This window comes from Novosphingobium sp. GW821-FHT09E05 (genome assembly GCF_059416165.1).
This window is the reverse complement of the sequence record NZ_JBWKOQ010000006.1, coordinates 54,680-110,232: the sequence shown is the minus strand read 5'-3', so window position 1 is coordinate 110,232 and position 55,553 is coordinate 54,680. Positions and strand designations below refer to the sequence as shown.

The following is a 55,553-nucleotide window of genomic DNA, read 5'->3' as shown; positions in this document are numbered from 1 at the left end:
GCCTCGTGTTCTTCACCCTCGTGAACGAGGAGACGCGCGGACGGCTCGAGGAGCGTTGTCAGAGCCTTGGCCTGCCCGCGATCGCGGTGCTCGACGGAGTGACCGACGCGCTCGAGGCCCTGCTGGGCCAGGAGGCGAAGGGGCGGCCCGGCCGCCAGCACCGCCTCGACGACGCCTATTTCGCGCGCGTCGATGCGATCCAGTTCACCATCGCGCACGACGACGGCATCGCCTGGGAGGAATGGGAGGAGGCCGACATCGTGCTTGCCGGTGTCTCGCGCACCAGCAAGACGCCGACCTCGATCTACCTCGCCAACCGCGGCTACAAGTGCGCCAACATCCCGATCGTGGTGGAGAGCCCGCCCCCGCCTTCGCTGTTCGGGCTCAAGCGGCCCCTCGTGGTTGGCCTCACCACCGCCCCCGACCGGCTGATCCAGATCCGCCGCAACCGCCTGCTGTCCCTCAGCCAGTCGCCCGACACCGACTATGTCGACAACGATGCGGTCGACAGCGAACTCAAATACGCCCGGCGCATGTTTGCCGACAATTCCTGGCCGGTGATCGACGTCACCCGGCGTTCGATCGAGGAGACCGCCGCCGCGGTCATCAACCTCTACAACGAGCGCAAGGCCTCCGGCGAAACCGGCCAGGTCGGCCCCAAGCCGATCTGAACGCCACTGACGGAAATGATATGATCGTCCTCGCATCCCAGAGCGCGTCCCGCCGCGCCATGCTCGAAGCCGCCGGCGTTTCCTTCCGGGCACAGCCCGCCCATGTCGACGAGCGTGCCATCGAAGCGGCGCTGGGCGATGCGCCCGCGCCGCAGGTGGCGCTCGCCCTCGCCTGCGCCAAGGCTGAGGCTGTTTCACGTGAAACACCAGGCGCACTGGTGCTTGGCAGCGACTCGCTCGTTTCGTGCGGCGGCCGGCGGTTCGACAAGCCCGCGAGCTGCGACGACGCGGCCGCGCACTTGCGCTTCTTCTCGGGCAAGGTGATGGAACTGCACAGCGCCGCCGGGCTGGTGCGCGATGGAGAGACTCTGTGGGCCGAGGCCGCGCGGGCCGACCTTCACGTCGCCGCGCTGTCCGACGCCTTCATCGAAAGCTACCTCGACGCCGAATGGCCCGAAGTTGCCGCCTGCGTCGGCGTGTTCCGGATCGAAGCGCGCGGCGTGCAGCTTTTCGAACGGATCGAGGGCGACTATTTCACCATCCTGGGCATGCCGCTGCTCAAGGTGCAGGCGGCCCTCCGCAACCTGGGAGTGATGGGCCAGTGACCGTGCCTTATGCAGAAGTGATCGGCGATCCGATCGCGCAGTCGAAGTCTCCGGCGATCCACAATTTCTGGCTCGGGGAGCTGGGGTTGGAGGGACGATACGCCCACTGCCTCGTCAAGCTGGAGGAACTGGCCGACTATCTCGACCGCCGCCGTGCCGATGTTCACTGGCGCGGCTGCAACGTGACGATGCCGCACAAGCTGGCGATCGTGCCCCTGCTCGACCGGCTCGATCCGCTGGCGGCGCGTATCGGCGCGGTGAATACCGTGGTCCGCGAGGCCGACGGCACCCTCACCGGTTACAACACCGACGCGCCCGGCTTCCTCGAGCCCGTGCGCGAGGAAGTGGACAAGATCCACCTGTTCCGCATGGCCCGCGTGCTCGGCACCGGCGGGGCGGCGCGGGCGATCGTGGCGGCGCTGGCGGACGCGAAGTTTGTCATCGTCCTTGCCGGGCGCGACCCTGCCAAGGCGCAGGCCATGCTCGACGAACTCGCGCCGAACGGGGAGCATCATGCGATCCCGCTCAGCCATTTCGCCGATCCCACCGACTTCGCCTTCGACGACCGCGAGCGCTGCTTCGACCTCGTCATCAATGCCAGCCCGCTGGGCATGACCGGCCAGCCCCCCCTGCCCTTCGACTTCAGCCACGCACCGCCGCGCAGCGTCGTCTACGACATCGTCACCAGCCCGCTCGACACCGATTTCCTCCAGCGCGCCCGCGCCGCCGGGTTCGAGACGGTCGACGGGCTGTCGATGCTCATCGGCCAGGCCGCCATCGCGTTCACTCACTTCTTCGGCACCGATGCCCCGCGCAAGCATGACGAAGCACTGCGCGCGCTGATCCAGTCGTGAAGGTGCATGCATGAAAATCCTGGGCCTCACCGGCTCGATCGGCATGGGCAAGTCGACCGTCGCGGCGATGCTGCGCGATCTCGACGTGCCGGTGTTCGATGCCGATGCCGCCGTCCACGAACTCCAGGGTCCGCGCGGCGCCCTGCTCCCGTTGATCGAAGATGCCTTTCCCGGCACCACCGGGCCGGACGGCGTGGACCGCCCCAAACTGGGCACTGCCGTGTTCGGGGACAGGGAGGCGCTTTTGCGGCTCGAACGAATCGTCCACCCCGCCGTCGCGGCTATGCGCGGGGACTTTCTACGGGAAAATGCTGAGGCTCCGCTCGTGGTCTTCGACATCCCGCTGCTCTACGAAAAAGGCGGCCACCAGGGCCTCGACGCCGTGGCCGTGGTCTCCGCCCCGGCCGCCGACCAGCGCGCCCGTGTGCTCGCCCGGCCGGGCATGACACCTGAGAAATTCGAGCAGATTCTGGCACTTCAGGTTCCCGATGCCGAGAAGCGCGCGCGCGCCGACCACGTCATCGACACCGGCACGTCGCTCGCTGCGACCCGCGAACAGGTAGCCGGTATCGTGCGGACGTTGACCCGAACCGATTAATCCCCTGCAAGGCCTTGCACTCCGGTGCGTCGAGGCAGATATGGAGAGGGATGAGAGAGATCATCTTCGACACCGAGACGACCGGATTTGACCCCAAAAACGGGGACCGAATGGTCGAGATCGGGTGCATAGAGATGATCAACCGGGTGGCCACGGGCCGCACCTTCCACGCCTATTTCAACCCCGAGCGCACGATGCCGGCCGAGGCCGAGGCGGTCCACGGGCTGTCCGATGCGTTCCTCGCCGACAAGCCGCTGTTCGGGGCGCTGGCGCAGGATTTCCTCGACTTCATCGAGGACAGCCCGATGATCGCGCACAACGCCGGGTTCGATTTCAATTTCATCAATTTCGAGCTGGGCGCCTGCGGCCACCCCATCGTCGGGCTCGACCGCATGGTCGATACCGTGGCGCTCGCCAAGGTGCGCCATCCCGGCGCCAAGCTGTCGCTCGATGCGCTCTGCTCGCGCTACGGCATCGACCGCAGCCACCGCACCAAGCACGGCGCGCTGCTCGACGCCGAACTGCTCGCCCAAGTATACGTGGAACTGCGAGGAGGCCGCCAGATCGGCCTCGAGCTGGTCGCAGAAGCCACCAAGATCGTGACGGAAATCAAGGTTCTCAGCACGAAGAACCGTATTTTCCGTCAGCCGCGCCCCCACGCGGCCACCGACAAGGAACTTGCTGCGCACGCAGCGTTTCTCATCAAGTCGGTCGATGCCCCACTCTGGGGTGCCTGAACTCTAGCACAAGGAGAATACGCCCATGGATATTCGCGTCTCCGGTCACCAGGTCGATACCGGCGAGGCCTTGCAGGCCCACGCCAACGAACGGCTCACGGCGATCATCGAGAAGTATTTCAACAGGGCGCTGTCCTCGCACGTCACTTTCAGCAAGGCTCCCGCGGGCGCCTTCCGGTGCGACATCATCATGCACGTGATGCAGAATCTCGTGCTCAAGGGCACCGGCAGCGCGCAGGACGCGCACATTTCGTTCGATCAGTCGGCCGAGAAGATCGACAAGCAGCTGCGCCGATACAAGCGCCGCCTGAAGGATCGCCACGAGCAGGCGGCCCACACCGCCTCCGTGGAAGAGGCGGCCTATATCATCTTCGAGGAATCGCAGGTCGGCGAAGACGAGGAGCATGAACCCGATGCTCCCGTCGTGATCGCCGAGACGCGGGTCGATGTTCCCGAGGCGACCGTTTCCGACGCGGTCATGATGCTCGACTTGCGCAATACTACGGCGTTGCTTTTCAAAAACGCTGGCACGGGACGCCATAATATGGTCTACCGCCGAGGCGACGGATCGATCGGCTGGGTCGAGCCGCACTGACGTCCAGGGTTGCGCCCTCAGGGCGCCGCCACTTCTGATCTTCGACGTGAGGAAGAAGAAAACCCCCGGTGCGCCGGGGGTTTTTTGGGGAATTTGCAGCACTTGGAAACCGGTCAAACTCTAGTATCAGAAGCGAAATGAGCGGGCTATTTGCACTGCTGCCCGAAGCTGTGACCACGGTCACCGCGGACAGCAAGGACATCATTCTGGACAGGCTCGCGGGCCAGTTCGCGCAGGTCTATGGTCTCGACCATCAGGCCGTGCTGGCGCGCGTCACCGAGCGGGAACGGCTCGGCAGCACCGGCTTCGGTCGCCGCATCGCCATTCCCCACGCACGCATGGCCGGCCTGACGCGGCCGGTGGCGGCGTTCATGCGCCTCGAATCGCCGGTCGAGTTCGATTCGGCCGACGGCATGCCGGTCGATCTCGTGTTCGGCCTGCTCTCGCCCGAAGGCGCCGGCGCCACCCACCTGCACGCCCTCGCCGCCATTTCGCGCATGATGCGTGACGAGCGCATGCGCGAGGCGCTGCTGACCGCGCCCGGACCCGAGGCGGTCTACGGCCTGCTGAGCAATGTCATCGACCGCGATGCCGCATGAACTGACGCCGGGTCCCGGCGGGGCCCAGGGCGCGCCCGGAACCGAAGGTGCCGCCCTGCACTGGCGCGCGCTGGAAGGGCTCTACGCCTCGGCACCGATCAACCACATGTTCCGTTCCTCGCTGGAGATCACCGGCGAAGGACTGTCGCGGATCACCTTCCTAGTGGAGCCGGACTGCTTCCACGCGGCCGGCGCGGCGCATGGCACGATCTACTTCAAGATGCTCGACGACGCGGCGTTCTATGCCGCGAACACGCATGTGACGGACCGCTTCCTGCTCACCACATCGTTCAACATGCACCTCAGCAAGCCCATCAAAGGGGGCCGCATCGTCGCCGAAGGCCGCTGGGTCAGCGGCCGCCGCCGTGTGCTGGTCGCCGAATCGTGGCTGCTCGACGAGGACGGGGACGAGTGCGGGCGCGGCACCGGGACCTTCATGCGCTCGCGCATCGCGCTCTCCAGCCTGCCGGGCTACTCCGTCCCCCGAAGCCCGGGCTGATGGACTCAAGGCTGCCGGCACACCTCGAGATTTCCGGCCTGATTCGCAGCGTCGGGGCCGATGGCGGCTTCGGGATGGTCCTGTCGAAGGGTGAACGCGACGCCGGGACGATCCTTCTCGTGCTCGTCCACAATGGCGCGGATGCTCGGATATACGAGCGGATGCCGGAACCCGGCGGCACCCGCACATGGCGGTGCATCCGGCGCCAGGAGCCCGGGAAACCGGACGAATTCCAGTCCTATCTCGACCGGCGCAAGGCACAGGATCCGGACGTGTGGATTGTCGAACTTGACGTCGTGCGGGCCGAACGCTTCATCGGCGTCGAAACCGACAGAGGTTGACTTGCGCGGCGCGCAAGGTAAGTGCGCCCTCACAAGTGCGAAAGCGGCATGGGCGGCACTACGGCTGCCCGGCTAGCACGCAGACGGGGAATCGTCGGCAGGCTCGACGGATACAGAACGCCGCAACCCGGCATTCCGTTCCAGCCTGTGTCGGACCGGTTCACCGCCCTTGATATGAATAAATGCGAAGCAAGGTTGAGTGGGCAAGCGCCATGGCGCTGGCCGCAACGGTATTGACTGCACTGTTGAGCGCCCAGGGTTCGGGCGCGGCCGCATCGGATCTCATTCCGATCCTGAGCGATCAGGTGGCCGAACAGAAACCCATCATCGAATTCGAATCCCGGCCCATGGTCCAGGCGCTCCCTGTCGAGGACGCCGAGGCGACCGACGCGGCGGATGCCGATGCGGACTCGCTCCAGGAACTGGTGTCGCAGCAGGCGATGCCCGATGACCTGTCGAGCGAGATGCGCTGCCTGGCGGGAGCCATCTATTTCGAAGCGCGCGGCGAGACGCTGGAAGGCCAGCTTGCCGTTGGCCGGGTGATCGTCAACCGCACGACTTCGGGGCGGTTCCCCAAGAGCTATTGCGGTGTGGTCTACCAGCCCTCGCAGTTCTCGTTCATTCGCGGCCGCTCGATGCCGTCGGTGCGCGAAAACTCCGCCGACTGGCGCGAGGCCGTCGCCATCGCGCAGATCGCCAGCGAAGACGAATGGAAGAGCCCCGTACGCGGCGCCTTGTTCTTCCACGCCGCGCGCGTTTCGCCCAAGTGGCGCCTGACCCGCCTGGCACGCGTCGACAACCACGTCTTCTACCGCTGAACGCCGGCCCGGCGTCCTGCGCCGGGCCGGATCGCAGCGCGAGGCGTGTGCCCCCGAAGGCTGCCCTCGCCTTCCGTGGCGCGCCCTGAGCGCGCGCTGCAACCCCCTCCCCCGCAGATGTGCCGGCCGACAAGGCACCGCCGCGATCACGCGCCCCAGCCGCGCGTCGGGCCCTTTTCTGTAAAGCACGCAATAAATCCATCGCGGCGCCGTGTCCGACGAACGCGGCGCGGCAACGCGCCCGAGGTCGGTTGCGGCGGCTCGGGAATCCCCGAGTTGCTTTGGAGGGAAAAGCACGAGGGCGAGACTTGTGTATCGCTGCTTATAAGACTGCTTCACGGCTTCCGAAATTCGATAAAATACCAATGAGTTTTACGGCATTGTCAAAATTTTGATCGTGACACATGTTGGTACTCCGCATGGGGGTGCCAAATGCTGGAGAGAGGGCCTTACAACCGACATGCCGGCATCCATTTCAGTCGCGATCAAGAATTCGATCATACGCGAAGGCCTGCGCCGAATTCTCACCGATTCCTGCTTCGAGGTAACTGAGTCCGTATCCGGCCTGGAAGATCTGCAGCTGGTTTTTGATTCCGACCCGGAACACCATCTGCTCGTCATCGAACGGGACCTGCTGCACCAGGAGTTCGAGGAGAACCTCGAGGCCATCCAGCGTGTCCACGAGAACGTGCGCATCGTGGTCCTGACCGGCGCGTTCGATTTCGAAGAAATGGTCGCCGTCTATACGGCGGGCGCATACGCCTATTTTCCCGACAATGTGCCGTATCTGTCGCTTGTCGCGGTCCTGCAGATGGTATCGAACGGACAGAAGGTCGCGCCGCAGGAGGCCGTCGACTTCCTCATCAACATGCCGACGTCGGCGCTGCGTTCGGTCGATTCCTCGGCCGTGGGACCCTACAACTTCCGCGAACGGGAACTGCGCGTGCTCGAATTCCTGGCGATGGGGCAGCCCAACAAGGCAATTTCCCGCGAACTCGGTATCAATGAATCGGCAGTAAAGGCTGCAGTAAAGGCAATCCTGCGCAAGCTCGGCGTAGAAAACCGGACCCAGGCTGCGGTGATGGCGCGCGAACTGGTCAGCCAGCAGCGCCTGCCGGTTGACCTTGACGCGAGAGAGCGGCGCGCGGTGGTTTCATCATCTTCGATCGCGGCAGGCTGACGCAGAATCCTCGTGATTCCGGGGAAAGCATAGACGCGGCAAAAACGTTGAAAAGTGGGACGTTTGAATATAAAAAATCCCGGCTGGACACATTCTGTTACAAAAACATTATTAACATGTGATATTATTTGACGCCCGTACAGCCCCCCGTCTGGCGCTCCCTTACGGATTTTTCGGAATCCCATTTTAGTGCTCAAGTTTACCCTCATAGGTGAACTTATACGTACAATCCCCAAAATATCTCGTGACTCTCGCATGGGGCAATGCGACATTGCATATATGGGGTTAACTTACTCCATATTGGCAAAGGGGGAATTCAATGTATCGGGTAGGGGTAAATGAAAATGTACAACTCACTTCGCGGGAGCTGGACGTGCTTCAATACGTAGCGATGGGACGATCGGCCAAAGAAACGGCGATCGAGCTTAACATCGCACCATGCACGGTCGAGCGGCACGTTGAAAACGTGCGCTTGAAGACCAGGACGCGCAATCGCGCTCACATGATTGCCTATGTTATCCGCGAAGGCCTGCTTCAGCCGGCTATTTGAGGAACAGGATAGACGTACAGGGGCTTCTTACGTCACTTCCTTCAACGGCCTTTCCAGGCCCAAGACGCCAGCAAGTCGCCCTTCGGGTTCAGCACATTACTCTTGACGATCTGATTCTCTATAAAGACGTCTCGCGCACCGCAGCCCACGCCGCATTCGAATGAGCCCGGGGCAATCGACAGGCCCCTGCCAAGCGCTTTCGAGCAGGCCTCCTTCCTGACCCAGACCGTCAGGAACGCATGGTCGGACATTTCCGCCGACCGCCTTGCCAACTGCGCGACTTCCTCCTGCGTATAATACATCGTTGCGAGCTCGGCCGCATTGTCGAGGGGCCGCACGATTTCGAGATCGACGCCGATCTCCGCGCCGATCGCCAGCGCGACCAGGGCGAACGACCCACTGTAGCTGATGCTGCAATCCACGTCCGGGGCCTGCTGAAGCAGCGGCTTGCCGTGACTGCCGGGCAGATAGGCCTGGGACCCGGCGCCGATGCCCGAGACCGCCTCCACGGCCACGCGGAGCGCGGCGTGCGCGGTCTGGTAGCGGTGCCGGGACGCCGCATGGACGAAACGCCCCGCGCGCTCGTGCTCCTGACGGCTCAAGATGCCGAGCAGGGCCGGTTGCGGCCGTGCGTGGGCCGTGACGAGCCAGAGCGGGAACGGGGCGTCGATCCGCTCTGCCTCGAACCCGTGGGCCAGCAGGGCCGCATCCGCACTGGGGCCCATGACGGGCGAAAGTCAGCGCCGGCCGGCGGCGAACAGGCCGTGGCGGACGAAGTCGGTCAGCAGCCGCGGCGGGTCCTGGCGCGGCGCGCGGCGGAGCGCCTGCTTGCACAGGTGCGCCAGATGACCGGACAGCCACGCGAGATCGGCGGCAAGGGCATAGGCGCGGCCGTGGTTCTTGCGGAAATACCGGCGGCGCGAGTCGAACCAGTAGCCCGGTACGCGGCGGCTGTTGGCATCGGCGCCGGTGGCGCCGGTACTCTGCCCGGCGATGTGCAGGACGACCGATGGGGGCACGTACCAGCTTTCCCAGCCCATCACCCGCGCCGCGCGGCAGAAGTCGGTCTCCTCGTAATAGAGGAAATAGCCTTCATCGAAGCGCAGTCCCGCATCGAGCACCTCGCGGCGAACCGCCAGGCTTGCGCCCGAAACCCAGTCCGCGGGCGCGCAGTGCGTGTCCATGGCCTGCAGTGCGGCGTAGCGCGCGAGCAGCCGCGAGGCGGGGCGCCAGCGCAGGCCGCGCTCCAGTTCGCCCAGGACGGTGGGAAAGCGGAAAGCGTAGGGCCAGGGCGAACCGTCGGCGAGCAGCAGCGCCGTGCCCGCAATTCCAGCGGCCGGGGTCGCCTGCATGAACAAGGCGAGCGCGGCGACGGCGCCGGGCATCACGCGCGTATCGGGGTTGAGCAGCCAGACCGCGCGGGCCTCGCCGCCATGGCGCAGGGCATGCGCGATGCCGAGGTTGCAGCCGGCACCGAAGCCGCCGTTCACCGGCGCGCGCAGCAGGGTGACCCAGTCCCAGCCGTGCCGCTCGATCGCGGCCTCGACGACGGCGGCGGAGCCGTCGCGCGAATCGTTGTCGACCACGATCGCGCGCAGGGCCGCGCCGCGCTCGCGCTCGGCTGCGAGGCTGGCGAGGCATTCCACCACCAGCGGCCCGGTGCGGTAGTTGACGATGACCGTGGCGATCGGGAAGGCGGGCGAAGACGGGCCGTCGCAGGGGGTCATTCGGCGGCCTCTCCAACCATCTCCAGGAACGCCTCGTTTGCCGCCGCGCCGCCGCGCCAGGCGCCGTGCTCGGCCAGGGCCTCGTCCAGCGCCGCCTGGAACAGGGGGGCGAGCGTCTCGACGTGGGGCTCCTGCAGGCTGCTGCTGTGGCCGCCGGGAACGTCGAGGATGACGATGTCTTCGCGCACCCGCTTGCCCCAGCCCAGCGCGAAGTCGCGGTAGACCATGCGATAGGGCATGTCGTCGGCGAGGCCGGTGTCGTCGGCCGCCTTGAACAGCGCGACGCTGGCGGACTGCAGGATGCCGACCGGGCGATGCTCCTTGTGCGCGAGTTCGTAGAGCTTGAGGAAGGGGATCGCGGGGGTGCCGTCCGCGGGCGTCGCCGCTGCGGCGGGCGTGGTGTCGCCATCGCTCCGCAGGGCGCGGACGGTGCGCCGGTCGCGCGCCTCGCGAAGCCGCGATTCGACCTCCCAGCGCGCCAGGTTCCAGCTCCTGCGGGCAAGGTCGGGCACGATCCGGGCCGGATTTCCGGACGCCAGCATGCCGGTGACGCGGGACAGGCGCGCGCGCGATTCGCCTAAGCGGTGCTTGCGCGCCTCCACGTCCGCGGCGTCGATGATGCCGACGAAGGCGACCTGCTGGCCGGCCGCCTGGAGTTGCTGCGCCATCTCGAAGGCGATGACGCCCCCGGCGCACAGTCCCGCGAGCAGATAGGGACCTTCCGCCTGCACCAGGCGCAGCTGCTGCACGTAGTGGCTCGCCATCTCGTCGATCCGGGTGTGGGCGTAGTTGCCGTCCGCCTTGCGCAAGGGCTCCAGCCCAAGGATCGGCCGCGAGGGATCGAGCCGCAGCGCGAGCCCGCGATAGAGCAGCGTCTCGCCGAGACCGTCGTGGACGAAGAACAGCGGCGTGATCGGGGCGCCCTTGCGGATGGTGACGACGCCGGCAGGCATCAGTTCGCCGGGGCTGGCGGTAGCGCCGGGCGCGCGGCCGTCGGGATCGATCACCGCCGCGAGGTTGGCGACGGTCGGCTGGCCGAGCATCGTCGCCAGCGGCAGCGTCTTGCCCGTCTTGCGGCGCAGGCGGTTGGTGAACTGGACCGCCAGCAGCGAGTGGCCGCCGAGGTCGAAGAAGTTGTCGTGCCGGCCGACCGCCTCCATGCCCAGCAGGTCGCACCATAGCTCGGCGATGATCCGTTCGATGGGGGTGGCGGGAAGGTCGGCGGGATCGCCGGCGGCGGCTTCGCGGCGCGCGGCGCGCGGCGGCGTGCGCAGGCGGGCGAGCACGGCGCCCAGGTCGTAGGGCGAGATGACCGTATGCGAACCGCAGCTGCCCGACAGCAGCCGCGCGACGATCTCGGCGCCTTCCTCGGGCAGGATGCCTTCGGGCTGCGGCGCGCCTGTATCCCGGGCCAGCGGGGCGGCGGCGGGCACCTCGGGCGAGGGCGCGGCGATGCGCGAGAGCAGGCCGGCGTCGGCCATGCGCATCATCGTGAATTCGCGCACTTCGGCAAGGATCAGGCCGTCGGCATCGGTGATGGTAACGTTGAAGACGGCGGTGTGGCCGCTGTCATCGCCCGGGACATAGCGGATATGGCTCCAGATCCGTGCCGGCAGCGGGGCATAGGCAAGGAAGCGGCGATAAGTGAACGGCGCGTAGAACGCGCGCGCCGGATCGCGCCCGGGGATCAGCGTCTGCGCCCCGGCGGTGGCGAAGTCGAGCAGGGCGGGGTGGAGGCCGAAGTCGGCGACCTCGCCGTGGAATTCTTCCGGCAGGTCGAGCCGCAGCAGTGCCTCGCCGTGGGGGCTGGCGAGCGCCTGCGAGACGGTGTCCCAGCGCGGGCCGAAGGCCATCATCGGCTGATCCGCGCCGCCGCAGCGGGCAGGGGTGCAGCGCTCGGCGATGGCGCCGAGATCGAGCGAGGCGCGCAGCGGGGCGAGGGTATGGGCCCGCACGAGGCCGTGCGCGTGTTCGGTCCACGCGGCAGGTGAGGACTGCACGGGGCGCCCCAGCAGCGACACGCGCCACCCGGCCCCGCCGCGTCGGCGGACGTGGATGCGCAGCTCGCGTGCGGCGCCGTCGGGCACCGCGAAGGGCTTGAGGAACGTGAAGTCGGAGAGTTCCAGGGGGCCCCGGCAGACCAGCGCAACTGCTGCCCGGGACATTTCCAGAAGGGATGTCCCGGGCAGCAGCGCACCGGCATCTACGACGCGGTGCTCATGGAGCACCCAGTGCCGCTCGGGGGTTAGGATGCCGGTGACCACAAATTCATCTTCGGAGATGGTGCAGAGCCGTTCGAGGAACGGATGCGCTACCGGCTTGCCGGTCCCGAGGTCTTCGGGAAGCGCGGCGCTTGAACCCTCGCGGGTGCCCAGGGACGCGGCCATGCCGACCTCCGCCCATTGGCTCCATCCCACGGACCGGACGCGCGTGCGGGCATCCATCCGCCGCGACTGGGCGTAGGCATCGAGGAAGGCATTGGCGGCGGCGTAGTCGACCTGGCCGGGAATGCCGGCGAAGGCGCTGATCGACGAGAACAGCAGGAGGAAGTGGGGCGCCTGTCCCTCCAGTGCCTTTTCCAGCGCCAGGGTGCCCGCGACCTTGGGGCGCAGAACGGCCTCGACGGCAGCGCGGGTGCGGGTCTCGACGAGGCCGTCGTCGAGCGCGCCGGCCGCGTGGAACACGCCGGCGATCGGCCCGAGGCGCGCGGTGGCCCTGCGGATGCCGCGCGTCAGGGCCCGGCTGTCGGCGACATCGGCCTGCACGACCTCGACTTCGGCCCCTGCCGCCTCGAGCGCGAGCAGGCGGCGCACCTTGTCCTCGATGCCGAGCGCGAGGTCGCCGCCCGCCAGCATGTCCGCCCACTGCGCGCGCGGGGGCAGGGGGCTGCGGCCGACCAGCACGAGGCGGGCCCGGTACCCGCGCGCCAGGTGATCGGCGATGGTAAGGCCGAGGCCGCCGAGGCCGCCGGTGATGAGGTAGGTGCCGCCCTCGCGCAGCCAGGTGTCGTCGGCGTCGGCCAGCGGGCCGCGGGTGTTGCGGTAGGCGAGGCGCCAGCGCTCCCCGGCGCGCAGGGCGACATCGCCGGTGGCGGGTCCGGGCGGGGCGGAGACCTCGTCGATCACGGCATCGGCCGGCGTGCCGGTGTCGATGTCGATGTTGCGCATCTCGATGGCGGGATATTCGGCAGTCACCGTACGCGCCGCGCCCAACGCGGTTGCCTTGAGCGGGGCCAGTCCGGTCTCGCCCGCCACGCGCTGGGCATGGTCGGTGACGAGGCCGACCACGATCGGGCCGTCCTCGCCGTGCGCGGCCAGTTCGGGCGCCATGGCGATCAGTGCGTGCAGGCCCCGGTCGAGGAGGGCCTGGTCGGACAGGGAAGCCCTGCGGCGCCTGCCGGCGGTCTGCCCGGCGACGAGCCAGCAGTGATAGACCTGCCGGGGCATGCGCGCGGTGCCGGCAAGGCGCGCGAAGAGCCGCGACCAGTCCTCGCGCTGGCCGGGCCGCACGGCGAAGTGGTCGCGTCCTTCCGCGTAGCGGGCAGCGGCGCCGACGGTGACCGTCTCGATGCCGCGCTGGCGCAGGCGGCCGGCCAGGCGATCGCCGAAGCCGTCGCCGCCGCACAGTACCAGCGCGGGGCCGGTGGGAGCAGTGCCCTGCGGCAGGGTCTCGCGGCTCCAGACCGGCTCGTAGCTCCAGTCGCCGAGGGCGAGGCGGGCATCGGGGTCGGCATCCGTCCCGGCGTGATGGAGCGTCGCGCCGGGTTCGACCCAGTGGCGCTGGCGGTCGAACCGATAGGTCGGCAGCGGAAGGCGCAGGCGGTGTTCTCCGGCCCGGAAGGCGGCCCAGTCGACCTCGACGCCAAGCGCCCAGAGTTCGCCGAGCGTCTCCAGCAGGCGCTGGTCGTCGGCCACGTCCTCACCCGGATGGCGCATCGAGGCGACGAGCGGCTGGGTGGTGCGGCGCGCCGGGTGCTGGCGCGCGAGGCTGGTCATGCTGCGGCCCGGTCCGACTTCGAGCAGCACCTGTTCCGCCTCGCCGAGCAGGCATTGCAGGCCGTCGGTGTAGCGCACCGGCTCGCGCAGGTGGCGCACCCAGTACTCGGGATCGGTCGCCTGCGCCGCGCCCACCCAGTTGCCGGTGAGGTTGGAGGCGAAGGGAATCTGCGGCGCGCGCAGGGTCATGCTGCGCAGCAAAGCGCGGAATTCGGGCAGGATCGGGTCGAGCATGGACGAGTGCGCGGCGACGTCGATGGGGATCGCCTGCGCCTCGATCTCGCGTTCCTGCAATTCGACGAGGAAGCGCTCCACCGCTTCCGCCGCGCCCGAGACGACGCACAGCTGCGGCGCGTTGATCGTCGCGATCGAGAGGTCGGCGGGCAGCATCCCGGCAAGCTCCGCCTCGGCCAGGGGCACGCTGATCATGCCGCCTTTTGCGGTCGTCTCGAACAGGCGGCCGCGCGTGTGGACGATGCGAAGACCGGCCTCCAGATCGACCACTCCGGCGATATGCGCGGCGGCATATTCGCCGCAGCTGTGGCCGATCATGGCGGCAGGCGTGATCCCCAGCGCCATCCAGAAACGGGCGAGCGCGGTCTGGACGATGAACAGCGCGGGCAGGGCGTTGGAGGGCCGCTCCAGCTCGGCGGCGGCCTGCGCGCGGTCGGCCGCCTCGGGGAACAGCCAGCGCTTCAGGCCGGGCACGCCGATGCGGGTGAGTACGGCGAGGGCGCGGTCGATCTCGGCGCGGAAGGCGGGTTCGGTCTCGTAGAGGCCGCGCGCCATGTCGACATGCTGCAACCCGCCGCCGCAGAACTGGAACGCGACCGGGCGGCCGGGAATGCAGGGTTGGCGGGCCGAGGAATGGCGACCGGCGGCGGCGAGGGTGGTCGCGGCCTCGTCCACGCTTGCGGCCACGGCGAAGCGGCGCCAGGCAAGGTGGCGGCGGCCTTCGGTGAGCGTGAAGGCGGCATCGGCCAGCGATGTTTCGGGACGCTCGCCGAAGTATGCGGCAAGGGCGAGGGCATTGGCGTCGGCGGCGGTCTCGCTGGCGCCCGAGGTCAGCAGCAGCTGGCGGCGGCGGCTGGGTCCGCTGGCGGCGCGGCGGGGGGCTTCCTCCATGACGACGTGGGCGTTGGTGCCGCCCACGCCCAGGGAACTGACCCCGGCGCGACGGGGGCGATCGTCGCGACGGGGCCAGCACGCACTGGCGGCCTGGACCCGGAACGGGCTGGCCTCCAGTGCGCATTCGGGATTGGGGGATTCGAAGTGGGGAACCGGCGGCAGTTCCTGGTTGCGCATCGCCAGCGCGACCTTGATGACGCCCGCCGCGCCCGCTGCCGTATCGGTGTGACCGATGTTCGCCTTGACCGAACCCAGGCCGCACGGAGCGCTACGCGGGGCCGATTTGGCGAACACCTGCCTGAGCGCGGCGACCTCGATCGGATCGCCGATCGGCGTGCCGGTGCCGTGCGCCTCGACATAGTCGATGCCCGAGGGATCGATGCCCGATACGGCGAGCGCTTCGGCGATCACCGCCGCCTGCCCGTCGACGCTGGGGGCGAGGTAACCGACCTTGCCGCTGCCGTCGTTGTTGATGGCCGAACCGCGGATCACGGCGTGGATGTGGTCGCCCGCCGCGACGGCGTCTTCCAGGCGGCGCAGCGCCAGCACGGCGACGCCGCTGCCGAAGACGGTGCCTTTCGATTCCGCGTCGAAGGGACGGCAGCGCCCGTCGGGCGACAGGATCTCGCCTTCCTCGTAGAGATAGCCCTGGCGGTGCGGCAGTTCGATCGACGCGCCGCCCGCCAGCGCCATGTCGCACTCGCCCGAAAGCAGGCTCTGCGCCGCCATGTGGATCGAGACCAGGGAGGTGGAGCACGCGGTCTGGACGTTGATGCTCGGGCCCTTGAGGTCGAGCAGGTACGAGACGCGGGTGGTCAGGAAGTCCTTGTCGTTGCTGGTATGGCGCAGCAGGAACAGCCCGACCTCGTTCACCAGCTTGCCGTTGGTGAGCAGGTTGTACGGCATGTAGGCGTTGTGGCCGGAGCCTCCGAACACGCCGATGACGCCCTCGAAGCCCTGCGGCGTGTGGCCCGCGTCCTCCAGCGCTTCCCACGAGCATTCCAGGAAGTGGCGGTGCTGCGGGTCCATGATCGCGGCATCGCGTTTCGACAGTCCGAACAGTGCGGGGTCGAAGCACTCCATGTCCTCCAGCGGAGCGCCGCGCCGCACGTAGCCGGGGTTGCGCAGCAGCGACGGGGCGACCCCGGCGGCGAGCAGTTCCTCCTCGGAGAAGGTCTCGACCGCGTCGCGGCCTTCGCTCAGCAGTTTCCAGAACGCGTCGGGGCTGCGTGCGCCGGCGAAGCGGCACGACATGCCGACGATGGCGATGGCGCTCTCGTCGCCGGGGGAGGCGGGATCGTCGAAGGAACCGATGGGTTCATGCATGGCTCAACCCCTCATTCCGGCGCGCGCCGCGAGGCGGCGCTGGTTGTTCATACGGCGTGCCTGGCCGCGGTTCTGTCCGCCGAGCGCCGCGACATCCTCGTTCCCGCCCGACAGGTGCGCGCCGAGCGACGCGATGGTGGGGAAGCGGAAGATGTCGGTCAGCGCGACCGGCTGCGGCAGTTCGGCGGCAAGGCGGCGGTGGACCTGGATGGCGAGCAGCGAGTGCCCGCCGATGTCGAAGAAGTTCTCGGTGAGGCGCACTTGCGGCAGCTTGAGCAGGTCGCACCAGATGGCCTGGATCTGCGCCTCGATGCCGCTGGCGGGGGCTCCGCCGTCCGCTTCGTCATTGCTGACCACGACGCTGACCGGTTCGGGCAGGGTATTGCGGTCGATCTTGCCGTTGGGGGTGCGCGGCAGGGCTTCGAGAAGGACGAAGTTGCCGGGGACCATGAAGTCGGGCAGCCGCTCGCGAAGGTACGCGCGCAGGTCCTCGACGGCGGGCGCCCCGGTGCGCGGCGCGAGGTAGGCGACGAGGCGGGTGGCCGCGCCTTCCCTGCGGGCGACGACGACGGCTTCGGTCACGTCGGAATGGGCCGTCAGCGCGGATTCGATCTCGCCCAGTTCGATGCGGTAGCCGCGGATCTTCACCTGATGGTCGAGGCGGCCGAGGAATTCGAGCGTGCCGTCGGCGCGCTGGCGGGCGAGGTCGCCGGTGCGGTAGGCGCGTTCCCCGGCATCGAAGGGGTGCGCGGTGAAGCGCTCCGCCGTCAGTTCGGGCCGGGCGTGGTAGCCGCGCACGACCCCGGCGCCGCCGATGACGAGTTCGCCCGGGGTGCCCTGCCGCACCGGCTGGGCGCGGCGGTCGAGGATGTAGATCTGCTGGTTGAGCAGCGGGCGTCCCAGCGGCGGCGCGGCGTCCTCGCTTTCGAGGGTGTGGACGGCGGACCAGACGGTGGTCTCGGTCGGGCCGTACATGTTCATGACGCTGCCGGAGACGAGCCCGGTCATGTCGCGTGCCAGTTGCGGCGGGAAAGCCTCGCCGCCGACCATGAGGCGCTGCAGCGCCGCGAGACGCGGGCGCGAGGCTTCGTCCCCGGCGAGCATCTGCAGCAGCGAGGGCGTGCATTGCAGGTGGGTGACGCCGTGGCGCGCCATGAGGTCGTGCAGCGGGCGTTCGCGGGTGGCGGGGGCGCCTTGCGTGATCTCGCGTAGCCGCGCGATCGCGGGGAAATGGTCGATCACCGTGCGTGCATCCACGCCGAAGTCGACGAGGCAGCCGATCTCGTCGACACCCAGCGCCGCAAGGCGCGCCACGAGGGCGACGTTGTCCTCGGGCGTGCCGAAGAGGCCGCTGGTTTCGAAATAGCGTTCGAACGCGTGCTCGAGCAGCGCGTCGGTTTCCTCGCCGCTGAGGTCCGACAGTTCCAGCTTTTCCCCGCCCGCAGGCTTCTTGAAGGCCGGGAACGACCAGGCGTACTGCTTGAGCAGGTTGGTGGACGTGCGCAGGTATTCGATCAGCGGCGCGCGCACGGCGGCGCGCACGGCCTCCTCGCTTTCGCCGAGGAAGGTGTGCAGCATGAGCGTGGCGCGGCCTTCGCCGGGATGGCCGGCGGCGCGCCACGCCTCGCGGTAGGCGGCGATCTTGGCGGCGACGTCCTCGATCGACTGGCCGAGGAGGTGGGTGAGCACGTTGGCGCCGACGCGCCCGGCCTCGCGGAAGGTGTCGGCATTCCCGGCCGAGGTGATCCACACCGGCAGTTCCGGCTGGACCGGACGCGGGTAGGTCAGCACCGAGACATCGTGGCCGAGCGGCCCGGGATAGCTGCGTTTCTGGCCGCGCCACAGTGCCCGCACGTCGTCCATGCAGCGCGCCAGCGTGCCCGCGCGGTCGGCATAGGCGCCGGGGTTGAGCACGAAGTCTTCCGGCTGCCAGCCCGAGGCGAAGGCGATGCCGACGCGCCCGTTCGAGAGGTTGTCGACCAGCGCCCACTCCTCGGCGATGCGCAGCGGATGGTGGAGCGTGCCCACCACGCTGCCCGCGCGGATCTGCACGCGCGAGGTCACCGCTGCGATCGCGGCGGCGGCGACGGCGGGGTTGGGATAGGGGCCGCCGAAGTCGTGGAAGTGGCGCTCGGGCGTCCAGATCGCCTCGAAGCCGTTGCGGTCGGCGAAGCGGGCGCCCTCCAGCAGCAGGTTGTACTGCTCGGCGGCGCTGCCCGCGCTGGAACTGGCGAAGTAGAACAGGCTGAAGCCGACCGGGCGCACTTCGTCCGCCGCGATCACGTCGCCGCGCACTTCGCGCTCGCTGGCGATGACGACGTGATAGCCGTGCATCAGCGGCCACATCAGCTCCAGCGTCGAGATGTCGAAGCTGAGGCTGGTGACCGCGAGCCAGGTGCCGTCGGGCTCGATGTGGCGGTCCATCCCGGCGTAGAAGTTGAGCAGGGTGCGGTGCTCGACCATGACGCCCTTGGGCAGTCCGGTGGAGCCCGAAGTGTAGATCATGTAGGCGAGATTGCCGCCCTCGATGCGGTCCTCGATGGCGGTCGAGGGCTGCGCGGCGAAGACCTCGGCCATGGTGTCGACATGCAGCACCGGGGCAGGGGTATCGGGCAGGTCAGCAGCTAGGGTGGTCTCGCTGAGGATCAGGCCGAGGCCCGAATCCGCGATCATGTGGGCGATGCGGTCCTTCGGGTAGCTCGGGTCGAGCGGCACGTAGGCGCCGCCCGCCTTGTGCACGCCGATGAGGCAGGCGAGCATCTCCACCGAACGCGACAGGTGGAGGCCGACCAGCACTTCGGGGCCGACGCCGCGCGCGGCGAGGTCATGTGCGATGCGGTTCGAAAGCGCGTCGAGTTCGGCGTAAGTGAGCGAGGTGCCGAGTGCGGTCACGGCGGTGCGGCCGGGCGTCAGGCGGGCTTGCGCGGCGAAGTGGCGATGCCAGGCCGGGCCGTCGGGCACCGGGCCTGCGGTCGCGTTCCATTCGGTGAGGATGCGGCGACGTTCCGCCGGTTCGAGCACCGGGAGCGTGCCGACCGGCGCCTCGGGCGCGGCGGTGGCGGCCAGGCAGAGCGCCTCGAAACCGCGCGCGAGGTCTTCCGCGTCGGCGCGGTCGAGGCGGGTGGCGTCACAGGTCCAGCGCACCGTGCCCTCGGCGGGACAGTACGCGAGGTCGAGCACGGCCTCGCCAGCGGGCCGAGCGTCGCAGAGCCGATCGACGACCTGCAGCGATACCGGATGGTCGAAGGCCGCGCGGCCGCGCAGTTCGGGACTGCGGGCGATGAGGTCGGCCGAGATGGCGACGCGGCGGTGGAGGGCGGCGATCTCGATCTGCAGCGCATCGGCGACGGCGGCGAGCGGGGCGCCGAAATCGACCGCGAGCCGCAGCGGCACCTCGGGCGCGAACCAGCCTGCCACATTGCCGAGAAGCGCGTGGCCGACGCTGTCGCAGTAGCCGATCTCGACGGTGTCGCGGTCGGCGGCGCGGGCCAGCCACAGGACCAGTGCGGCAAGCGCGTCGCTGCGGGTCAGGCTCTGCGGCAGGGCGCGGTCGAAGGCGAAGGGCTGGGCGCCATCCGTGCCGACGCGCGGGCGGAACTGGGGTAGCTGCAGGCTCTCGCGCATCTGCAGGCGGCGGCGCCACCATGCCTCGAAGCGGCCGGCGGCGGAGTCGAGGCCGTTCAGTTGCTCCCTGCGCGCCGGATCGGGCGAGGCGAAGGCGCCTGCGCGAAGCAGCAGGTCGCTGACCTGCCCCGCCGTCAGAATCTTGCCGTCCAGCGCGGCGAGACGGTCGATGCGCAGGTCTTCGGTGCCCGTGGCCACCACCGGGGTGGGCCCGGAGAGGATGATCGTGCCCGGCGCATGGCCCGAGCAGGTGGCGAGCGGGGTGACCTGCTGGACGAGCAGCAGTTGTTCGCCGAGCAGCGCCTTGGGCGCGCCGACCGGGTTGGCGTAGAGGCCGAAGTCCAGCGCGCGGACGAGGCGGGCGATGGCCTCGGCGGACTGGCGCCAGTCGATCGTCGCGGCGGCCTCGGGGCGGGTCGCGCGGCCGTACATGCGGTCGGGCGCGCGGCCCTGCGGGACGGCGGCGGCGACGGCGGCGCCCAGGTCGGCGACGAGGCCGGCGAAGCAGCGCAGGCCGGCCTCGAAGCAGCGGGTGTTGATCGAGAGCGCGGTCTCCTCTTCGGCGATCTCGAAGGCCTCGGCGGCGATCACCGCGCCTTCGTCGACCGCGCCGTCCATCAGGTGCCAGGTCACGCCGTGGCTGCCTGCGCCTTCCAGCAGAGCCCAGACCGGGGTGTTGAGGCCGGCGCGGCCCGGCAGCGGGCCGTCGTGGAAATTGATCGCCGCGCGCGCGGCGAGCGCCAGCACCTCGGGCGAAAGGACCGTCAGGTTGGAGATACTGAACAGGTAGTCGACCGCTTCCAGCCCGGCGGCGAGCAGGTCGCGCGGCCGGTGATGGACGGTGATCCCGGCCGCCTGCGCCCACCCGGCGGCAGGGGACAGCGGCGCCGCGACGACGGCGACGATCTCGTGCCCATGATCCAGCAACAGCTTACCGCACTCGGACAGCAAGGTTTCATTGCCGAAGAGAATGGTGCGATGGAGTTTTGCTTCTATATGGGCGCCGTAATTATCGCCATGTTCGGTGAATATGTTGTTCGTCGTCATGACATGCCCCGTGAACGCCGGACATTTTCAGTCCATAGGAAACGTTATTCGAGCGGATGTTGGATATCCATCTTTCGAACTACGCTCCTATTTTTAGGACGGTGCGTTCTTACGGATATTTTGCGGCGGTTATTTGTACTCTATCAGCCGTGTCTTGCCGGAGCCGCCGTCGTTCGGCGCGCGGCGGGCGCGGCGCCAGTAGTCGACCTGACCCTGGAGGTGGGGCACCTTGCCCAGGGTCATCCAGGTGGCCTGGAGAGCGTCCTTGCGCAGCCGGATGCGCAGCCACAGCAGCGGCCAGAGCGGCCACATCGGCGGCAGTCCCCAGACCACGTTGCTGACGATCTCGCGCTGGATGGCGGCGGTGTCGTTGCCCCGCATCGACAGGGATTCGGCGATCGCATAGCCGTTGCGGCGGTTGCGCTGCCACCACTGGGAGAAGCGGGTCATCGCCGCGTCGTGGATGGTCATGTCGGCATCGAGCCGGCGGATCAGCCAGCCGCGCCGGCGGATGCGGTGGCACAGCTCCGGCTCCTCGCCGGCGATCAGGGTTTCGTCGAAGCCCCTGACCGCGGTGAGCGCCGCGACCCGGAACAGCGCGTCGCCGCCGACGGTGTCGGCAAGCCCGACGGGCGTGTCCCATTCGTCGTCGCAGAGCTGGTTGTAGGGGCTGGCGTCGGGATCGCGCTCGCGCCGGCGGCCGCATACCGCCGCGAGGCGGTGGTCGGCGGCCATGACCTCCTGCGCCCTGCCCAGCCAGCCCGGCCACAGCTCGCAGTCGCCGTCGATGAAGTGGACGTAGGCCAGCTGCGGGTTGCGGCGCAGGTGCCAGTGGAGCCCGGCGTTGCGGGCCCGGGCGGCGGTGAAGGGGAGCGCCGGGTCCAGCTCCACCACCGCGATGCCGCGCGCGCGGGCGATGGCGACGCTGTCGTCGCGCGAACCGGAATCGATGTAGACCGCGTCGTGGCCCGTGCGCGTGACGCTGTCGATCGAGAGGCCGAGGCGCGCCGCTTCGTTGCGGCCGATGATGACGAAACCCAGGGTGTTCATGGCAGGCGCTCCGTGCGGGTCCATTCGCGCTCGCGGCGCGTGACGAACTGGAGGATCAGCGGCAGCTTCCACAGGAAGTAGCCGGGCAGGTCGAAGAGGTTGCGCAAGGGCAGCACGGCGCGGCCATGGACCCACCAGGCGCGGCCGAGACCGGCGAGCGCGGCGCCTTGCGCGAACAGCAGGACGCACAAGGGCAGGCCCGGCCCGGCGAGCAGCAGGACCACCGCCGAGGCGGCGAGCGAGGCCAGCGCCAGCAGCACCGTGGGCGGCACGAGCAGGTCCAGCGCGACGATCGCCAGCCGCCAGCCGCCGCCGCCGGGCCGGGTGACCGCGCGCAGCAGCAGGCGCGGCACGTAGCGCCACGCGGTCTGCATCATGCCGTGCTCCCACCGCCGGCGCTGGCTGCCGGTGCCCTCGACCGAGCTGGGCGCGCTGACGATGCGCGCGGCGGGCTCGGCGATCACGGATTGCCCGGCAAGCAGCAGGTCGAGCCCCATCGCGAGGTCCTCGACCAGAGAGCCCGCCGACCACTGCATCTTCAGGAACAGCGCGCGGGGGAAGGCCATGCCCGAGCCGTGCAGCAGCGCCGCCCCGGCCAGCCGGCCGAGCGCCTGCTGCCGCACGAGGTTCTTGACCAGGAAGGCGAAGCTGGAAATGCGCACGATCGGGCTGACCCGGCCGCCGCATTCGAGCGGCGCCGCGAACAGGAACACCGCCTGGACGGCGGCCTGGCGCCGGGTCGCGGCGGCGGCGAGGGTGGGAAGCGCGGCGGCGCCGGGGCGGCAGTCGGCATCGACGACGAGCACGGCCTGCGCGTGGCCCGCGTGGTCCGCAGGGCGGCCCGCGGCGATGAACAGGCGGCCGAATTCGAGCGCATGGCCCTTGCCGCGCAGCGCCGGCTCGCGCCGCTCGATGACGGTGGCGCCCAGCGCGCGGGCGCGCGCCGCGGTGTCGTCGGTGCAGTTGTCGGCGACGACGACGAGTTCGTCGCCGACCCGCAGCTGGGCCAGCACCGAACGCACGCTCGCCTCGATCCCGGCGGCCTCGTCATGGGCGGGCATCAGCACCAGGAACGGCGGCGCGGCGCCGGCGGCCGGACCCGCGATGCGGCGGGCGCCGACGAGGCACTCCGCCGCCAGCATCAGCACCGGAACGGACGTCAGAAGCGAGGTCGCCCAGGCCAGGACGGCAGGTATGGCGCCGGGCGCGGTCACGCCGAAGCGGCGCCGTTTTCGCCGCCCACCGGCGCCAGCGGCTCGCGGCCGCGACGCTGGAGGATCGGCGGCATCCAGTCGGACTTGAGGTTGTGGAGCCGCACGCGCCAGTCCGCCTTGTCGGCGGTGCCCGGCCGCACCCGGAAGTCGGTGGTGCGCTCGAGGTCGGGCAGGGGGGCGGCGACGGCGGTGTAGTAGTAGGTCGCGATCGACCGGCGCGACATGCCCTGCGGGCAGGCGAGCGGGTCGGGATGGCCGTGGAAGGTGTCGCGGTCGGTGCTGAAGATCACCGCGCGGCCCAGCTCGGGCAGGACCGAGCGGCGCGCCGCCTTCATGTCCTGGTCCCACAGTTCGAGCGCGCCGCCGTAGCCCGCATCCCACGCCTCGTTGAGGTAGATCAGCAGGTTGAGCCGGCGCTCCACCTTCATGCGGCCGTGGTGCGGGAAGTCGGCGTGGATGCCCAGGTGCCCGCCCCGGCGCGTCTCGTGCAGCCCCGCGCCGGCGTGGTAGGGATCGGCGATCAGGCCGCGGATACCCGTCAGCGCGCCGAGGAACGAGAGGAACGCGCGCGAATTGAGTTCGGCGAACAGCATGCGCGTGTGCGCGCCGCCGCACTGGTCGGGGCGGAACTGGAACTTGAGCCTTTCCTGGTCGCGGTCGAAGCAGTCGCGCCCGGCGCTGTCGGGGAACTCGTCCACCACTTTGCGCAGGAAATCCCGGTCGAGAAAATCGTCGATGACGACATGCGGGAAGGGGTCGGCGCCGCGGTATCGCTGCGCCTGCGCGGCCCCTGCCGCACGGCATGCGTCGTAGTCGAAACAATGGTAGCCGCCCAGATCGGTGAGCCCCAGAAATGCCATCGAGTCCTCCTGTCCCGCGCGCGCTGCGCAAGCGCCCGGACGAACCGCCCGCCGGGGACAGGATAGAGGGCAGGGCCCCCGCTGCGGCAGACCTGAAAACCCCTTGGCGGTTCTCATGATCGACACCCACCATGGCCGCCTCATAGACTGGCGCCGAACGTGCCCTTCCGGCATGCAAGGAGAACTGGCGCGTGCACATCGGGCTTTGCTCACCCCATTGGCCGCCTTCGAAGGGCGCCAACGGCATCGTCAGCTACGTGGCGCAGGTGCGGGGGCACTTCCTGGCGCGGGGACACGACGTCTCCATCCTCTCGCAGGGACACCTGATCGCGGCGGACGGCACGGCCACGTCGCTGGCGCCCCGCAGCGGCGCGGCGCGGGCGCTGGCGCGCGCGGGCGACCGCATCGCCTGGCGGCTCGACCGCTCGTCCGGCGCGCTGGCCCCGGTGGCGCGCGCGGTGGCGCGCGAAGTGGCGGCGGCGCATCGCCTGAGGCCGTTCGACGTGCTGGAGATGGAGGAGAGCTTCGGCTGGTCGGACATGGTCGCGCGGGCCATCGACGCGCCGGTCGTCACCCGGCTGCACGGGCCGCAGATCGTCAAGCCGGTGCGCAACCTGACGCGCGAGGAGCTTTTGTTCGAGGACGCGCGGTGCGAGGCCGAGGGGCGCGGGGTACGCGCGGCGGCGACGGTCACCTCGCCGACCCGCGCCATCCTCGAGGAGACCTGCGCGAAATACGGGCGCGATCCCGGCAGGACCTCGCTGGTCATTCCCAACCCGATCGGGCTGGACGCGGGCGGCCCGCGCTGGAGCCTCGATGCCTGCGAGCGCGACCATGTGCTGGTGATCGGCCGGTTCGACTTCTGGAAGGGCGGGGACACCATGCTGCTCGCCTTCGATCGCCTGCTGGAGACCCGGCCCGATGCGCGCCTGACGATGGTGGGGCCGGACGAAGGGCTCGAGACCGCGCCGGGCCAGCGGATCGGCTTCGCGGATTTCGTGCGCGCCAACCTCTCGCCCCAGGCGCGGGCGCGGATCACCTTCACCGGCAAGCTCACCGCCGCCGAGATCGCGCCGCTGCGGCTCCGGGCGATGGTCACGGTCTGCCCCTCGCGGTGGGAGAGCTTCCCCTACGTCCTGCTGGAAGGGATGGCGGCGGGCTCGCCGCTGGTCTCGACCGCGTGGCCCGCGAGCAGCGAGGTGATCCTCGACGGCGAGACCGGGCTGCTCACGCCGGTGGGCGACCCCGAGGCGCTGGCGGCCACGCTGGCGCGCATGCTCGCCGATCCCGGCGCGGCCGCCGCCATGGGCGCGGCGGCGCGGCGGCGCTGTGAGGCGGTGTTCGCGACCGAGGTGGTCGGGGATCGCCTGCTTGCATGCTATGTGGGCGCTATTGCGGCGCTAATGCCGGCGCGCGTGCCGGAACCCGCACTGCAATGACGGTGGACACCGCGGGCGCCGCCTGGTCGCCGCCCTCCATCCGCCCCGGCCTGGCCGTGCGCCTGCGCGGTGCAATGCTGCGCGACACCAACGTCGTCGTCGCCTCGGTCATCGCCAACAACCTGCTGCGCGCGGTCAGCAGCATGATCCTGACGCGCCTGCTGGTGCCCGAGGTATTCGGCATTTCCGGCGTCATCGCCTCGCTCCAGTTCACCGTGTCGATGGCCAGCGACCTGGGATTCCAGGCCTTCGTGGTACGGCATAGGGAGGGCGACAGGACGGGGTTCCTCGACACCGTCTGGACCGTCTCGTTCCTGCGCGCGCTGCTGCTGGCGGCGGTGCTGGCGGCGCTCGCGCTGCCGGTGTCGCATGCGCTCGCCCGGCCCGACCTGGCGCCGCTCATTGCCGCATCGGGGCTGGTCTTCGTGGTGGAGGGCAGCGCCTCCGTCAGCCTCCTGACCGCGCTGCGGCGCAGCCAGATCCTGCGCCTCTCGATGCTGGAGATCGCCGCGCTGGTGGTGCAGATCGCGGCGAGCGGGGTGCTGGCCTGGGCCTGGGGCAACTACTGGGCGATCCTGGGCGGGATGCTGGTGGGCAGCGCGCTGAAGTCGCTGCTCAGCTACGCGATGTTCGGGCAGGGCCGGCACCGGCTGACCTTCGAGCGCTCGACCCTGCGCGAGCTGTGGTCCTTCGCCCGCTACGTGACCGGCTCCAGCCTCATCTACCTGCTGGTCGCGCAGTGCGACAAGCTGGTGCTGGCCAAGGTGCTGCCGCTCGATCACTTCGGGTTCTACGTCCTGGCGGGCAACCTCGCCTCGGCGCCGCTGGGCTTCGCGGGGAACTATGCCAGCCGCGTGCTCTACCCCGCCTACGCCCGCCTCTGGAACGAGGGCGCGGCGGACATCCGCGCGCAGTTCTACGCGCGGCGGCGGATACCCTCGCTGTTCTATGCGCTGTCCACCGGCGGCATCATCGGCGGCGCGCCGCTCATCGTCGGCGTGCTCTACGACGCGCGCTATGCCGACGCGGCGATTTACCTGCAGATCCTGTGCATCTCCTCGCTGCTGGGCCTGCCGTCGAACGCGGCGAACGAGGCGCTCACCGCCACCGGCCGCGTCCGCGCGACGCTGGAGGCGAGCATCGCCAAGCTGGCGTGGCTGGCGGTGGCGGGGACGGCGGGCTATCTCGCCTGGGGGCAGCTGGGGCTGGTCGGCGCGGTCGGCCTGATGGAAGTCTCGGCGATCGGCATCAAGTGGGTGCGCATGCGCCAGGCGCGGCTGCTCGACCTTGGCGAGGAGGGCCTGTTCCTCGCGGTCGGAGCGGGGGGCGCGGCGCTGGGCTTCGCGGCCGACCTGCTGCTGTCGCCCTGGCTTGTGCACTAGGGGCCCGGACCTAGGGCCCGGAGGCCCCGCCCGCCGGCGTGGCCGGGGACGGGGGCACGGGGTCAGTCCGCCAGCAGGCGTTCCTCGGCGATCTTCGCCTTCCAGAGCGGCGGCGCGAGCGTGTGGACGTTGGCGCCCTCGCTATCGACGGCGACCGTCACCGGCATGTCCTGCACGGTGAACTCGTAGATCGCCTCCATGCCGAGGTCCGCGAAGCCGACGACACGGGATTCCTTGATCGCCCGCGCGACGAGGTAGGCGGCGCCGCCCACGGCCATCAGATAGGCCGACTTGTGGTTGGCGATCGACTGCGTGGCGGCGGGCCCGCGCTCGGACTTGCCGACGCTGGCGAGCAGGCCGAGGTCGAGCATGGTGTCCGAGAACTTGTCCATGCGCGTCGCGGTGGTCGGACCGGCGGGGCCGACGACTTCACCCACCACCGGGTCGACAGGGCCGACGTAGTAGATCACCCGGCCCTTGAAATCGACGGGCAGTTCCTCGCCCCTGGCCAGCATGTCGGCGATGCGCTTGTGTGCGGCGTCGCGGCCCGTCAGCATCTTGCCGTTGAGCAGCAGACGGTCGCCCTGCTTCCAGCTCTGCACTTCCTCGGAAGTGAGGTTGTCGAGATCGACCTTCTTGGCTTCCTTGCTCGGCGCCCAGTGGACCTTGGGCCACTCGTCGAGGTTCGGGGTTTCGAGGAAGCTCGGGCCCGAGCCGTCGAGCGTGAAGTGCGCGTGGCGGGTGGCGGCACAGTTCGGGATCATCGCGACGGGCTTGCCCGCGGCGTGGCACGGCCAGTCGAGGATCTTGACGTCGAGGATGGTGGCGAGGCCGCCGAGGCCCTGTGCGCCGATGCCCAGCGCGTTGACCTTGTCGAAGATCTCGATGCGCAGCGCCTCGATGTCGTTCTGGGGGCCGCGCTGCTTGAGCTGCGCCATGTCGATCGGCTCCATCAGGCTCTGCTTGGCGAGCTTGACGCAGTGCTCGGCGGTGCCGCCGATGCCGATGCCCAGCATGCCCGGCGGGCACCAGCCGGCGCCCATCTGCGGCAGCATCTCGACCACCCAGTCGACGATCGAATCGCTGGGATTCATCATCTTGAACTTGGACTTGTTCTCCGACCCGCCGCCCTTGGCCGCGACGTCGACCGAAACCTTCGAGCCCGGCACCATCTCGACGGACAGGACGCAGGGGGTGTTGTCCTTGGTGTTGCGGCGGGTGAAGGCGGGGTCGGCGAGCACCGAGGCGCGCAGCTTGTTCTCGGGGTGGTTGTAGGCGCGGCGCACACCCTCATCGACCACGTCCTGCAGCGACTTGTCCGATTCGAGGCGGCAGTTCTGGCCCCACTCGATGAAGACGTTGACGATGCCGGTGTCCTGGCAGATCGGGCGGTGACCCTCGGCGCACATCCGGCTGTTGGTAAGGATCTGCGCGATCGCGTCCTTGGCGGCGGGACCCTGCTCGGCGTCGTAGGCATCGCCCAGCGCGCGGATGTAGTCCATCGGATGGTAGTAGCTGATGTATTGCAGCGCGTCGGCGACGGACTCGATCAGGTCGTCTTCGCGGATGGTCACCATATCTGTCATGGAATTTGCGCTCCGTTCCTGCGGATGACGTGAATTTTGCCGGTGCCATAGTCTGCGGGGGCGGTATCGTCAAAGTGCTTGAATTGATCGACCGGCGTATGACCAAATGGCTTGGCCTGATCGGCGCCTTCGCCTAGAAGGCAGGCCATAAGTGCCGTCTTCGCCAGCCATATCTGGTTGTAGCGAAAGAGTGAGGGAACTGCACCTGATGACCTTGACCGAGGATCGGTCGGCGCCTGCCGGCTCAAATACCACTGGCGCCGCAATCTCCGAAGCGCGCCGCGCGATGATCACCAGCCAGCTGCGCACCAGCGGCGTCAACGAGCCCTGGGTGCTCGAGGCGATGGCCGGTGTCGCACGCGAGAACTACGTGCCCGCTGCCCTGCGCGATGCCGCCTACATCGACCGTGCGATCCCGCTCGGCGAAGGCCGCTTCCTGGCGGCGCCGCTCGTCCATGGCCGCATGCTGGCCGAAGCCGAGCCGGTCCAGGCCGACAAGGTGCTGCTGGTCGGCGACGGCGAAGGCTATCTCGCCGCATTGCTGCGTTCGCTCGCCGGTTCGGTGGATGCCGTGGCCCCGGCCGACGCCTCGACGGCGGGTGAAGGCGGCTACTCGCTGATCGTCATCGACGGCGCGATCGAACTCCTGCCCGACGCGCTCGGCGCCCGTCTGGCCGACGGCGGCCGCGTGGTCACGGGCCTTGTCGTGCGCGGTGTGACGCGCCTTGCCGTCGGCAGCAAGGCCGCCGGCGTGGTCTCGCTGCTGCCGCTCGCCGAAATGGGCGTGCCCGTCCTTCCCGAGCTCGCAGCGCCCAAACGCTGGAGCTTCTGAGCATGGCCCGGTTCGCGAAGCGTGCCGGGCTGCTTGCGGGGGGGTGTCTGATACTGACGGCGGCCGGCGCGCCCGCGCACGCCGATACCCTTCGCGATGCTCTGGTCAACGCCTACCAGACCAACCCGACGCTCGAGGCGGCGCGCGCCCAGCAGCGCGCCACCGACGAGGGCGTTCCGATTGCCCGCGCCGCCGGCCTGCCCTCGGCCAGCGTCGACGGCACCTACACCGAGTATCTCAAGCAGAGCGAGAACTCGTTCAACGCCCCCTCGCGGGTGTTCACCGGCGGGGCGGATCTCGGGGTGCCGATCTATTCGGGCGGCGCGGTGAAGAACCGGGTCAAGGCCGCCAAGATCCGCGTCGAGGCCGGACAGGCCGACCTTAGGGGCAGCGAAAGCGCGCTGTTCTCGCAGGTCGTGGCCGCCTACATGGACGTGATCCGCACCGAGGCGATCGTCGGGCTCAACCGCAAGAACGTCAGCGTGCTGAAGACCAACCTGCAGGCGACCGGAGACCGCTTCGAGATCGGTGACCTCACCCGTACCGACGTCGCCCAGTCGCAGTCGCGCCTCGCCGTCGCGCAGAGCGACCTGCTCACCGCCGAGGCCAACCTTGCCGCCGCGCGCGAGACCTACATTCGGCTGGTCGGCAACGCGCCGGGCACGCTGGAAGCCCCGCCGCCGCTCCCGAACCTGCCCGCCAATGCCGACGAGGCGGCGAGCGTGGCGCTCGATTCCAACCCCGACCTGATCGGCGCGCGCGAACGCAGCCGCGCGGCGGAGAAGGACATCGACGTCGCGGGCGCCGGCCGCCTGCCCTCGGTCCGCCTGTTCGGGCAGGGCAGCTACAACAACTACTTCAACACGCTGGCGCGCGGCGTTCCCAGCTCGGGCGTGTCGCAGCACGATTCGTCCGCGCAGGCCGGCGCGCAGATCTCGATCCCGATCTTCCAAGGCGGCCTTCCCGCCGCGCAGCGCCGCCAGGCCCAGGCGACCGCCTCGGCCACGCTGGAGCAGGAGATCGCCGCCGAGCGCGACGTCATCGCGCAGGTGCGCTCCGCGTTCACCTCCTACGTCGCGTCGAACGACCTGATCCGCTCGTCGCAGGTGGCGGTCGACGCCGCCTCGCTCAGTCTCGAGGGCGTGAAGGCGGAGAACTCGGTCGGCAACCGCACGATCCTCGACATCCTCGATCAGGAACGGGAACTGCTGAACGCGCAGGTCACGCTGGTGACCGCGCGGCGCAACGCCTACGTCGCCGGCTTCACGCTGCTGGCGGCCATGGGCCGGGCCGAGGCGCGCGACCTCAACCTCGAAGGCGGCGTGCTCTACGACCCCGAGGTCAACTACGAGCGCGTGCGCGGCAAGGTCTTCGACTGGGACACCGATCCCGCGCCCGTCGCCCGCTCGACCCGCACCACCGACACTCCGGTGCAGGACGGCAACATTCCCGTTACGCAGGAACCTTGAATACTATAAAGGACTTGCGCGAGGACACCGGAAGGTTAATTCCTCGGTCTGGATAGCGGGGCGCCAACGGGGACTATGAAGATGCGTCAGAACGGTGAGCCTTCGGTCGAGGAGATTCTCCAGTCGATCAAACAGGTCATCGCGCGCGACACCCGCGTCGATGCCGCTCCCGCCGCCCGCCCCCGCCGCGAAGATCCGCTGCTTGCCGCCCTTCCCGAAGTGGAAGAGGACGACGTGCTGGAGCTTCCCGAAGCCGCCGAGCTGCCCGCGCAGGAAGAGGACGAACCCTCGCTGGTCCAGGCCGGAGCGCGTCATTCGATGCGCGAATCGCTGGCCGCGCTCGCCATGCTGTCCGAACCCGGCGCCCAGCCGCAGATCGTCCGCTCGGGCGAGACCTCGCTCGAAGCCCTGACCCGCGAACTGCTGCGCCCGGCGCTGGCGGAATGGCTGGACAGGAACCTGCCGCCGATGGTCGAGCGCCTGGTCGCCGCCGAGATCGCGCGGATCGTCGGCAAGAAGGTCTGACGCGCACTGGACCTGGGAGCCCGCGCTCCCTACCTCTGGTGCCATGTCCAAGCCCGATCCCGCGCTGCTCGACCCCGCGCGCTACCCCTTCTCCTCCCGCATCGAGCCGCGCTTCGGCGATCTCGACGTCAACCTGCACATAAACAATGTGGCGATGGCCGGTTTCCTGGAGGACGGGCGCGTACGATTCCACCGGGAAAGCGGCTACCGGGACGGGTTGGCGGGACTCTCCTCGATGATCGTCAGCGTCGGCATCGAATACCTCGGCGAGGCGCATTATCCCGATCCGGTGACGATCCACTGCGCGGTGGAGGACACCGGCCGCACCAGCCACCGCCTGATCCAGCTGGTCACGCAGGACGATCGCGTGGTCGCCTTCTGCCGCAGCACCATGGTGACGGTGGGCAAGGACGGCCCCGCCCCCCTTCCCGCCAGTTTCGCCGAGCAGACCGATCGCTGGAGGCTCCGGGCATGAGTGGTCACGGCATCCACAAGGCGCAGGAAGCCTTCGCCAAGACCGGCAGCGACTCCATCGAGCGCCACATCTTCATCTGCGCCGAGCCGCAGAAAGGTGAATGCTGCTCGCCCGCAGAGGGCCAGGCAGCGTGGAAATTCCTCAAGAAGCGTCTGAAGCAACTGGGCCTCGACGGTCCGAAGACCAGCACGGGCGGCGGCGTCGCGCGCACCAAGGCCGACTGCCTGCGCATCTGCCACGCCGGCCCGGTGGCGGTGGTCTGGCCCGAGGGCGTCTGGTATCACTCCTGCACCGAGGACGTACTGGAAACGATCATCCAGGAACACCTGATCGGCGGAAAGCCGGTGGAGCATTACCGGCTGCACCGGCCCGAGAACTGATACACCGCCCCCGGATTTCGTTCGTGTCGAACGGATTGGGCAGCAAATCCGCCTATTTCCGGGGCTGGTCACTCTCCGACAGATCGTCGACCGCCTCGTCGTGGCCGGTCCCGCTTGACAGGAACACCAGCCCCATCAGGGCCGAGGCCAACAGCATCGTGAACCCCACGCCGAGCGCGGCGGCGATGTAGAAGTGGATCGAGACCATGCCGTTCGAGCGGTAGAGCAGGATCATCGAGCCGACCACCAGCCCCACCGTTATCGTCATCATCCAGCGCATGACGCGCAGGAAGCGCGCCCAGGCATGCGCGGCGCGGGCTGGATCATCGAGGGGGGAGCGGCGTGTCATCGGCCCTATCTGGTCCGCCCGCCGCGACCGGGCAAGCGAATCGTGCGCCCTTATTGGCGGCCCCCGTCCCCATGTGGTATCTTCGCGGCGGGCACACCGCAGAACAGGGGCCCCATCGCACTGGGAGAACAGGACCATGACCATAGGGCGCATTATCGAGGGCCGCGGCGACGTGGTTACCTGCGACGTTTCCACCACCGTGCGCGACGCGGTGGCGATCCTCTCCGACCGGCGCATCGGTGCCGTACCGGTCATGGAAGACGGCGAGATCGCGGGCATCTTTTCGGAACGCGACGTGATCTACCGCCTGCGCGAACTGGGGTCCGAGGTGCTGGACATGCCGCTCGGCCACATCATGACCGCCTCGCCGGTGACCGTCGATCCCGATACCTCGGTCATGGCCGCGCTGTCGCTCATGACGCGGCGCCGTATCCGCCACCTGCCGGTGATCTCGGGGGGCCGCATGGTCGCCTTCGTCTCGATCGGCGACCTGGTGAAGTACCGGATCGACAAGATCGAATCCGAGGCCGCCGCCATGCGGGACTATATCCAGACGGCGTGATCGCCTTCGACCTCATCAGTTTGCGGGGTCGAAGGGAGGGGAGTGCCGGGTCGTCCTTTGTCACCACCCCGCGCCTTGCCCCGGCCTCTGGGTGCGCCTACATCGGGGCCATGGACCAGAACAGCCTGACACTCAGCCCCTCGGCCGCCGCGCGGGTCGCCGCGATCGCGAGCAAGCAGGGCAAGCCCGCCATCCTGCGCCTTGCCGTCGAAGGCGGCGGCTGCTCGGGCTTCCAGTACAAGTTCGGCCTCGCCGACGCCCCCGAAGCGGACGACAGCGTGACCGAGACCGACGGCGTGCGCCTGCTGGTCGATTCCGTCAGCCTCGACCTGGTGTCGGGCTGCGTGGTCGATTTCGTCGAGTCGCTGGGCGGCGCGGCCTTCAAGGTCGAGAATCCCAACGCGGCGGCGGGCTGCGGCTGCGGGTCCAGCTTCTCCGTATGAGAATCTCCACGTTCAACATCAACGGGGTCAAGGCACGCCTGCCCCGCCTGCTCGAATGGCTCGATGAAACCCGCCCCGCCGTCGCCTGCCTGCAGGAGATCAAGTCGCAGGACGAGGGCTTCCCGATCGCCGAGTTCGAGAAGCTGGGCTACAAGGGCATCTGGCACGGCCAGAAGGGCTTCAACGGTGTCGCTATCCTTGCCGATGGCGAAGCGCCGGTCGAAATCCAGCGCGGGCTTGAGGGCGAGCCCGAGGACGAGCATTCGCGCTATCTGGAGGCCGACGTCTTCGGCGTGCGGGTGGTGTGCATCTACCTCCCCAACGGCAACCCGATCCCGGGCCCCAAGTTCGACTACAAGCTACGCTGGATGGAGCGCCTGCGCCGCCGCATGGATGCGATCCGCGCCGAGGAAGTGCCCGCGATCGTCACCGGCGACTACAACGTCGTCCCCACCGACCGCGACATCTGGTCGCCCCCGGCGCTCGCCGCCGACGCGCTGATGCAGCCCGAATCGCGGGACGCCTACTTCCGCCTGCTGGGCGACGGGTGGACCGACGCGCTCGCCACGCACAATCCGCGCGGCGGGGTGTGGACGTACTGGGACTACCAGGCCGGCGCCTGGCAGCGCGACCATGGCTTCCGCATCGACCACTCGCTGCTCTCGCCCGAACTGGCCGACCGGCTGGTCGCCTGCGGGGTCGACAAGGCCCATCGCGGCCGGGAAAAGGCCAGCGACCACGCTCCGGTGTGGGTCGAACTCAGGGCAGCCTAACGTCCGCTGCGGATGCATTCGGCGGGATTGGCGCGCGCGAAGGCGGCGCAGTCCCACTGGACCTGCTCCACCCCGCGCCGCCGCACGAAGACGAACGCGATCGCATCGACCGAGCTGCCCGCCATCGGCAGCGCGCGGGCGGTGCGCGCCGCGTCGGTCCAGCCGATGAAGCGGCAGTCCGCCAGCCCGGCGCAGCGCTTCTCCGCCAGCGCGGGGAAGCTTTCGGCACCAGCGCTCGCGGGTAGCGTGGCGAGGAATACGCCTGTCATCGCCATCACCGGTGCCCTGCTCTGGGCAAGGCTCTGCGTGGGCGGTGTCGGAAGCGCTTGCGGCGCAGCGATCGGTGCCGCGGACATCGGCGCCTGCGGCGGGACCAGCTGCGCCGCTTCCCCTGGCCCGCGATGCGCGGGCGAAAGGCGGGCGAGCTGCGCGATGCGCGGCTCGTTGCCCGAATGGCGCGTGTCGAAGGCCGGGGGGGCGCCGCCCGCGCCTCTCCAGCGATAGAACAGATGAGTGCGCACGACGGCAATCTTGTCCATTTCGCGGTCCCACGCCGGGCTCACCCAGTCGGTGTGGTAGTGCGTGGCGAGGCCGACGCTGGGCTCGACCTCGCCGAGCAGCATGCCGGCCGCGACCCGCCGGGCCTCCTGCCAGGCCTCGGGCGAGGGGTCGCGGCGGGCCAGCGCGCCGTCGCAGGTGAAGGTGAACTGGCACCCTGTCTGCCGCGCCGAGCCTTCGAAGACCACGCCGCAGACGGTGGAAGGAAAGCTGCGGTGCCGGACCCGGTTGAGCACCACCTGGGCCACCGCCCGCTGGTCGGCGGCGCCCCGGCCGGCCTCGTAGTACTGCGCCGCGGCGAGGCAGTCGGTGGCGCGGGCGAGGTCTTCCACCGGTGCGGCGAGCAGAAAGGGAGAGGCGGCCCGCAGCGGTCCGCGTGCAAGCGGGACGGCCGCGTTGAAGGCCAGTGCCAGCCGCGCCTGCGTCGCCGCGCGCGGATCGAGGGGAGGCTGTCCGAATGGCGATGCCGAAGCCCCGGGCTGCCGCGATGCCGGGACCGGAGCGGCGGCGATGAGGCGCGGAAACGGGCTCGCGACCGGATGCTGCGCCGGCAAGGTGGCGCCGATCGCCAGCGACAGGGCAGCTCCGCCCCAGGCCTTCGCCGAGCGCGTCATGGCCGGTCCAGTGCGGGCCGGCGAGTGGGTGTCGCAAGGTTCGATGCCGGCACGCCCGGTCTCCCACAGTGAACGCCGGTTGTCCCATGCCCGCCGCCGCGGGGGCATCCGGGCGATCATGTACCCCTGTGCCACCGGTCAGATCTCATACGGGAAACACGCAATGCCCATCTCGCGCAGCCACCGCATAATGGGGCATGGTCGAGCTGACGGAACAGGTGGCGCAAGGCGCGCTGGGATTCATGCGCGTGGCGCCCGGGAAGACGCAGGCGCTCGCCGGACGCGGGCGCGCGCCGTCCCCGCGGGCGGGCCTTGCGGTGGCGTATCTCAGCAATGTCTACCCCAAGATCAGCCACAGCTTCATCAAGACCGAGATCGCCGCGCTGGAGCGGCAGGGTTTCGACGTCCTGCGCCTGACCATCCGCCGCGCCGGGGATGCCGGTCCGGAGGACCGCGCCGAGGCCGAGCGCACCCGGGTGGTGCTGGACGATCGCGGCGCTCTCGTCATGGCGGCGGTTTCGTGCCTGTGGCGCCGCCCCGTCGCCGGGCTGAAGGCGCTCGCGCTGGCGTGGCGCACGGGCGGCAGCGGCAACCGGGTGCGGGCCTGCGCCTACTTCGCCGAGGCGGCGCTGATCGCCCGCGACCTGGAACGCATGGGCATCACCCATGTCCATGCCCATTTCGGCACGAACCCGGCGATGGTCGCCCGGCTGGTCGCCCGGCTCGGACGCGTGACCTACAGCTTCACCACGCATGGCCCCGACGAGTTCGATGCCCCGCGTGCACTCGACCTGCCTGGCAAGATCGCCGAGGCCGCCTTCGTGGTCGGCGTCTCCAGCTTCGGGCGCGGCCAGCTCATGCGCTGGTCGCATCCGGACCACTGGAGCCGTATCCATGTCGTCCACTGCACTCCGGACCCGCTGTTCTTCGCAGGCGGCGCACAGGCGGCAACGGGCGGGGAGACAGTGCGCTTCCTGTGCGTTGCCAGGCTGAGCGCGCAGAAGGGGCTTCCGCTGCTGCTGGAGGCCGCCGCGCGGGTGGCGGCGCGGCGCCCGATCCTGCTGGACATCATGGGCGGCGGCGAGGACCGGGCTGTCATCGAGGCGCAGATCGCGCGGCTCGGCCTCGGCGACGTGGTGACGCTGCACGGCTGGACCGCCCCGGCGGCGATTCGCGAGGCCTTGGCCGCGTCGCGCGCGCTGGTCCTGCCAAGCTTCGCGGAAGGGCTGCCGGTGGTGCTGATGGAGGCGATGGCGCTGCGCGTGCCGGTGATCGCCACTGCCATCGCCGGGATACCGGAACTGGTCGACGAGCAGGTCGGCTGGCTGGTGCCCTCGGGCTCGGTCACGGCCATCGCGGACGCGCTCGACGCCGCGCTCGATGCTTGGCCCGAGGAACTCGCCGCCATGGGCGGGCGCGGGCGGCGGCGCGTGACGGAGCGCCATGATCCGGAGCGCTGCGCGGCCCGGATGGCGGATCTGCTGCGGCCGCTGGCGGGGCAAGCGTAGAGCTCTCGACATTTCCTTGCCGGGAGGAATTCACAGGCTGGCCGGCGGGATCATCCTCAGCACCGGAGGGAGCTGGCGGCGCCACATCGCGGCGCGGCGCTGGCGCGGCGGCATGGTGCTGGCCATGCGCACGGCGTCGGCGCGGTTCAGGCCGGTGCGTTCGCACAGGAAGGGATGGCGGGGGGGATTGGCGAAGTAGCTGTAGAACAGCGCCGCCCTGTCGCGCGCGGTGGCGGGCTTGCCGCGGTGGAAGAAGCGCGCGGTATCGCAGAAGATCACCGTTCCGCGCTTGCCGGTGCAGCTCACCACGTCCTGCGCGAAATCGGCGCCCAGCCGGCGGGCCAGCTCGGCATCGTCCGCCAGTTCGTAGTTGTAGCCCTCGCGATCACTCTGGACGGTGTCGTGCCGGGCGATGGCCTCGAACGGGCCGCCCTCGGTATCGACGTCGTGGATGTAGACCGCCACCTTGAGCATGCGCCGGTCCTCCCAGTCGCGGTGCCACTTGCGCGTCGATATCTCGCGGCCGTCGGCGACCGTGTAGTTGATGGCGACCCCGTCGTAGGCGACCGGCAGGCCGATGTACGATTCGGCGATGTCGAGCAGGCGGTCCTGCAGACCCCAGCGGAAGATCGAGGGATTGCGCACGATCCGCTCGGGCGGGACGATGATGAACTGCTGGCCCCTTTTCGCCAGCGCCCGCGCTTCGGCAGCGTAGTCCTGCGACAGCTTCCAGGCGAGATCGACGACGTCCTCGGACGCCGGCGCGGCCCCACCGCCCAGTCCCAGCTCGCCCAGCGTGGTGATGCATACGCCGTTGAGGTTCAGGGCGTGGACGATCCCGCAGGCGACCTCGTCGGTGGGCGGGAGGTGCGCCGCGTGGCGATCCACCGCCGCCGCATGACGCTGGCCGAGCCATTCGCGGACGTGCCGCTGGTTGAACGCTTTCAGCGCGGTGCGGGCGGGCAGGTCGCGCAGCCACCGCGCGCGCTCGTCGGAAATCAGGCCTGCCATCACGTCTCTCCGCACTGTTCTCAGGTCTCGGCGTCATCCGTAGCGTACTGATAATAGCTGTAGCCGGTGCGCCGGCGGGGTTGCGACACCGACCGGTTGAGCACGGTGCCGACGATCGGCGTGGGGCTCACCGCGCGTACGAGGTCCTGGAGGCTGCGCTTGCTGGTGCGTCCTTCCTCGGCGACCACGACCATGCCGTCGACCTGCCGGGCGATCAGCAGCAGGTCGTCACTGAGGATCGCCGGCGGCGTGTCGATGATGCAGATCGCTCCACCCTCGGCGCCGTGGCCGAGCGCCAGCGGGAGGGCATTGGCGGCAAGCAGCGCCTCGGCATTGGCGCGCGGGGTGCGGACGCGGTGGATGGCGAGGTCGACGCCTTCGAAGCGTATTTCGGTGGCGCCCCAGGGGCAGTCGCCGGACAGGAAGTCGTCGACGCCGGGGCAGTCGGCCGGCAGGCCGAGGCGCGGGCCGATCGAGGGGCGGCGCAGGTCCAGTTCGACCAGTACGGTCGGGTGGACCCGGGAGAGCACGGCGGCGAGGTTGGCGGCGATGTGCGTCTTGCCGTTGCCGGGCTCCGCCGAGGTCACCGCGAAGAGACGGTGGCCGGTCGCGCGGGCATGGTCGAGCAGCGCCGAGCGGACCATCATGAGCGGATGGATCGCATCGCTCATCGGGCCGAAGCCGAGGATCCGGTGGTGCGCGAGGTGATCGGGCCGGGGCTCGACGGTCACGCCCATCGCCGGCATGAGCTCGATGCGGCCTTGCGGGATGAATTGCATTTCGGCGTTCATTGGCCTGCTCCCGTCATGGACGCCGCCGCCCGGCCGGAAGGCCAGGCATGTCCGGCATCGGCTTTCCCGATGGTTCCCAGCGCCCCGAACATCGGGGCGCGGATGGCGCGCCGCAGGCTCTCGGTCCCATGGATGGTGCCGCCCAGCAGCTCCCGGCCGACGATCAGCAGGAGGCCGAGCCCGAAGCCGGCGACGATGCCCTGCAACAGCAGCACCCAGCGCGGCGAGCCCATCGGGTGCAGCGGCAGGTTGGGCGGGTCGACCACGGTGAACCGCTCGCCCTTGTCCTCGGACTGAAGGTTAGCGGCGACCTGGGCCTCGAGCTGCTTGTCGCGCAGCGAATCGTACTGGCGCTTGATGTTGTCGTAGTCGCGCTCGATCTGGTTGAGCTCGTAGGCGGACTGCGGCGCCTGCGCCACGCGCCGGTCGAGTTCGCCCATGGTGCCGATGAGTTCGGCGCGGCGGGCGGCCAGGCTGACGATCCGCTCGCGGCTGGCGGCGATCTCGGCCTGGATCAGCGTCGAGCTGGCGGGGGGATCGCTGCGCAGCGTGGCCCGCTGCTTCTCGACTTCGGCGCGCGCCGCGATCACGTCGGGGAAACGTTCCGAATGGGTGGCAAGGAGGCGGGCGAGCCGCTCCTCCGCGCGGTGCAGGTTGTCGCTTCCGGGTGGAGGCGTGCGCTCCAGCTCCTGCTGGCGCGCGGCGAGCAGGCCGGCCTGCTGCACCAGTCCCTGTGTCTCGGCATCGGTGCGCGAGATTTCCGAGCGGATCGCCGAACTCGACTGGGCGCTGAGCGACACGTCGGAGGGCAGGGCGCCGGCATAACGTGCCTCGACCCCCCGCCGCTTGGAGTCCAGTTCGCTCAGCTGGCGGCGCAGGTCGCCCGAACGCTGGGCGAGGAAGGCGGCGGTCCCGGTCGCCTGCTGGGTGCGGAAGCGCTTGTCCTCGACGAGGAACATGCGGGTCAGCTGCTCGGTGACGGCCTGCGCCGTGCCGGCGTCGGGATAGTCGAACGAGAGCTGGAAGGCGATCGTGCTGCCATGGCCCTGGTTCTGGTTGGCGCCGACGAGATTGACCCCCACATTGCCGCGCATGATCTCCAGCAGCTTGGGGTATTCGATCGCCGCCTTCTCCGCGGGGTAGAGGTCGTTCCTCTCGATCAGCCCGGTGAGGCTGTCGCGGCTGACGATCTGCTGGCGGATCTTGGCGATGCGCTCGTCGGCGATGTCGGTCAGCGGTGAGGCGACCAGGCTGGTCGGAATCTGCGGTGCATCGATCAGCAGCGTCGCGGTGGAGCGGTAGACCGGCTCGCGCGTGGCGACGGCGGCGGCCCCCGCCAGTGCGCCCAGCATGGTCGGCGCGATCAGCCAGCGCCAGCGGCGCCGGAGCATCCCCAGGATTTCCTTGGGATAAATTCCCAGGCTTTCGGGTTCGGCCCGCGGGGCGGCGGGCGACCGGACGGACGGCGAAGGCGCGGTGTTCATAGGCTGGGTATCCGGAAGGTGGCGCCGACCCTGACGGTCCAGGTGTCGATCGCCCGGCGGGCGAGCCCGGTACGGCGGTCGTAGTCGGCCGCGATGTTGAGCTTCAGGCGAGCGCCGACCTGGTGTTCGTAACGGGCCGAGGCCCGCATCACTTCGGGATCGGACAGGCGGCCGGCCCCGGGCATCGAGCGATAGTCCGCCTCGAGGTGGAAGTTCGCCCTTGGCAGCACTCTCAGGTCGAAAGTGGCGTTGAGCGACTTCTCGCGCCGGATGCCGTCGAAGCTGGTGACGACCGGCGAAACCGCGCCCGAGAGGCAGAGCCGGAAACGGCGCGGATCGTAGCAGAGCGATGCCCGGGCCGCGAACTGCCCGGACCCGCCTTCCCGGCGGCCGCCGGGCTCGCCCCGGGACGTCCGGGAAAGGCCGGCGGTGGCTTCGGCGGTCAGGCCCCGCGCGATGCGCAAGCCGCCGTTGAGGCCCACCGAGACGGCGCGGGAAACACCTCCGTCCCTGGCCTCGCTGCGGGTCACCTGCGTTTCCAGCCCGACCCAGGTCGTCGGGGCGATGCGGCGCTGGAAGGCCAGCGTCAGGGTGGCGGCGTCGGTCTGCGTGAGCAGCAGCGAATTGCGCGGGGCGATCCGGCTCAGGACGGCGGTGCCGGTCACGGTGGTGAAACGGTCCGGCATCCAGCGCACGTCCTGGTCCAGTTCGTACCGTTCCTGGAGGCTGACGGGATCGATCGCCGCGTCGATGCTGGATACCGCGGCCTCGAGCGGCAGATAGCGCTCGTAGGCGGCGCGGGTGCGCAGGCCGAGATGTTCGTTGTGGCGGTGCTGGACCGCCGCATTGGCGTGGCCGGTCAGGAAGGAGCCGAACCGGCGGTCGTAGCGCCGGTATGCCGCGCCGCCTTCCAGTTCGAGCGATGTCCGGTAGTCCACTTCCACCGTGGTCTTTGCCTGCACACCCACTTCGCCGCCGCTGGTGATCGCGGTGTCGCCGGGGAGCAGGAAGGGATTTCGGCCCGAGAACACGGTCATGTCGACCTCGATATAGGGTTGCTCCTGCGCGGCCGCGGGGACCGGGGACAGGACGACGATGGCGGGGACGAACAGCGAAGCATGGCGCCGCACGGTCACGGGATGACGAGGACGTCGCCGCTTGCGAGGGTCGGCAGCGGCGTGGAGAGCGCTCCGGCGTCCAGCGTGCGCCCGCCCTTGAGCAGCTTGCTCAGGCGCACCGGTTCGACCACCTGGCCCTGCGGAGTCTGCCGCAGGATCACGGCGTTGCCGGCGTCGGCGAATTCGTCGGTGCCACCTGCCATGCTGAGCGCCTGGAGCACGTTCGGCCGGGTCCCGGTCGTGAAGCTGCCCGGCTGACGGACCTTGCCCAGCACATAGAAGCGCATGCCGTCGGTCTCGCGGACCGAGACAGTGACGTCCGGCGGCGCCGAGGTGTAGTTCAGCGAGATGCGCTCGCGGATCTCGTCGGCGATGTCCGAGACGTTGCGCCCGGACGCCTTGATGGTGCCCGCCAGCGGGAACGAGAACGAGCCGTCCGGCTGGACCAGCACCTGACGCTGCATGCGCTCCTCGCCCCACACGAAGACGTCGAGCTGGTCACCCGCGTTAACGGTGTAGCGGGCCGGTGCGGCAGCGGCTGCGGCGGGCGCGACGGCCTGGGCGGGCACCTTGGGCCTGGCCGCAGCCGGCGATGGCATGGCTCCGAGGCCGGTCGCCGCCAGGGCCAGCGCCCCGACGGCGTTTCGGAAGATCCGGGCGGATGGACGACAAGCGCCCCCGGCCCCTGTTGAAAGGTTCATGAAAATCACATCTACCCCCTCGACCGGCATCGGATGCCAATCTGTCCAAAAGGCTAACCCCTCGCACCAAATGGGGTAATTCTCCGATTGGAGGGCCGGCTTATCCGTGGGGAGAAATGAGCATCGCGCCGCGCCCCATCCGGGCTGGTCAAAAGCGGATGGCAAAAACCCGCAGGACGAATGGCGGTCGGAGTTGCTCGGGAAGACCGCACCCCGCGGCAAGCGCATAAGTGCTCACGGGGAGGCACACGCCATGTCGCTTGCTACTTTGAACACGCCGTTCCACGCACCTTCGGAGCCTGTCCAGGGGGCGATCCCGATGCCGGCCATCACGATGCCGGCGCCCGTCCGCTCCGTCCGCAGCCGTCCCGCGCGCGGCGCGGAGGTGGAGTTCCTCGAACTCGACTTTACGCCGATCGACCTTGCCGTGGCGCTGGAAGCAGTGGTGGAGCGGCCCGCATCGGCGCCGTTCACGTACGTCGTCACGCCCAATGTCGATCATGTGGTGCGCCTGCTTCGTCGCCGTTCGGACCTGTGGCCGGCCTACCGCGCCGCGTGGATGACCCTGTGCGACAGCCGCATCCTGGCCCGGCTCGCCCACGGCGACGGGCGCGAACTCCCGGTGGTGACGGGCAGCGACCTGACGCTCAGGCTGTTCGAGGAAGGCGTCATGCCAAGCGATCCGGTGGCGATCCTGGGCGGCAGCGCCGCGACCGTGGCGAAGATCGTCGAGCGTTTCGGCCTGCGTGACGTCCAGCACTACAACCCGCCGATGGGTTTCATCCACGACCCGCGCGAGGCCGCGCGCGCCGTGCGCTTCCTGGTGGAGGCCAGGGCGCGTTATTCGTTCCTTGCGGTCGGCTCGCCGCAGCAGGAGATCGTCGCCCGCCGCGTCGCCAAGGCGCGCGGGGCGCAGGGCATCGGCTTCTGCATTGGCGCCAGCCTCGAATTCCTCTCGGGCGAGCAGGAGCGCGCGCCCGCGATGATGCAGCAGATGTCGCTCGAGTGGTTCTTCCGGCTCTGCTCGAACCCGCAGCGCATGTGGCGCCGCTACCTGATCGAGGGACCGCAGATCTTCCGCATCCACCAGGCCTGGCGCCGCCGCATGCCGCCGATGCTTCCCGCGCCGGCCGCCACCGCCGTGCCGAGCCCGGTCCATGCTTGAGAGGCGGGGCGAGGAGCGGGCCGAGGCAGGGATCGAGGCGTGGGCGTGAGCCGCGCGATCCTGGCCGTCGCCGCGGCGGCGGCGATCTCGCTGCCCGCACTCGCCCACCTCGCGATCGACCCGCAGGACGGTGCCCGGCCCACGCCCGTAACCGCGACGCCGTCGAAGGCTCCGGCGCCGGTCCCGCCCCAAACGAGGCTCGGGATCAATCTGTTCGGCATGCAGACCTTCAATCGCCAGCAGGTCTTCGCCAACATGATCGCGCAGAGCGAATGGCTGCAGTCGTACGGCGAGGGCTGGAGCGCCTTGCCGGCAAAGCAGCTCGATGCCGCCGGCTGGGTCCGGTATCTCGAGCCCGGACAGTTCGCCCCGCGCCCGCTGATCCTGCCGCCTGCGCCGTTCCGGCCCACCTCGGTGCGCTGCACGTACCGGGGCAAGGGCGAGTTTTCAGCGGGCGGCGCGGCGCAGGTCAGCGGCAGCCGCGCGCAGAGCGTCGACCTGCAGATCACCCCCACCGGCGCCGAAGACGAGGGCGGCTGGCTCCAGCTCGACCGGACCGACCCGGCCGACCCCGCGCGCGAGATCGACTGCCGGCGGGCCGGCACCCCGGCCATCGCCCGCTTCGATCCCGCCTTTCTCGAGTCGGTCTCGGGATTCGGCGTGATCCGGTTCATGGACTGGCAGCGCACCAACGACAACGCGCGGATTCCCTGGGGACTGCGGACGCGCCCGCAGTCATCGTCGCAGGTCGCTGCCGCCGGGGTCTCGGTGGAAGACATGGTGGAGCTTGCCAACACGGTGGGCGCCGACCCCTGGTTCACGATGCCCTACCATGCCGACGAGGCATATCTGCGCGGCTTCGCGCAACTGGTCCACGACCACCTCGACCCCCGCCGCAAGGTCTACGTCGAACTTGGCAACGAGGTCTGGAACGACATCTTCGAATCGGCGCACGATGCCGAGCAGGAGGGGCTCGCACGCGGGCTCGGCGGCGGCGACCCGGGTACCGCGCAAATGCAGCGCTATGCCGAGCGTATGGTCGCGGCGATGCGGGTGTGGACGCAGGTCTATGCCGACCGTCCCGAGGCGCTGGTGCGCGTTGCCGCCACGCAGCACGCCAATCCCCAGCTTGCCGAGATCGTCCTGGGTTTCCGGGACAGCGCCGCCTGGGTCGATGCGCTGGCGACCGCGCCCTACATCTGGTTCGAGCTCGACGGCCGCAGCGTCCGCGACGTCGATGCGATCTTCGCCGCGCTGCCCGGCGCGGTGGCGCAGACCTTCGACATGGCGAGGGGCAACCGGCAGGTCGCGGCGCGCTTTGACAAGCGCTATATTGCCTACGAGGGCGGCCAGCACCTCGTCACGCGCGATCTCGCGCTGGCCCGCGCCCTGCAGCGTGATCCGCGCATGGGCGACATCTATCGGCGCTATCTCGCGGGCTGGCGCGGCGGCTTCGGCGACACCCTGACGCTTTATGCATCCACCGCGCCGATCGGCGAATACGGCGCCTGGGGCCTGCGCGAATACGGCGGCCAGCCCATCGCCGAGGCGCACAAGTATCGCGCCGTGCGCGCATTCCTGGAAGGGAAACCGTGAACGACGACATCCTCACCGAGGACAGCCCGGACGACTATGGGACGGGCGATCCTGTCGCCGAGGACCCGTGGGCCGGGGAGGAGCAGGCATGGGGATCCATGCCCCTCATCGCCCTTGCCATGGCGATGGCGGGGGCCGTGACGTTCGTCGCCTTCAAGCCGGCGTTCTATGCGGCCAGCGTGAGCACGCTGGGCGTCGCGCTGTTCGTCTGGGCGCTGCGCGAACCGCTGCGGGGGGATATGGCGGCGCGGGCGATCGTCATGGCCTTCTTCACGCCGGTCGCGGCGTGGGTGCTGCCCAATCTCTGGCTCGTATACTTCGTCATGCTGGCCAGGGTTCCCCTGTTTTCGGGCCGGTTCGAGCGGATCGCGGGGGTCTACCTGTTCAGCCTGATGCTGCTTCCCGGCCTCGACACCACGTTCGAGCCGGGCGGTCTCAAGCTGTTCGACGTCAGCATCCACGATGCGCTTGCACTGGGGGCCACCTTCGCCATCGCCCGCGACCCCCGCAAGAGCCGCGTCGCCGCCGCCGATGACGTGAGAGTGGGCCTACTCCTGCTGATACTGGTCTTCGCGCTCGCACGGGAGACCAGCGTGACGCATTTCCTGCGCACCACGATCAACGTCACGCTCGATTACGGCCTGCCCTACTACATCCTGAGCCGCGGCCTGGGCGCGGTCGGGGCGATGCGCGCGGCGATGCGCTGGCTGGCCTGCGCGGCCTCCGGAGTGGCCGGGCTGCTGGCCTTCGAGGTCTGGTATCACTGGCCATTGTACAACGAACTCTACTCGCGGCACGGGGTGCCGACGCTGATCCTCGTCAAGACCCGCGGCGCCATGATGCGGGCGGGCGGGCCCTTCACCGAGCCGACATCGATGGCGCTCGTCATGGCGATGTGCCTGTTCGCGCTATGGCTGCTGCGCAGGGATTTCCGGACCGGCACGCTGCATGCCCTGCTGTGCGCCGTCACGTTCGTGGGGCTGTCGGCACCGCAGTCGCGCAATGCCTGGATCGGGTTCGGCCTCGCCATCGTGCTCGCCGACATCTTCACCGGCCGGTGGAGCGCACTGGTCCGCAAGCTCGTCCCGGCGGTGGCGGCGATCGGCGTGGTCATGCTCGTCGCGGGCACGTCGCCGGAGTGGTCCGAATCGGTCGGGCTGTCCGGGCAGGGCAGCGTTACCGCCGACTATCGCCGCGCCCTGCTCGAACGCGGCAGCGAGGAGTTCTGGAAAAGCCCGATCGTAGGCTACTCCTCGCACGAGCTGGAACGGCGCCTCAACGACATGCGGCAGGGTGAGGGCATCATCGATTACGTCAACAGCTACCTCTGGTTCGGGCTCGTCGCCGGCATGTGCGGCGTGGCGGTCCTGGTCGCCAACCTGTTCGTGCCGCTGGCGCAGCTGTGGAGCAGGCGGTGGAGGCTGTTCGGGATAGGCGCATCGGCCCCCGCGACGTTCGTGTTCGGCTGCATCGGCATGCTGGCGATGACCCTGTTCTTCACCTCGTTCGGCGCCCGTCCCACGGTCCTCGCGTTCGGCTTCATGGGCCTTTCCGCAGCGCTCCGCGCCAGCTCCCGCCGGGCCTGGTCGGAAGAGGACGACATGGACCCCGCACAGAGCGGCACCGGCTATCGTTTCGGTGTTCCACATGAAACATTGCCTTTCCCCGGCTCGACGAACGGCTGACACCCGCCGATCGACGAACTGGCGCTGTCCCGAGGTTTCAGGCTATTCCGGGGCATAATGGCTGCCGTCACATCCCAACCGCGCGTTCCGGCGCGGATCGTCCTGCTTTCGCTCGCCGCGCTCTGGGCGTGCTATTTCATCGTCGCGACCTTGCGAGGCGTGGTCATGGGGTTCGACCTGGTGTGGCCGATCGTATCGCGCCGGTTGACGATCTGCATCGTCTCGATGTTGGTCATGGCCGCGGTATGGCCGCTGTTGCAGTTGTTGGACCGCAAGTCGGGCGGCGTGCGTCTGGCCATCGTGCTGGTGGGGGCGCTGCCGCTGTCGCTGGCGCTCAGCATCGTGAACGACATCATCTTTGCCGACATCGAGGTGAAGGCGGCTTACGGGGAAGAGGAAGACCCGGCCGCCGACGTCAAGGCGGGCAACGTGCGGATATCGCGCGACGAGGCGGGCAACATCCTCGTCGACCTGCCCAAGATGGCGCGCCCTCCCGCCCCACCTGCCCCGCCCTCGCCCCCGGCGCCCGGCGACGAAGGCAAAACCGGCGTGCTCGCGCCAGAGCCGTCCGTCGATGGGCGGAGCGGGGCGCCGCAACGCGATTCCGCCATCACCATACACGCCGGCAAAGGCGTGGCCGACGGTTTGGGCCACTGGGCCGCCATCGCCGACACCGCGTTCGGGCGCTACTTCCTGGTGCTGGCGTGGGTGGCGCTCTACTTCGCGCTCGCCAAGGCCGAGGAGGCGCGCGCCGCCGAACGTCGCGAAGGCGAATACCGGCGCGCGGCGGAAGCGGCTGAGCTGCGCAGCTTACGCTACCAGGTCAATCCGCACTTCCTGTTCAATACGCTCAATTCGCTCTCGGCGCTGGTCATGACCGGGCGGCAGGACGATGCCGAGGAGATGATACAGACGCTCTCGACGTTCTATCGCCGCACTCTGGCGGGTGACACGACGAACGATATTCCGCTGGCCGACGAGATCGAATTGCAACGTCTCTACTTCGCGATCGAGGCAGTTCGCTTTCCCAATCGATTGTTGGCGAACATCGATGTTGACGACGCCGTTCTCGATGCGAAAGTTCCCGGCATGATCCTGCAGCCGCTCGTCGAGAACTCCGTCAAGTACGCCGTTGCAGCTACCCAGCGGCCGGTCACGATCTCCATCGAGGCGCGGCGCGAGGGTGGCCAACTGGTCGTCGCCGTCCACGATGACGGGCCCGGGGAGCGCGGCGCCTCGCAGATCGGCAAGACGCAGGGCTGCGGCATCGGCCTCGTCAACGTGCGCGACCGGTTGCGGGCGCGCTACGGTACCGCTTCCAAGATCTCTTACGGCAAGCGGGAGAACGGTGGTTTCGCCACCGTCCTGCGGATGCCGCTGGTGACCGGGCCGTCGGACAGCGGGCTTCTGGAGGCCATCCGTGGTTGATCCCACGTCCGGCTCGAAAGCCGGCCCCCTGCGCACGCTCATCGTCGATGACGAGCCGCTGGCGGTCGAGCGCATGCAGGTGATCTGCTCGCGGATCGAGGGCATTTCGGTGATCGGCACCGCCAGCGATGGCCAGGCCGCGCTGCGGCTGATCGAGGCGCTGGGTCCCGATCTGGTCCTGCTCGACCTGACGATGCCTGAGACCGATGGCCTTGCGGTGGCGCGCAGGCTGGGCGGACAGGCGGATGCCCCGGCGGTGATTTTCGTGACCGCGCACGACGAGTTCGCGGTGGAGGCCTTCGACCTCGATGCCGTGGACTACGTGCTCAAGCCGGTCGCGCCTGACCGATTGCAGCGCGCGGTGGCGCGCGTGGTGTCGCGGCGCGGTGAACGCACGCAGCCGCCCGCAAGCCGCTGGCTCGAGGAGTTCTGGGTGCCGCATCGTTCCGAACTGGTGCGGGTGGCGGCCGCCGAGGTCTGCCGCATCGACGCGGAGCGGGACTACGTGAGGCTTCATGTGGGCCAGAATGCCGGCGGTCAGAGCTATTTGCTCCTCCAGACCATCACCAGCCTGGAGGAACGGCTCGATCCCGAGCGGTTCATCCGCATCCACCGCAGCTGCATCCTGCAGCGCAGCCACGTCTCGGGGCTGCGGCACGAGGGGCTTGGCGTCTGGTCGGCCGAGACCGCGGACGGCGAGGCGCTGCGGATCGGGCGAACATACCTTCCTGCCGTCAAAAAAATGGCGGGCCGCTAAGGCCCACCATCAAGGGTTTTTCCGGGTCTTTTCTCTTTTGGGACCTGGATGAAACGGGAGCCTTGCGGCGATCAGCCGCCGAGGCGGGTGTTCTCGACCGCGCTGGCGACCTGGCTGCGAACCTGCGACACGGCCTGCTTGTAGCACTTGCGGTCGACGTTCGCGCCGAGCATCGTGCCGGTGGTGGCGCGGTTGATGGTGCAGACCGAGCGGGCGGCGGCATCGATGCGGCTTTCCAGCTGCTGCTGGCCGTCGGTGGTCGCGAGGTCGAGATCCTTGTAGTTGACCTGCGTGGTGGCGGCGAAGACGGCGGGAGCCGAGAACAGGCCGACGGTGCAGAAAGCGGCGGCGGCGACGAATGCGGTCTTGAACATGATATTTCCTCCTCGGGGTTGAGCCTTGGGGAAGAGTTTCTCCGTTCGGCTCGATGATTGTGATGTGCACCCGTTCCCGCCTCCGATCACGCGGGGGTCGACTGTCGGTCATGGCGATCCGACGAAGGCATCGGCGAGTGGACGAACGACTTTTGCAGCCGACGAACGACAATTGGCCGACAGGTAACGACGACGAATCGCGCGTCATTGGGGGCGGAAAACGCCGAACTGGTACGCCGGATCGCCCGCGATACATTGACCGTCCATGTTTTCGATCGTCTTCGTATTCTGCTTCGGAGTGCTCAACTTCGCCGCGCACAAGGCAGTGATCGACAGCGGTCATCCGATGCTCGCGCAGGTGCCGTGGTTGTTCCAGTCTCTCGGGGGACGGCTCGGCCTCGTGGTCGAGTTCGTGATGCTGCTGGGGGCGCTTGTCATGGCGGCGGCGGGCTCGGCCGGATGGGCATGGGTCTATGCCTTTTATACCGGGCTCAACGGCCTTTCGGCCTGGCTGATCTTCAGCGGGCGCCTTTGACGGGAACCCGGGACGTTCTCCGGGGCTTGTGCGCGCATGGAACACATTGACCGCGAACATCCGACCCGGGGCCCGAAAGTCTGGCTGGTCTGCAACCAGGCCAGCGGCAGCAACGACGAGGCGGCCGTCGAGGCGGTGGTCGAGGCGTTTGCGGAAGCGGGGTTCAACCTCGAACGGGTGCTGCGCTTCCCCGATACGCCCGCGCCCCATCCCGCCGAGCTGGACGAAGCCGGGGTCAAAATCCTCTGCGTCTTCGGCGGTGACGGGACCACCCATTCGGTCGTCACGTCGGCCTGGGGCTGGGGCGGGTCGGTACTGGTGCTGCCGGGCGGGACGATGAACATGCTGTCCAAGCGCATGCACGGCGACGTTCCCGCACCAGAGATCATCGCGAAGCTCGGCCGTCATCCGCTCCGCACGGATCGGCCGTGCGTGATCCGGACACGCCACGGCATCGGCCTCACCGGTTCGCTGGCCGGCCCGGGGACGGTATGGAACGAGGTGCGTGAGGCGATGCGCGCGGTGAACATCCTCGAATTCGTCAGCACCGCGCGAGAGGCGATCAGCCAGTCCGCCAGCGGGCCGAAGGTGATGTGCGCCGATGTCGACTGCGGGCGTGAGGACGGCTATGCCGCGATCACGGTGACACCGCACGACGACGGGCTCGAAGCGAACGGCTATTACGCCGAATCGCTGGCGGACTATGCCGGGCAGGGCATCGCGCTGCTCAACCGCGACTTCCGTGACGGGCCGCACGACGAACTGGGCCGTCACAAGCGGCTGCGACTGGTCTGCCCTGCAGGCGAACCGATGGGCCTGCTGATCGACGGCGAGCCGTTCGACGGCGCGGAGGAAGAGATTTTCGAACTGGCCGCCTGCGAGGTGGACCTGGTGACGACGAAGGAACTGGACGGATAATGCACGGCAAGGTCGGCTCCATGCACAGCGGTCCCCTGCGGCTGTTCCACCTGAGCGACATTCACTTCGGTCTCGAGGACCGCCGCGCGCTCGAGTGGGTGAAGGCCTGCATCGAGCGCGAGAAACCGCATGCCGTTGCCATCACCGGCGACCTGACGATGCGCGCCCGGCACCCCGAATTCCGCGCCGCCTGCGCGTGGATCACCGCGCTCGACGTGCCGGTGACGGTGGAGGTGGGCAACCACGACATCCCGTATTTCAACCTCTACGAGCGTTTTTTTGCACCCTACAAGCGCTTCAAGGCGATCGAGCGGCTGATCGAAACCCAGCTCGACCTGCCCAATCTCGCGATCGTGCCGCTGCGAACCACCACGCGCGCGCAGTGGCAGCGCTTCCCCTGGTCGAACGGCTGGGTGACCGAGCGGGCGCTGAACCACACGTTGGAAGCCATCGACGCGCTGCCCGAAGGCACCCGCGTCCTCGTCGCCGCGCATCATCCGCTCACCGAGCGCCGGGCCGATGGCAAGCTGCTGACGATCAACGGCACGAAGACGATGGAAGTCCTCGCCGGCCGCAAGGTCATGGGCATCATGACCGGACACATCCACGACCCCTTCGATCTCACCGAGCAGACGCCGGCCGGGCCGCTGCGCATGATCGGCGCGGGCACGCTGTCGCTGCGGATTCGCTCGACCCCGCCCAGCTTCAACGAGATCGTCATCGACGGCGACCAGGTGATAGTCACCGCCCGTAACCTCGAGCAGGTAGCGACGCCTGACATGCAGATAGACGAAGTGCCCGAAAACGCGATGCCGCCGCGTACTCCGCAAGAGCCGGTCTCGCCGGTGGGCACGGTGCCGCCGGTCGATCCCCCGGTGCATTGAGGCCGCGGCGCGAGCACCCGGGCGACCCGCACAATTTATTCGAGTCTCGTCTTTCCCGCCGTCGCGGGGATGACGAGGGTGGTTGGTGGGGGCTTATCCGGAAGCCAGGCGCTCTCCCGTCGTTCTCCTCATACACAGCAAAAAGGCCGCCCCGTCCCGAGACGGCGCGGCCTTCGCTTTTTCCTGCGGAGAGAAATCAGTAATCGTGGTCGATGTCGCCGATGCCGTTCATGCGGCTGCGCAGGGTGGCGGGCTTGCGGATCAGGGTGACGTTGCCGGCGCCGTTGATCTCGACGTCGACGGTGCCGGTGGCGCCCAGCGTGACGTCGCCCACGCCGTTGATGCGGATCGTGGCGTCGCGGCCCTGGACCTTGCCGAGATCGATGTCACCCGCTCCGGCTGACGTCACGAACATGCGGTTGACCTTGCCCGAGGCGTCGAGGTTGATGGCGCCGCGTGAATTGAGGGTCAGTGCATCCTGGTCGAGCCCGTTGAGCGTCACGTCGCCGGGGGCGTCGAGGTCGAGGCCGGCGATCTCCGGGGCGGTGATCCGGACCTTGAGGCCGCGGTGGATGTTCGTCGAACCGTCGATCGAGAGGTGGCCGTTTTCCCAGACCAGCCGGTCGACGACATCGGCGGGGCCGGTCACGGTCATCTCGGGCTTGTCGCCGCGGGTGAAGACCAGTTCGACGGGGACCTCCATGGCGATCTGGCTGCCCGACACGAGCGCGAAGCTGCGGGTCTTGCGGGGGCCCTTGTCGTCGTGGTCATCCGCGTGGATGCCCCAGCCGTCCTTTTCCTGGATTTCCCGGGTGAAGCGGTCACCCCCGATGGCGAAGGCCGCGCCGAACGCGACGATCGAGAGGATCACGCCGCTGGCGAATACGATGAGCAGTTTTCTGAGCATTGTCCTGTCCTTTCCTGTTTCGCGTTCAGTCTTCTGAGTGGATGGCGGGTTCGATGACCCGGTAGTGCAGGCGGCCGAACCACATCAGGGCATTGATGATCCAGATGCTGACCAGCGTCAGCAGTGCGCCGGCGGCGACCGCTGCGCTCATCAGGCCAAGCCCGCCCAGGATCGCCACGGGGACGCCGCCGGGGAAGCCGCTGAAAGGCCCTGCTATCAGGACGAGACCGCCGCAGATGAAGGTCGCCACGGTCGCCACGAACAGCCCGAACACGACACCGATGATCGGCAGCACGATGGGCAGCAGGATCAGGATGTCGATCGTGGCGAGGCCCATGAAGGCCAGGATCGCGCCCCAGGCGGAGGAAGGCGTGGCCTCGCTCTTCCAGTTGTGGAAGCCGGCCTCGAAGCGCAGTTCGCGTGCCAGCCGGCTGGGGTTCCCCAGTGCGGCCGCAACTTCGTCTTCGCTGCGGCCCTCGGCCAGGCCCGCTTCGAAGTGCTCCTCGTAGTCGGCGACGATTTCGTCGGCGACGTCCTGCGGCATGCCCTTGAGGCCGGCCTTCAGGCGCTTGATGAACTCGTTACGCTTCATGGCTGGATTCCCCTTCCTGCATGGACGCCTCAGGCGTGGCGATCTGGTTGTCGGTGTCGGCAGCGGCGATCAGGCCGTCGACGGCGGCGGTGAAGCCGCGCCACTCGCCGACCTGCTCGGCAAGGCGCGAACGGCCGGTCTCGGTGATGCGGTAGTATTTGCGCGAAGGACCCGAGGGCGATTCCTCAAGGTATGTCGCGACGAGGCCCTCGGACTGCATGCGGCGCATGAGCGGGTAGATCGTCCCTTCGCCCATATCGACCGCGTCGGCCATGCGGCTGGCGATCTCGTAGGCGTAGCTGTCACCGCGTGACAGCAGGGCGAGCACGCACAGGCCGAGCACCCCTTTCTTTAGCTGAATTTCGATTTCGGACATCGAATCATCTCCTGTCGATAACCGAGTGTATATGGACAGGTATCATGTAACGCAAGATACCTTGCGAAGAAAAGTACAAGGTGCTGCATGATACCTTGTTATGACGAGGTATCATGCGTTGCGTGATGTCCTGAAGTGGCGGAAATGCGCGGAATTTTACCGCAGAATACACTTCGGCCGATGGTTTTCCGGCATGAAGCGGCGTCCATCGAAGTTTGCGGCTCGGCCGGAGTTGCGAGACGCGGCCTTCCGCTCCTCCCGCTACCCGACTACGCTGGAGGCATGCTCACGCCCTATCACCCACCAATAAAGCGCTCGGTCGAGATTGCAGGCCACAAGACCTCGATCAGCCTCGAACCGGTGTTCTGGGATCTGTTGCGCCGGGTTGCGGCACGCGAGGAGATGCCGGTCAATGCGCTGGTCGCGCGGATCGATGCGGAAAGGCTGGAGGCGGAAACGCCGCCCGGCCTCGCCAGCGCGATCAGGGTATGGCTGGTGGTTTCGGGGCTAGGCTGAGCGTCAGGCGGCCCGACGCACGTCCACCGGCGCGCGCAGGAGGCCATCGAGGCTGATCGGTCCCCAGCCGGTCAGGTCCACGGAGACGCAGCAGTGGTTCGGCTGCGCCCAACCGGGGCGGGCACGGCCATGGAGGACACGCATGTCCTCGGGTGCGGTCGCGGGGTCGCTGGTGAGAAAGAAGATGCCTTCGGGCGTCTCCAGCACCCTCCGGTCGCAGACGCTGGCGTAGCGGCGCGTCGTCAGGCAGTTCCAGGTCTGGGGGTCCGAGGCCCCGCGCACGAGATGCTTGGTTCCGGGCAGGCTGGCGAGATGTACCGGGTTGCCCACGTTGCCGATGATCCACACCGTATCGTCCGGAGCGACGCGCGCCCGCCAGACTTCGCAGATGCGGCGACCCATTTCCCGGATGTCGTCGAAGCCATGCGGATGGGCATGGCGCGCACTGTTGCCGTCGAAGTTGAGGTCCGAGACAAAGTGGATCGCCATTACCTGCTCCTGGTCCCGCGGGTCCGATCCTTTTGCCGTTCCCGCTGCACTTTCAACGGCTTGGGGCGGGGATTCGTTCCAGCGCGGAGCGGCAGCGAATGCGAAAAAGGCGGAAAAGCGGTGTGATCCGCCTTTTCCGCCCTTCGCGAAGTCGAGTGGGTGATCCGGAGCAGATGCTCAGTATGTCGAGGGCGGATCGCTCGCCGGGAAGCTCTCGTCGATCGCTTCGTCGGTCTTGCTCCAGGCTTTGGGAGGCGTGGTCATGTGCTCGGGTCCGGAATCGCGGACATGCGTATTGCCGCCCGCAAGGCCCAGTTCTTCCTTGTTCTTGCTTGCGTACTTGAAGAGCGCGTAGCCGACGGCGCCGGCCGCAGCCAACTTGATAAGGCCCATGATGGTTCTCCTCTCGGTATTTCGAAGGAGCAACGCACCATGTTGCCCGAAGGTTTCTGGCATTTCGCGCCTGAGCGGAATGTCTTTCGCCAATCCGCCTCGGCGGATTTTGACTACTCTCCGCCGACTCGTTCGATCTGCGCGCCAACCAGCGCCAGCTTCTCTTCCAGCCGCTCGTAGCCACGGTCGAGGTGGTAGAGGCGATGGACCTGCGTCTGGCCCTCGGCGGCGAGGCCGGCGATGACGAGGCTCATCGAGGCACGCAGGTCGGTTGCCATGACGTCGGCGCCGGTCAGCTTGTCGACGCCGTGGACGATGGCGGTGCGGCCCTTGGTCTCGATCCGCGCGCCCATGCGGTTCAGTTCGGGAACGTGCATGTAGCGATTCTCGAAGATCGTCTCGGTCAGGACGCTCGATCCCTCGGCGCGGCACAGCAGGGCCATGAGCTGGGCCTGCATGTCCGTCGCGAAGCCGGGGTAGGGCGCGGTGGACAGGGTGACCGGGCGCAGCTTGCCGTCGGCGGCGACGTGGAGGCCTTCCGTCGTGGGCTCGACGTGGACGCCGGCATCGCGCAGGGCCTGCACGGTGGCTTCCATGTCCTCGATCTTCGCGCCCTTGAGCGTGACTTCACCGCCGGTGATCGCGGCGGCGCAGGCGTAGGAGCCGGCCTCGATGCGGTCGGGCATGACCATGTAGGTCGCGCCGTGGAGGCGCGGGACGCCGTGGATGGTGATGTCCGAGGTGCCGATGCCCTCGATCTGTGCACCCATGGCGACCAGCAGGTTGCACAAGTCGACGATCTCGGGCTCACGGGCGGCATTGTGGAGGGTGGACTTGCCGTTGCACAGCACGGCGGTCATCAGCGCATTCTCTGTCGCGCCTACCGACACCACGGGGAAAGAGTAGCGCCCGCCGGGCAG

Annotated in this window: 54 protein-coding genes (2 of these 54 running past the window's edge); 32 read left to right on the top strand and 22 right to left on the bottom strand. The window is 68.9% G+C overall.

Features of this window, described 5'->3' with window-relative positions; translation table 11 throughout:
* The 12 genes from AC07M9_RS18945 to AC07M9_RS18890 all read left to right on the top strand — a co-directional run.
* Positions 1-671: the 3' portion of a pyruvate, water dikinase regulatory protein gene (locus tag AC07M9_RS18945; RefSeq protein WP_494885913.1), read on the top strand. The gene continues 175 nt to the left of window position 1, outside the view; 671 of the gene's 846 nt are visible here — the last part of the coding sequence; its start codon lies beyond the left edge, outside the window; the stop codon is at positions 669-671.
* 20 nt (positions 672-691) lie between these two features.
* Positions 692-1,276 carry a Maf family protein gene (locus AC07M9_RS18940; protein ID WP_494885912.1) on the top strand — a complete coding sequence of 195 codons (585 nt, stop codon included), beginning with the start codon at positions 692-694 and terminating at the stop codon, positions 1,274-1,276.
* Positions 1,273-2,130, top strand: a complete 858-nt coding sequence (aroE, locus tag AC07M9_RS18935) for a shikimate dehydrogenase (protein ID WP_494885911.1) — start codon at positions 1,273-1,275, stop codon at positions 2,128-2,130. Before AC07M9_RS18940 ends, aroE begins: the two co-directional genes overlap by 4 nt.
* A gap of 10 nt (positions 2,131-2,140) precedes the next feature.
* Positions 2,141-2,728 (top strand): dephospho-CoA kinase, encoded by a 588-nt coding sequence (gene coaE, locus AC07M9_RS18930; RefSeq protein WP_494885910.1) that lies wholly within the window; start codon positions 2,141-2,143, stop codon positions 2,726-2,728.
* A 50-nt stretch (positions 2,729-2,778) separates the two neighbouring features.
* Positions 2,779-3,465: a DNA polymerase III subunit epsilon gene (gene dnaQ, locus AC07M9_RS18925; protein WP_494885908.1), complete on the top strand. Its 687-nt coding sequence runs from the start codon at positions 2,779-2,781 to the stop codon at positions 3,463-3,465.
* A 25-nt stretch (positions 3,466-3,490) separates the two neighbouring features.
* Positions 3,491-4,060 carry a ribosome hibernation-promoting factor, HPF/YfiA family gene (gene hpf / locus AC07M9_RS18920; RefSeq protein ID WP_494885906.1) on the top strand — a complete coding sequence of 190 codons (570 nt, stop codon included), beginning with the start codon at positions 3,491-3,493 and terminating at the stop codon, positions 4,058-4,060.
* A 137-nt stretch (positions 4,061-4,197) separates the two neighbouring features.
* Positions 4,198-4,659 carry a PTS sugar transporter subunit IIA gene (locus tag AC07M9_RS18915; RefSeq protein ID WP_007686188.1) on the top strand — a complete coding sequence of 154 codons (462 nt, stop codon included), beginning with the start codon at positions 4,198-4,200 and terminating at the stop codon, positions 4,657-4,659.
* Positions 4,649-5,158, top strand: coding sequence for a PaaI family thioesterase (locus AC07M9_RS18910; protein WP_494885993.1), 510 nt, complete (start codon positions 4,649-4,651; stop codon positions 5,156-5,158). The genes AC07M9_RS18915 and AC07M9_RS18910 overlap by 11 nt, the downstream gene beginning before the upstream one ends.
* Positions 5,158-5,499, top strand: a complete 342-nt coding sequence (locus tag AC07M9_RS18905) for a DUF1491 family protein (RefSeq protein WP_494885905.1) — start codon at positions 5,158-5,160, stop codon at positions 5,497-5,499. The genes AC07M9_RS18910 and AC07M9_RS18905 overlap by 1 nt, the downstream gene beginning before the upstream one ends.
* Before the next feature lie 212 nt (positions 5,500-5,711).
* Positions 5,712-6,317, top strand: a complete 606-nt coding sequence (locus AC07M9_RS18900; RefSeq protein WP_494885903.1) for a cell wall hydrolase — start codon at positions 5,712-5,714, stop codon at positions 6,315-6,317.
* A gap of 460 nt (positions 6,318-6,777) precedes the next feature.
* Positions 6,778-7,497 (top strand): LuxR C-terminal-related transcriptional regulator, encoded by a 720-nt coding sequence (locus tag AC07M9_RS18895; RefSeq protein WP_494885902.1) that lies wholly within the window; start codon positions 6,778-6,780, stop codon positions 7,495-7,497.
* 319 nt (positions 7,498-7,816) lie between these two features.
* Positions 7,817-8,047, top strand: a complete 231-nt coding sequence (locus AC07M9_RS18890) for a response regulator transcription factor (protein WP_494885900.1) — start codon at positions 7,817-7,819, stop codon at positions 8,045-8,047.
* Between the two features lie 41 nt (positions 8,048-8,088).
* On the opposite strand, the gene AC07M9_RS18885 is transcribed toward AC07M9_RS18890, so the two are convergent.
* The 7 genes from AC07M9_RS18885 to AC07M9_RS18855 form a co-directional block, all read right to left on the bottom strand.
* Positions 8,089-8,772 (bottom strand): 4'-phosphopantetheinyl transferase family protein, encoded by a 684-nt coding sequence (locus tag AC07M9_RS18885; RefSeq protein ID WP_494885898.1) that lies wholly within the window; start codon positions 8,770-8,772, stop codon positions 8,089-8,091.
* Positions 8,773-8,784: 12 nt separating this feature from the next.
* Positions 8,785-9,774, bottom strand: coding sequence for a glycosyltransferase family 2 protein (locus tag AC07M9_RS18880; RefSeq protein ID WP_494885897.1), 990 nt, complete (start codon positions 9,772-9,774; stop codon positions 8,785-8,787).
* Complete coding sequence (locus AC07M9_RS18875; protein ID WP_494885895.1) at positions 9,771-16,223, bottom strand: SDR family NAD(P)-dependent oxidoreductase; 6,453 nt, start codon at positions 16,221-16,223, stop codon at positions 9,771-9,773. The genes AC07M9_RS18880 and AC07M9_RS18875 overlap by 4 nt, the downstream gene beginning before the upstream one ends.
* A 3-nt stretch (positions 16,224-16,226) precedes the next feature.
* Positions 16,227-20,894 (bottom strand): MupA/Atu3671 family FMN-dependent luciferase-like monooxygenase, encoded by a 4,668-nt coding sequence (locus AC07M9_RS18870; RefSeq protein WP_494885893.1) that lies wholly within the window; start codon positions 20,892-20,894, stop codon positions 16,227-16,229.
* Positions 20,895-21,023: 129 nt separating this feature from the next.
* Complete coding sequence (locus AC07M9_RS18865; protein ID WP_494885891.1) at positions 21,024-21,944, bottom strand: glycosyltransferase family 2 protein; 921 nt, start codon at positions 21,942-21,944, stop codon at positions 21,024-21,026.
* Positions 21,941-23,158: a glycosyltransferase family 2 protein gene (locus AC07M9_RS18860; RefSeq protein WP_494885890.1), complete on the bottom strand. Its 1,218-nt coding sequence runs from the start codon at positions 23,156-23,158 to the stop codon at positions 21,941-21,943. Before AC07M9_RS18860 ends, AC07M9_RS18865 begins: the two co-directional genes overlap by 4 nt.
* A complete protein-coding gene (locus AC07M9_RS18855) occupies positions 23,155-24,018 on the bottom strand; it encodes a 2OG-Fe(II) oxygenase (protein ID WP_494885889.1) in 864 nt (287 codons plus the stop codon). Before AC07M9_RS18855 ends, AC07M9_RS18860 begins: the two co-directional genes overlap by 4 nt.
* A 191-nt stretch (positions 24,019-24,209) precedes the next feature.
* On the opposite strand from AC07M9_RS18855, the gene AC07M9_RS18850 reads away from it, so the two are divergent.
* Together AC07M9_RS18850 and AC07M9_RS18845 are read left to right on the top strand one after the other, a co-directional pair.
* Positions 24,210-25,457 carry a glycosyltransferase family 4 protein gene (locus AC07M9_RS18850; RefSeq protein ID WP_494885888.1) on the top strand — a complete coding sequence of 416 codons (1,248 nt, stop codon included), beginning with the start codon at positions 24,210-24,212 and terminating at the stop codon, positions 25,455-25,457.
* Entirely contained in the window at positions 25,454-26,839 is a 1,386-nt protein-coding gene (locus AC07M9_RS18845) for an oligosaccharide flippase family protein (protein ID WP_494885886.1), read from the top strand. The genes AC07M9_RS18850 and AC07M9_RS18845 overlap by 4 nt, the downstream gene beginning before the upstream one ends.
* A gap of 62 nt (positions 26,840-26,901) precedes the next feature.
* Here the strand turns inward: AC07M9_RS18845 and AC07M9_RS18840 are convergent, their stop codons facing one another.
* Positions 26,902-28,425 carry a fumarate hydratase gene (locus tag AC07M9_RS18840; RefSeq protein WP_494885885.1) on the bottom strand — a complete coding sequence of 508 codons (1,524 nt, stop codon included), beginning with the start codon at positions 28,423-28,425 and terminating at the stop codon, positions 26,902-26,904.
* Positions 28,426-28,633: 208 nt separating this feature from the next.
* Between AC07M9_RS18840 and AC07M9_RS18835 the strand changes: the two genes are divergently transcribed.
* The 5 genes from AC07M9_RS18835 (at position 28,634) to AC07M9_RS18815 (ending at position 32,106) form a co-directional block, all read left to right on the top strand.
* Complete coding sequence (locus AC07M9_RS18835) at positions 28,634-29,257, top strand: protein-L-isoaspartate O-methyltransferase family protein (RefSeq protein WP_494885884.1); 624 nt, start codon at positions 28,634-28,636, stop codon at positions 29,255-29,257.
* A gap of 2 nt (positions 29,258-29,259) precedes the next feature.
* Positions 29,260-30,726 (top strand): TolC family outer membrane protein, encoded by a 1,467-nt coding sequence (locus AC07M9_RS18830; RefSeq protein ID WP_494885883.1) that lies wholly within the window; start codon positions 29,260-29,262, stop codon positions 30,724-30,726.
* An 81-nt stretch (positions 30,727-30,807) separates the two neighbouring features.
* Entirely contained in the window at positions 30,808-31,251 is a 444-nt protein-coding gene (locus tag AC07M9_RS18825) for a DUF2497 domain-containing protein (RefSeq protein WP_494885881.1), read from the top strand.
* Positions 31,252-31,294: 43 nt separating this feature from the next.
* Entirely contained in the window at positions 31,295-31,726 is a 432-nt protein-coding gene (locus AC07M9_RS18820; protein WP_494885880.1) for an acyl-CoA thioesterase, read from the top strand.
* Positions 31,723-32,106 (top strand): (2Fe-2S) ferredoxin domain-containing protein, encoded by a 384-nt coding sequence (locus tag AC07M9_RS18815; RefSeq protein ID WP_494885879.1) that lies wholly within the window; start codon positions 31,723-31,725, stop codon positions 32,104-32,106. Before AC07M9_RS18820 ends, AC07M9_RS18815 begins: the two co-directional genes overlap by 4 nt.
* 52 nt (positions 32,107-32,158) lie before the next feature.
* Here the strand turns inward: AC07M9_RS18815 and AC07M9_RS18810 are convergent, their stop codons facing one another.
* Positions 32,159-32,455: a hypothetical protein gene (locus AC07M9_RS18810; protein WP_494885877.1), complete on the bottom strand. Its 297-nt coding sequence runs from the start codon at positions 32,453-32,455 to the stop codon at positions 32,159-32,161.
* A gap of 136 nt (positions 32,456-32,591) precedes the next feature.
* Here AC07M9_RS18810 and AC07M9_RS18805 point away from each other — a divergent pair, with 136 nt between their 5' ends.
* From AC07M9_RS18805 to xth, 3 genes are all read left to right on the top strand, one after another.
* Positions 32,592-33,017, top strand: coding sequence for a CBS domain-containing protein (locus AC07M9_RS18805; RefSeq protein ID WP_494885875.1), 426 nt, complete (start codon positions 32,592-32,594; stop codon positions 33,015-33,017).
* Positions 33,018-33,127: 110 nt separating this feature from the next.
* Complete coding sequence (locus AC07M9_RS18800) at positions 33,128-33,460, top strand: HesB/IscA family protein (RefSeq protein ID WP_007686261.1); 333 nt, start codon at positions 33,128-33,130, stop codon at positions 33,458-33,460.
* Complete coding sequence (gene xth / locus AC07M9_RS18795; RefSeq protein WP_494885874.1) at positions 33,457-34,233, top strand: exodeoxyribonuclease III; 777 nt, start codon at positions 33,457-33,459, stop codon at positions 34,231-34,233. The genes AC07M9_RS18800 and xth overlap by 4 nt, the downstream gene beginning before the upstream one ends.
* On the opposite strand, the gene AC07M9_RS18790 is transcribed toward xth, so the two are convergent.
* Positions 34,230-35,405: a cell wall hydrolase gene (locus AC07M9_RS18790; RefSeq protein ID WP_494885872.1), complete on the bottom strand. Its 1,176-nt coding sequence runs from the start codon at positions 35,403-35,405 to the stop codon at positions 34,230-34,232. The genes xth and AC07M9_RS18790 overlap by 4 nt on opposite strands.
* 197 nt (positions 35,406-35,602) lie before the next feature.
* Between AC07M9_RS18790 and AC07M9_RS18785 the strand changes: the two genes are divergently transcribed.
* A complete protein-coding gene (locus tag AC07M9_RS18785; RefSeq protein ID WP_494885870.1) occupies positions 35,603-36,913 on the top strand; it encodes a glycosyltransferase in 1,311 nt (436 codons plus the stop codon).
* 30 nt (positions 36,914-36,943) lie between these two features.
* On the opposite strand, the gene AC07M9_RS18780 is transcribed toward AC07M9_RS18785, so the two are convergent.
* The 5 genes from AC07M9_RS18780 to AC07M9_RS18760 all read right to left on the bottom strand — a co-directional run bounded on the left by AC07M9_RS18780 (position 36,944) and on the right by AC07M9_RS18760 (position 41,916).
* Positions 36,944-37,924, bottom strand: coding sequence for a phytanoyl-CoA dioxygenase family protein (locus AC07M9_RS18780; protein WP_494885868.1), 981 nt, complete (start codon positions 37,922-37,924; stop codon positions 36,944-36,946).
* Positions 37,925-37,944: 20 nt separating this feature from the next.
* Complete coding sequence (locus AC07M9_RS18775) at positions 37,945-38,715, bottom strand: P-loop NTPase family protein (protein WP_494885866.1); 771 nt, start codon at positions 38,713-38,715, stop codon at positions 37,945-37,947.
* The gene (locus AC07M9_RS18770) at positions 38,712-40,106 is read right to left on the bottom strand and encodes a GumC family protein (RefSeq protein ID WP_494885864.1); all 1,395 of its coding nucleotides are present in this window, start codon (positions 40,104-40,106) and stop codon (positions 38,712-38,714) included. The genes AC07M9_RS18775 and AC07M9_RS18770 overlap by 4 nt, the downstream gene beginning before the upstream one ends.
* 89 nt (positions 40,107-40,195) lie before the next feature.
* Positions 40,196-41,329: a hypothetical protein gene (locus AC07M9_RS18765; protein WP_494885863.1), complete on the bottom strand. Its 1,134-nt coding sequence runs from the start codon at positions 41,327-41,329 to the stop codon at positions 40,196-40,198.
* A gap of 2 nt (positions 41,330-41,331) precedes the next feature.
* A complete protein-coding gene (locus tag AC07M9_RS18760) occupies positions 41,332-41,916 on the bottom strand; it encodes a polysaccharide biosynthesis/export family protein (protein WP_494885861.1) in 585 nt (194 codons plus the stop codon).
* A gap of 421 nt (positions 41,917-42,337) precedes the next feature.
* On the opposite strand from AC07M9_RS18760, the gene AC07M9_RS18755 reads away from it, so the two are divergent.
* The 5 genes from AC07M9_RS18755 to AC07M9_RS18735 are packed head-to-tail and all read left to right on the top strand — an operon-like array spanning position 42,338 to position 48,649.
* Positions 42,338-43,183: a WecB/TagA/CpsF family glycosyltransferase gene (locus tag AC07M9_RS18755; RefSeq protein WP_494885860.1), complete on the top strand. Its 846-nt coding sequence runs from the start codon at positions 42,338-42,340 to the stop codon at positions 43,181-43,183.
* 45 nt (positions 43,184-43,228) lie between these two features.
* A complete protein-coding gene (locus AC07M9_RS18750) occupies positions 43,229-44,779 on the top strand; it encodes a hypothetical protein (RefSeq protein WP_494885858.1) in 1,551 nt (516 codons plus the stop codon).
* Entirely contained in the window at positions 44,776-46,464 is a 1,689-nt protein-coding gene (locus tag AC07M9_RS18745) for an O-antigen ligase family protein (RefSeq protein ID WP_494885857.1), read from the top strand. The genes AC07M9_RS18750 and AC07M9_RS18745 overlap by 4 nt, the downstream gene beginning before the upstream one ends.
* A gap of 57 nt (positions 46,465-46,521) precedes the next feature.
* Positions 46,522-47,892 carry a sensor histidine kinase gene (locus AC07M9_RS18740; protein ID WP_494885856.1) on the top strand — a complete coding sequence of 457 codons (1,371 nt, stop codon included), beginning with the start codon at positions 46,522-46,524 and terminating at the stop codon, positions 47,890-47,892.
* Entirely contained in the window at positions 47,885-48,649 is a 765-nt protein-coding gene (locus tag AC07M9_RS18735) for a LytR/AlgR family response regulator transcription factor (RefSeq protein ID WP_494885854.1), read from the top strand. The genes AC07M9_RS18740 and AC07M9_RS18735 overlap by 8 nt, the downstream gene beginning before the upstream one ends.
* Before the next feature lie 71 nt (positions 48,650-48,720).
* Here AC07M9_RS18735 and AC07M9_RS18730 read toward each other — a convergent pair whose 3' ends face one another.
* Positions 48,721-49,023 carry a UrcA family protein gene (locus AC07M9_RS18730; protein ID WP_494885853.1) on the bottom strand — a complete coding sequence of 101 codons (303 nt, stop codon included), beginning with the start codon at positions 49,021-49,023 and terminating at the stop codon, positions 48,721-48,723.
* A 265-nt stretch (positions 49,024-49,288) separates the two neighbouring features.
* On the opposite strand from AC07M9_RS18730, the gene AC07M9_RS18725 reads away from it, so the two are divergent.
* From AC07M9_RS18725 to AC07M9_RS18715, 3 genes are read left to right on the top strand one after another with little or no spacing between them, the layout of a single operon-like run.
* A complete protein-coding gene (locus AC07M9_RS18725; protein WP_494885852.1) occupies positions 49,289-49,558 on the top strand; it encodes a hypothetical protein in 270 nt (89 codons plus the stop codon).
* Between the two features lie 36 nt (positions 49,559-49,594).
* Complete coding sequence (locus AC07M9_RS18720) at positions 49,595-50,476, top strand: diacylglycerol kinase family protein (protein WP_494885851.1); 882 nt, start codon at positions 49,595-49,597, stop codon at positions 50,474-50,476.
* Positions 50,477-50,496: 20 nt separating this feature from the next.
* Positions 50,497-51,360, top strand: coding sequence for a metallophosphoesterase family protein (locus AC07M9_RS18715; RefSeq protein WP_494885850.1), 864 nt, complete (start codon positions 50,497-50,499; stop codon positions 51,358-51,360).
* 196 nt (positions 51,361-51,556) lie between these two features.
* Here AC07M9_RS18715 and AC07M9_RS18710 read toward each other — a convergent pair whose 3' ends face one another.
* The 3 genes from AC07M9_RS18710 to AC07M9_RS18700 are packed head-to-tail and all read right to left on the bottom strand — an operon-like array spanning position 51,557 to position 53,235.
* Entirely contained in the window at positions 51,557-52,267 is a 711-nt protein-coding gene (locus tag AC07M9_RS18710; RefSeq protein WP_494885848.1) for a GIN domain-containing protein, read from the bottom strand.
* A gap of 25 nt (positions 52,268-52,292) precedes the next feature.
* Positions 52,293-52,859, bottom strand: a complete 567-nt coding sequence (locus AC07M9_RS18705; RefSeq protein WP_494885846.1) for a DUF1700 domain-containing protein — start codon at positions 52,857-52,859, stop codon at positions 52,293-52,295.
* Positions 52,849-53,235: a PadR family transcriptional regulator gene (locus tag AC07M9_RS18700; RefSeq protein WP_494885845.1), complete on the bottom strand. Its 387-nt coding sequence runs from the start codon at positions 53,233-53,235 to the stop codon at positions 52,849-52,851. Before AC07M9_RS18700 ends, AC07M9_RS18705 begins: the two co-directional genes overlap by 11 nt.
* 282 nt (positions 53,236-53,517) lie before the next feature.
* Between AC07M9_RS18700 and AC07M9_RS18695 the strand changes: the two genes are divergently transcribed.
* Positions 53,518-53,751, top strand: a complete 234-nt coding sequence (locus AC07M9_RS18695) for a ribbon-helix-helix domain-containing protein (protein WP_494885843.1) — start codon at positions 53,518-53,520, stop codon at positions 53,749-53,751.
* A 3-nt stretch (positions 53,752-53,754) separates the two neighbouring features.
* Here AC07M9_RS18695 and AC07M9_RS18690 read toward each other — a convergent pair whose 3' ends face one another.
* From AC07M9_RS18690 to murA, 3 genes are all read right to left on the bottom strand, one after another.
* Complete coding sequence (locus AC07M9_RS18690) at positions 53,755-54,240, bottom strand: metallophosphoesterase family protein (RefSeq protein ID WP_494885841.1); 486 nt, start codon at positions 54,238-54,240, stop codon at positions 53,755-53,757.
* A 177-nt stretch (positions 54,241-54,417) separates the two neighbouring features.
* Positions 54,418-54,633 (bottom strand): hypothetical protein, encoded by a 216-nt coding sequence (locus AC07M9_RS18685; RefSeq protein WP_494885839.1) that lies wholly within the window; start codon positions 54,631-54,633, stop codon positions 54,418-54,420.
* A gap of 113 nt (positions 54,634-54,746) precedes the next feature.
* On the bottom strand, positions 54,747-55,553 hold the 3' portion of the coding sequence (gene murA / locus AC07M9_RS18680) for a UDP-N-acetylglucosamine 1-carboxyvinyltransferase (protein WP_494885838.1). It continues 477 nt past the right edge of the window; 807 of the gene's 1,284 nt are visible here — the last part of the coding sequence; its start codon lies off the right edge, out of view; the stop codon is at positions 54,747-54,749.

Bases quoted from the DNA above. Each gene is read 5' to 3' on its own strand.
- AC07M9_RS18940 (WP_494885912.1), top strand. From the start codon at position 692: ATGATCGTCCTCGCATCCCAGAGCGCGTCCCGCCGCGCCATGCTCGAA.
- coaE (WP_494885910.1), top strand. From the start codon at position 2,141: ATGAAAATCCTGGGCCTCACCGGCTCGATCGGCATGGGCAAGTCGACC.
- dnaQ (WP_494885908.1), top strand. From the start codon at position 2,779: ATGAGAGAGATCATCTTCGACACCGAGACGACCGGATTTGACCCCAAA.
- hpf (WP_494885906.1), top strand. From the start codon at position 3,491: ATGGATATTCGCGTCTCCGGTCACCAGGTCGATACCGGCGAGGCCTTG.
- AC07M9_RS18915 (WP_007686188.1), top strand. From the start codon at position 4,198: ATGAGCGGGCTATTTGCACTGCTGCCCGAAGCTGTGACCACGGTCACC.
- AC07M9_RS18910 (WP_494885993.1), top strand. From the start codon at position 4,649: ATGCCGCATGAACTGACGCCGGGTCCCGGCGGGGCCCAGGGCGCGCCC.
- AC07M9_RS18905 (WP_494885905.1), top strand. From the start codon at position 5,158: ATGGACTCAAGGCTGCCGGCACACCTCGAGATTTCCGGCCTGATTCGC.
- AC07M9_RS18900 (WP_494885903.1), top strand. From the start codon at position 5,712: ATGGCGCTGGCCGCAACGGTATTGACTGCACTGTTGAGCGCCCAGGGT.
- AC07M9_RS18895 (WP_494885902.1), top strand. From the start codon at position 6,778: ATGCCGGCATCCATTTCAGTCGCGATCAAGAATTCGATCATACGCGAA.
- AC07M9_RS18890 (WP_494885900.1), top strand. From the start codon at position 7,817: ATGTATCGGGTAGGGGTAAATGAAAATGTACAACTCACTTCGCGGGAG.
- AC07M9_RS18885 (WP_494885898.1), bottom strand. From the start codon at position 8,772: ATGGGCCCCAGTGCGGATGCGGCCCTGCTGGCCCACGGGTTCGAGGCA.
- AC07M9_RS18880 (WP_494885897.1), bottom strand. From the start codon at position 9,774: ATGACCCCCTGCGACGGCCCGTCTTCGCCCGCCTTCCCGATCGCCACG.
- AC07M9_RS18875 (WP_494885895.1), bottom strand. From the start codon at position 16,223: ATGCATGAACCCATCGGTTCCTTCGACGATCCCGCCTCCCCCGGCGAC.
- AC07M9_RS18870 (WP_494885893.1), bottom strand. From the start codon at position 20,894: ATGACGACGAACAACATATTCACCGAACATGGCGATAATTACGGCGCC.
- AC07M9_RS18865 (WP_494885891.1), bottom strand. From the start codon at position 21,944: ATGAACACCCTGGGTTTCGTCATCATCGGCCGCAACGAAGCGGCGCGC.
- AC07M9_RS18855 (WP_494885889.1), bottom strand. From the start codon at position 24,018: ATGGCATTTCTGGGGCTCACCGATCTGGGCGGCTACCATTGTTTCGAC.
- AC07M9_RS18845 (WP_494885886.1), top strand. From the start codon at position 25,454: ATGACGGTGGACACCGCGGGCGCCGCCTGGTCGCCGCCCTCCATCCGC.
- AC07M9_RS18840 (WP_494885885.1), bottom strand. From the start codon at position 28,425: ATGACAGATATGGTGACCATCCGCGAAGACGACCTGATCGAGTCCGTC.
- AC07M9_RS18835 (WP_494885884.1), top strand. From the start codon at position 28,634: ATGACCTTGACCGAGGATCGGTCGGCGCCTGCCGGCTCAAATACCACT.
- AC07M9_RS18830 (WP_494885883.1), top strand. From the start codon at position 29,260: ATGGCCCGGTTCGCGAAGCGTGCCGGGCTGCTTGCGGGGGGGTGTCTG.
- AC07M9_RS18825 (WP_494885881.1), top strand. From the start codon at position 30,808: ATGCGTCAGAACGGTGAGCCTTCGGTCGAGGAGATTCTCCAGTCGATC.
- AC07M9_RS18820 (WP_494885880.1), top strand. From the start codon at position 31,295: ATGTCCAAGCCCGATCCCGCGCTGCTCGACCCCGCGCGCTACCCCTTC.
- AC07M9_RS18815 (WP_494885879.1), top strand. From the start codon at position 31,723: ATGAGTGGTCACGGCATCCACAAGGCGCAGGAAGCCTTCGCCAAGACC.
- AC07M9_RS18810 (WP_494885877.1), bottom strand. From the start codon at position 32,455: ATGACACGCCGCTCCCCCCTCGATGATCCAGCCCGCGCCGCGCATGCC.
- AC07M9_RS18805 (WP_494885875.1), top strand. From the start codon at position 32,592: ATGACCATAGGGCGCATTATCGAGGGCCGCGGCGACGTGGTTACCTGC.
- AC07M9_RS18800 (WP_007686261.1), top strand. From the start codon at position 33,128: ATGGACCAGAACAGCCTGACACTCAGCCCCTCGGCCGCCGCGCGGGTC.
- xth (WP_494885874.1), top strand. From the start codon at position 33,457: ATGAGAATCTCCACGTTCAACATCAACGGGGTCAAGGCACGCCTGCCC.
- AC07M9_RS18790 (WP_494885872.1), bottom strand. From the start codon at position 35,405: ATGACGCGCTCGGCGAAGGCCTGGGGCGGAGCTGCCCTGTCGCTGGCG.
- AC07M9_RS18785 (WP_494885870.1), top strand. From the start codon at position 35,603: ATGGTCGAGCTGACGGAACAGGTGGCGCAAGGCGCGCTGGGATTCATG.
- AC07M9_RS18780 (WP_494885868.1), bottom strand. From the start codon at position 37,924: ATGGCAGGCCTGATTTCCGACGAGCGCGCGCGGTGGCTGCGCGACCTG.
- AC07M9_RS18775 (WP_494885866.1), bottom strand. From the start codon at position 38,715: ATGAACGCCGAAATGCAATTCATCCCGCAAGGCCGCATCGAGCTCATG.
- AC07M9_RS18770 (WP_494885864.1), bottom strand. From the start codon at position 40,106: ATGCTCCGGCGCCGCTGGCGCTGGCTGATCGCGCCGACCATGCTGGGC.
- AC07M9_RS18760 (WP_494885861.1), bottom strand. From the start codon at position 41,916: ATGCCATCGCCGGCTGCGGCCAGGCCCAAGGTGCCCGCCCAGGCCGTC.
- AC07M9_RS18755 (WP_494885860.1), top strand. From the start codon at position 42,338: ATGCCGGCCATCACGATGCCGGCGCCCGTCCGCTCCGTCCGCAGCCGT.
- AC07M9_RS18740 (WP_494885856.1), top strand. From the start codon at position 46,522: ATGGCTGCCGTCACATCCCAACCGCGCGTTCCGGCGCGGATCGTCCTG.
- AC07M9_RS18730 (WP_494885853.1), bottom strand. From the start codon at position 49,023: ATGTTCAAGACCGCATTCGTCGCCGCCGCCGCTTTCTGCACCGTCGGC.
- AC07M9_RS18725 (WP_494885852.1), top strand. From the start codon at position 49,289: ATGTTTTCGATCGTCTTCGTATTCTGCTTCGGAGTGCTCAACTTCGCC.
- AC07M9_RS18720 (WP_494885851.1), top strand. From the start codon at position 49,595: ATGGAACACATTGACCGCGAACATCCGACCCGGGGCCCGAAAGTCTGG.
- AC07M9_RS18715 (WP_494885850.1), top strand. From the start codon at position 50,497: ATGCACAGCGGTCCCCTGCGGCTGTTCCACCTGAGCGACATTCACTTC.
- AC07M9_RS18710 (WP_494885848.1), bottom strand. From the start codon at position 52,267: ATGCTCAGAAAACTGCTCATCGTATTCGCCAGCGGCGTGATCCTCTCG.
- AC07M9_RS18705 (WP_494885846.1), bottom strand. From the start codon at position 52,859: ATGAAGCGTAACGAGTTCATCAAGCGCCTGAAGGCCGGCCTCAAGGGC.
- AC07M9_RS18700 (WP_494885845.1), bottom strand. From the start codon at position 53,235: ATGTCCGAAATCGAAATTCAGCTAAAGAAAGGGGTGCTCGGCCTGTGC.
- AC07M9_RS18695 (WP_494885843.1), top strand. From the start codon at position 53,518: ATGCTCACGCCCTATCACCCACCAATAAAGCGCTCGGTCGAGATTGCA.
- AC07M9_RS18690 (WP_494885841.1), bottom strand. From the start codon at position 54,240: ATGGCGATCCACTTTGTCTCGGACCTCAACTTCGACGGCAACAGTGCG.
- AC07M9_RS18685 (WP_494885839.1), bottom strand. From the start codon at position 54,633: ATGGGCCTTATCAAGTTGGCTGCGGCCGGCGCCGTCGGCTACGCGCTC.